We start from the raw sequence: 57,671 nt of genomic DNA, 5'->3' as shown, positions 1-57,671 counted from the left end.
GATGCCGGTCGAGACGCGATAGCTGTTCTCGCCTTCGTCGGGCCCTTCGACCGTGGCCTCGATGAAGTTGGTCAGACCCACGAAATCGGCCACGAACTTGTTGCGAGGCCGCTCGTAGATGTCGCGCGGCGTGCCGATTTGCGCAATGCGGCCCGTGGACATGACCGCGATCTCGTGGGAAAGCGCCAGTGCCTCACTTTGATCGTGGGTCACGTAGATGGTGGTAAGGCCCAGTTCACGCTGCATGCGCTTGAGCTCGAAGCGCATGCGTTCGCGCAGCTTGGCGTCGAGGTTGGAAAGAGGCTCGTCCAGCAGCAGCAGCTTGGGTTCCATGACCAATGCGCGCGCCAGCGCCAGCCTTTGCTGCTGGCCGCCCGACATCTTGGTGGCCTCGCGGTCGGCGAACTGGTCCAGGCCGACGGCCGTGAGCACGCGCATGACCTTGTCGTGGATTTCTTTCTTGCTGAAACGCTTGGTGCCCACCTCGAGCGGGAACGCGGCGTTCTGGAACACGTTCATGTGCGGCCAGATGGCGTAAGACTGGAACACCATGCCAAAGTTGCGGCGGTTGGGCGCGACGAACACATTGTTTGCCGATGAATAAACCGTAGTGCCATTGACCGATATCACGCCCGACTTCGGACGCTCCAGCCCGGCAATGGAGCGCAGGGTGGTCGTCTTGCCGCAGCCGCTGGGGCCCAGCAGGGTGAACAGCTTGCCCTCGGGCACCTCGAAGCAGATGTCCTGGGCGGCCTTGACGGTCTCGCCCTTGTCATTGGGATACTCGGTGTACAGGTTTTGCACGCTCAACATGATTTGTCTCCAACTGGAATTCGTTTCTCGGTTTTCATCAGGATTCTTTGACGCCGAAGCGCTTGCCCAGCAGCTGAGCAATCATCACCAGCACGAACAGCGCGATGATGAACATGACGCCCAGGGCGGAAAGCTCGACGTACTGGCCGTTTTCCCACAGCTCCCAGATCATGATCGAAATGACCTCGGTGCCCGGGCTGTACAGCAGGATGGACGTGGACAGCTCGCGTATGGACACGATGACGATGTAGATCCAGCCCGCCATCAGGCCCGGCTTGAGCAGCGGCAGGATGATGCGCCAGAAGGTGGTGCCCCACGACGCGCCGCTCATGGCCGCCGATTCTTCGAGCTCTTTATGGATCTGCAGCATCGACGTGGTGTTGTAGCGCAGGCCGTAAGGCAGGAATCGCGTGACGTAGGCGATGAACATGATCCACATCGTGCCGTAGATGCCGATGTCGAAGTTCAGGTAGAACACCATGATGGCCAGGCCCAGCACGAGGCCCGGGAAGACCATGGGCAGGGACGCCATGTTGTCCAGCAGCCAGCGGCCGGGCATCTTGGTCTTGACGACGATCCAGCAGATCACCGAGGTGGCCAGCATGATGATTGTTGCGCTGCCCAGGGCCAGCACGAGGCTGTTCCATACCGAATCCCATAGGGTCGGGTAGTCGAGCATGAAGTGGTAGGCGTCGAAGGTAAGGTTCTTCACGGCTTCCATCGAGGGCACGCTATAGAACTTCTGCAGCGAAGACCACACCAGCACCAGGAAGGGCAGCACGACGATCAGGAAGAAGTACACGATGAAGATGGCCGCCGTGAGATAGCGCCATTTGCCCAGGTCCATGGCGCGGGGACGATAGCCCTTGCCCGTGACGGTGGAGTACTTGTTGCCCCTGCTTGAAAGGCGCGACTGCAGGTAGACGCCGACCGTGGTGATGAGCAGCAGCGTTACGGCATAGGACGAAGCCAGGCCCACCTTGCTGGGATACTGGTGTATCGCCTGGTAGATAGAGGACGTGAAGACCTGTATGCCCACCGGCAGGCCCAGCAGCGCCGGCACCTCGAAGGACTCGATGGCCCGCACGAACAGGATGAGTATGGTGGCGAAGATGGCCGGCCAAGTGAGCTTGAGCGTAATGCGCCATGCGATCTGGCGCACGCTGGCGCCGCTCATCAGGGCCGATTCTTCCAGCGAAGGATCCATGGAACGGAACGCCGCCGTCATGATCAGGAAGGCCATGGGCGAGTAATGCAGGCCCTCGACCCAGATCATGCCCCACATCGAATACACATTGATGAAGACGTAATCGGTGCCGAACCAGTTCTGCAGCAAGAGGTTGAAGATGCCGATTTTGGGACTGCCCAGCAGGATCCAGGCCACGGTGAACAGAATGCCCGGGATGATCAGCGGAATGATGGACAGTGCGAAGAACAGCGACTTGAACGGCGTGTTGGTGCGTTCGTTCATCCATGCCAGGCCGGTTCCGACCACGAAGGCCAGCGCCGCGGTGCCGGTTGCGAACCAGATCGAGTTGCCCAGCAGGCGCAGTGTTTCGACGCTGGTATAGGCATCGGTGTAGTTGGCAAGCGTGAACTGGGCCGGCGCCGATGCGGTTTCGGGCGTGTAGAAGCTTTGCCACAACAGGAAAAACAGCGGCATGAGCGCCAGATAGGCGACCCCAATTACACAGACCCCGATGATGATCCATTTCAAGTCAAGGCGCCGCCATAGCGGAGGCTTGGCTTCCGGTCGCACGTTTGCTTTGGCGACTACTTCCATTGCTACGTCTCCTTGCTGAACAGCTCGGATGCCCTGTATCCGGCTTCAGTTTCTGATTGAATTAATGTTTGTTCTGCTATACGGATCGTCGGTCTGTATAGTAGACCCTGGGTAATTTACCAATGCTTTAAAGCGGTGTCAATAAAAATTGACCCATATTCATGCCGTAAGAAGAAACTGAAAAACCTCTTAAAACCCGCATGAAATGGGGCTTGGCCTCAATTATTCAGTACAGTGAATATAGACCGGGCAACAATGGCCCGAAGGGGAAAAGCACGGCTCAGCCCCGTTTTCCATAGTGGTAATCCCAAACCTTGCGCAACAGATTGGGCTTCCAGAGGTTGCGCGAAATAGCCTGCACCTGTTCCGTATCGAGAACCGTTACCGACCCCAACCGGGACGCCATGTACTGCCTCTGGGCCGTTTCCTCAAGGTAAACCCCTAGAACAAAAGCCTCAACAATGTCGCTGCCTGCCGCCACCGCGCCATGCGACTTGAGCATCGCCACCCTGCCATCGCCCAGGCATTCGGCCAGTTCCTGGCCCAAGGCGCGTGTATTGATGGACGCCGTCTTGGGAAAAACGGGGATCTGTCCCAGCACCGCGGCCTGCATGATGACCGGCAGCACCGGCTGGTCCGCCATGCTGAACAGGGTAGACCAATACGGGTGCGTATGCACCACGGCGTTTACATCCGGCCTGCGGCGGTAGATTTGCGCGTGGATGTGGAATTCCATGGGTGGCACCGCATCCCCTTCGACGAGCTTGCCGTCCATGTCGATGGCCACGATATCGTCCACCGTCATGGCGCTTCGCACCGACTTGCCGGAATTGATCAGCATTCGGTCACCCGGCAGCCTGGCACTGAAATGCCCGTTGAAGTCGATGATGCCGGCCCGTTCCATCATCGAGATGGCGTCGACCAGCATCTGCCTGAGTTTGCCGTGATCTGTCTCCACGCGGCCTCCTTGCGGCGATATGCCGCCAATGCTTGTTCTATGTGACGCCCGGGCCGGCCACCGCCTGCCCGGGCGGCCTCGCCTCAATTGCGGGCGTCGCCCTTCTTGGCGTCATGTCCATGGCCGCTGTCGTGGCCATGGTCGTGGCTGTGCTCATGCTCGTGGCTGTGGGCCTGCCCGCTTCCCTGCTGCTCGCCGTGCGCGTGGCCGTGATCATGGTCATGGCCGTGGCTGTGATCGTGGTGGTGATGCGCATGAGGGCGGCTGCCGTGCTCGTGCGCGTGCGGACGGTACTTGAGGTCGGTGCGCACATTGCCGGCCGGGGTGCGCGGGTCCTGGCTGAACACCAGCGACTTCACGGTGACGGGCACGGTTTGTGAAGGCATGCGGATGCGGCCCAGGTCGATATAGTCGAAGTCCCACAGAATGACCCCGTCTATGACCAGCACCTCGCTCTTGAGCTCCAGCTCTTCGCGCAGCAATGCGCCCAGGGTGTGGGCCAGGTCGCCGTCCAGAATCAGGTAAAGCGGTTTTTCCTGGGCCAGCGTCGACTTCATTCCCTGGATGATGCCGTCGGCAAAGGCGCGGATGCGCACGTACGACGGCGCGCCGCTCCATCGAAACGCCAGGGCCACGTCATTCTCGCCCTCGACCAGGTCGAACTGGGTGAAATGCTCGCGGATGGCCAGCGCCAGATCTTCCGGAACGATGTCGCCGGAACAGTCGTAAGAGGGCAACAGCACCTGCACATTGCGGCGCGGCAGCAGGCGGCCCGGACTGGAGATGTAGGTGGTATTGCCGCTAAGCTGCACCGAATACTCTGAAGCTCCCAGCGCCGTGGCCCGGATGCACTCGCCCTCGGGCAGCCGCGGCCAGGGCAGGCGGCCCTGGTCCAGGCGATTGCGCAGCGCCGTGCCCAGCAGCTTGCCCATGTCGCCGAAATCGCGCTCTTCGTGCTGATAGACATATTCGGAAACGCCGCCCGAGAACATCACGCCCTCGATCGGACCGAAATCCGGCAAGGGGTCGGTCAGGTACAGCAGGTCGATGGCGGGCGGCAGCGGACGCTCGCTCACCGCCGACACCAGGGCGTCGGCCATCCAGTCCGCCAGCCGGCTCATGTCGTCGCGGCTGACGGTATCGCCCAGCTTCCACGAAAACCCCGCCTCGCTGGCCAGGTGGCGCCCGGCCGGGTCGAGCCGGACGATGCGGCCCTGTTCGTCCACCACCTGCAGGCGGCCGCCGATGTGGATGGCGGCGGTGCCCTGCACCTTGCCGTTCTCGACCACGGCCAGCTTGGTCGTGCCGCCTCCGATATCCACGTTCAATATCCGCTTCCCCAGATCGTGGGAAGCGCGCGCCGCCCCCGAGCCGTAGGCCGCCAGCATCGATTCCATGTGGTGCCCCGCCGTGGCGCAGACGAACTCTCCCCCCCGGTCGGCGACCACGTCGGAAATGGCCTTGGCGTTCTCGCGCCTCAGGGCCTCGCCCGTCAGGATGACCGCGCCGGTGTCGATATCGTCCGGATGCAGCCGGGCTGCCTGGTAGGCATCGTCGATTATTCCTCCCAGCGCCGCTTCGTCGATGCGAGTTTCGCTCTGGTAGGGTGTAAGCGCCACGGGCGACTGGTACAGCGTCTCGCGGCCCACCACGAAATAACGGCTGGAAAGGTCTTCGCCCAGGCGGCGCAGGTTGATACGCGAAAACACCACCTGGGTTCCCGAAGAGCCGATGTCGATGCCGACGCTGACCAGGGTGACGTGGTCCTGCTGCCAGATGGGGTTGTCTTCGAGCGGGCCCAACGATTCGAAGTCGTCATGGTCGTGGTCCGACTCTTCGCCGGGCAGGTGCACGTGGTCGTAGTAGTAGTCGCCCAGGCGATGGTCGTCCAGGCTGTGCCCCCCTTTGGCGGGCGGGTTCTTGTCGTCGGGTTTCTTGTCTTCAATCATTTCTCTCTTCCTTTACTTCTGGGTGCAGCTTGAGGTGTTCGTTTATGCCTAATGCTTGTTGATGCGTAGTGTTTGTTGATGTGTGATGTTCGTTGGTTCAGGAGCGTTTGATTTATTGAGTTCTTAAGACGGGCGGAGCGTGGTGTGTAGTTTGCAGTCCGCATCGTGCGGCCCTTCGGGCTTCCCGAATTTCTCTGGATTGGTCGGGCGGCGGCAGAACTCAACCTCGCCGCTACGCGTCTCGGGATTCAGACAGGCTGTCGCCGAAAGCCCCCGACCAATCCAAAGAAATTCGGCGCACGCTGGACGGACTGCAAACTACACACCACGCTCCGCCCTCGCTGCAATTGCTCGCTCATGTTGCTGCACCCCTTACAAGCCAATCGCCGTGTTCCTTACAATCCATTCTGATTAACGTCCATATAGAAAAAGCGGAAAAAACGCTGCAAAGCTGCAAAGCTGCAAAGCTGCAAAGCCATATAGCTGAAAAGCCGTATAGCTGAAAAGACGCTATTCCTCGATGCGGGCGGCCGCCGTCCGTGTGCGGTCAACTCTCAGGGCATGGGGCGGGGGGTCTTTTGCAGTCCGTCCAGCGTGCGCCGAATTTCTCTTGCTCGGCCGGGGGCTTTCGGCGACAGCCTGTCCGAATCCCGAAGCGCGAAGCGCTGAGGTTGAGTTCTGCCGCCGCCCGGCCGAGCAAGAGAAATTCGGGAAGCCCGAAGGGCCGCATGATGCGGACTACAAAAGACCCCCCGCCCCGTGCCCGGCTTAAGAACCCAACTAACCACCTCTCAATCCAAGCCAACAGTTTCGGATTCAACGCAGCTGCCCTGCGTTTAAATCCAACCCTGACGGTTTCGGATTGAGCCTCACTGCGTTCGCTCAAAACCAAACCTAGCGGTTTCGGCTTGCTCCTCGCTACACTCGGATCAAATCCGGAACTCCTCCAGAGTTTCCGGAGCGAAGAGATCTTTCGGATCCAGCCGGCGCTTCGAAAGACCCTGCTCGTGCGAATAACGCAGGAAAGTGGCAAGCGTCTGCTCATTCCGCGCAAAACCGTAAGGCCAGAAATCATCCCCCATCTCGCGGCGCGTCTGCTCCACGTGGGCGGTCGTCCAGGGCAGCATCGTCTTCAGCGCCGCCGTTTCATACAGATCGTCGTACGCCATGCGCTGCGCCTGGCAGAAAGCCTTGTACAGCGACTGCGCCACCCAGCGCTCGCGCTCGTAGATCTCGCGCCGTATCACCACCGTATGCATGATGGGGAAGATGCCCGTGCGCTTGAAGTACTCTTGCTCCACCGGCACATAGTCTTCGAACAATCGCCTGACCTTGCCGCCCGAATTCAGATAAGAAGAAGGCATGCGGGCCGTGTACAGGGCGTCGATCTCGCCGCTGGCCAGCATGGCCGACAGCGTCTTGTCGGGGCCGATGGGCTCTACCTTTATGTCGGGCGGAAGGTCCAGCTTCAGCTTCTCGGGCCGGTTGGGCTGCTCTTCACCGCCCGTGCAATACGTGACGCCGTTCACCGGCACGCCGTATTCGTCCGACAGTATCCCGCGTATCCATGCAGGGGCCGTCATCTGGTATTCGGGGTTGCCCACCCGCTTGCCGATCAGGTCCTTGGGCTCTTTGATGCCGCTGTCGGCATTGACATAGATGCACGAATGACGAAAGAAGCGTGATGGAAATACCGGTATGGCAACGAAGGGGCTGTCGCGAAACAGCGATACCGTGTAAGAGGACAGCGACATCTCGGCCACGTCGAATTCCCTGTGCCTGAGCATGCGGAAGAACGTTTCTTCCACCGGCATGTTCAGGTAGTTGAGCTCGATGCCGTCGGGCTGCACGCTGCCGTCCATCAGGGCGCGGGTGCGATCGTAGTTCCAACATGCAAATGTCATTCTCAGCTTGGACACTTTGTCTCCTTTCCTTCTGCCCGGCCAGCGCCGGGGCTCCATTGTTGAAAGATCCGGGCGGTCATCCGCCTTTGTTCCGCTATACTGAATTGCGTTCTGTAATTTTATGTTGCTTCAAAAATAGCCGCCAAGCCAGGCTTGGCGGCTGGCAGCCGCTAGGGCCGCGGTGTCAGGCCCGGCGGCGCGCGTTGCGCAAGGGCTGGTAGCCCAGGCGCAGGGAAATGGCCTCGCCGGCCGACACGACGTCGGATACGTAAGAGGCCAGTATGCGCTTGGTCAGGCGCTGCGACGGCCCCACCACGCTGACCGCTGCCACCACATTGCCGCCATGGTCGCGAATGGGCACGCCGATGCTGCGCAGGCCGACCTCGCCTTCTTCGTCGTCGAGGGCATAGCCCGAGCTGCGGATATCGGCCAGCTCTTGGCGGAAGGCGGCCGGATCGGTGATGGTGTTGTCGGTTTCGGCCTCCCAGCCCTGGGCGATGATCTCGTCCACGACCTCGATCGGCTGGAAGGCCAGCAAGGCCTTGCCGGCAGCGGTGTAGCAGGCATGCCGGCGCACGCCGACATCGACTGTCATGCGTACCGAATATTTGCTCTCGAGGCTGTTGATCACCAGCATGCTGCTGTGCTCGAGCACGCTGAGCAATACGGTTTCACCGGTTTTTTCGCGCAGTTCCATCAGATAAGGCTTGGCTTCGTTGGAGAAGTCCATTTTGCGGCGCACCAGCGAGCCCAGTTCGAATATGGTCAGGCCCAGCCTGTACTTGCCGTTCTCGGCGTTCTGCTCGAGCATGCCCGCGTCGACCAGCGTGCTGGCCAGGCGGTGGACCGTGCTTTTGGGCAGAGTCAGGCGCTTGCCCAGGTCGCTGATGCCGATTTCATACTCGTCATCAGAAAAGACCTTGATGATGCGTATAGCGTTGGCCACGGACGACAGGCGCGTCTTGGGCTTGGCCGGTTTCTTGGCGGCTTTCAATACTTTGGCACCCTGTTCCATAAACACCATCCTTTTCTGTTATACAGAACAGCAGTGTAGCGTAAAGTCAGGCCCGCCGCAGCCGTATCAAAGGCCCCGCAAGCCGCCCGACCTGGCGGGCAATAAGCTAGCGGGCAATGAATAACTCGCGCCATAGTTCATACCATTTATCGTGCTCGTCCAGCACCGTGGCAGGATCGACCATGATGTAGGGAAAATCCTTGAGGTTGGTCTTGACGCTTTGGCTGGCGGGAATGCGCCCGACCGAATGAAAGAACTCCTGTCCCTCGTGCGACAGCACGAAGTCGGCAAACAGCAGGGCGGCATGAGGATTGGGCGCGTTAAGCGCCACGCCTATGCCTTGCGGCCTGCCCACCACGGGCTGCACGGGCTTCCAGGCCACCGGCCCGCCGCGCCGCATGATGGACTCGACCTCGGAGTTGTAGACGGTAAGCGCCACCGGCACCTCGCCCGCTCCCACCATTTCGGCCAGCAGCACGTGGCCCTTGCGCACGTCCGGCTTCATGGCCGCCAGCTTGCGAAAAAAGGCCTCGCCCTCTTCGCGGCCCCGCTCTTTGATGATGGTGGCCATCCATTCGACGTCGGTCGCCTCGAGGCCCAGCTTGCCCTGCCACTTGGGGTCGAGGAAGCCTTCGTACTGGTCAGGCAGTTCGCCGGCCTTGACCAGCTTGGTGTTGTACGCCACGACAAAGAAATTGAGGCGGTCGGTTACCCATAGGCCGTGCGCGGGCCGTGCGTTGTCAGGCAGGTCGGCGATATGCGGGCTTTCGAAGTGGGCCAGCAGTTTTTCACGCGCCAGCATTTCCATTTCGGGACCATTGGTTTCCACCACGTCGACGGCGTATCGGCCACCGCGCGCTTCGGTAACCGCGCGCTGCACCACCTTGTCGCTGGTGGAGCGCCACAGGTTGACCTTGATGCCGTATTTGTCTTCGAAGGCCTGAGCCAGGGGACGCGACTCGGACGTGGCCAAGGAGGTATACAGGTTCAGCTCGCCTTCCTTGCGGGCCGCTTCGACCAGCTTCTGCTCGCGGTCTGGGCCCTGATACTGGTAGATGGCCTCGTTGGCAGAGGCATCTTGATGCGCCTGCGCGCCGGGGACGTAAAGGCCTATTGCCGATGCCAGCGCCAGCGTCCATACCGCCCACCTGTTGTTCATGCTTTCCTCCGCTCAGCGTTGTTGTCTCGTTCGTTCTGGACCTGCCTGCAGCTGCGGCACGCCTGTTGTGTTGATCATTGTACGGACATATTCAAGCAGGATCAATTAAAATGAAACGACGTTCTGTATAATGGAAAATATTCGCCGCCAGGCATCCACGCAAGGCACTCCAATTCATGGGCGCTTCCAGTCACTCTCCTTTTGGGGCCTTTTCAGGCACCGGCAGAATGGGATCCTTCCGGCGCGATGCCTCCCATCTCGCGTCGATGGAACGCGTCAAGGCCATCACCCGCGAACGCTTCGAGCTTGACGAAGACATGCCGCTGATGGTCACCGAAGTGGCTTGCGCATCCCCCGGCTGCCCGCCCCTGGAAACAGTGGTGGTGTTCTGGACCACCCCGGACACGCGCCATCAGTTCAAGGTGTTCAAGCCCCTGGACCAGGTGGACGAGGACGACGTGCCGTTCCGCTGGATGAAGCCCGCCCTCGTCGTTCCCGAAGGATACGGCTGCGACTGCTGTTGAAAAGCGCCGGGGCGATGCAAAACGTTCCGTTATAACGAACGGCGTTTCAAATTTATTGCCTTGGCCTGATTTTCATCCTAGAATTCCGTCAGGCATCACGGAGACAAATGCATCATGGCAGATATTGAATTGACAACCGCCATACAAACATTGGGGCACACCCAGGCGCTCAAGGACGGCACCGTCCAGCCGCGCGGGTTCGCGTTCCGGTTTGAAGAAGTCAGCCCCATCATCAAGGCCTTTCGCCGCATGGTGCGCGGGCTGGAGTTCGACGTCAGCGAAATGGCGCTTACCACCTATATCTGCGCAAAATCGCACGGCAAGCGCTTTACGGCCCTGCCCATCTTCGTGGTGCGCGCCTTTCATCATGGCGCCATACTGGTCAACGCCAAGTCGGGCATTACCGACCCGCGCCAGCTCGAAGGCGGCAAGGTGGGCGTAAACCGCGGGTATACCGTCACCACGGGCGTATGGGCGCGCGGCATCATGCAGGACGAATTCGGCGTGGACCTGGGCCGCGTCACCTGGGTGCTTTCGGGCGACGAGCATGTGGAAGAGTTCCGTCCCGGTTCCAATGTGGTTTCCATGCCCCAGGGCCAGACGCTCGAAGCCATGCTGCTGGCGGGCGAACTGGACGCCGCCATCGGCGTGGCGTCCGATCACCCCGATTTGCGATCGCTCATTCCTGACGCCACCGAGCGCGGCTTCAAGCTGCTGGCCGAGCAGGGACACTACCCCATCAACCACACCATCGTGGTCAAGGACGAGTTGCTCCAGGCCCAACCCGGGCTGGCACAGAACATCTACGACGCCTTCGACCAGGCCAAGCAGCTTTACCTGGCGCGCCTGTCCAAAGGTGAAATCACTTCGCCCACCAAGGCCGACCAAACCTACGCGCGCGTGATGCAGACCCTCGAGGACCCGCTGCCTTATGGGCTTGAGCCCAACCGGGCCATGGTCGAGACGGTCATCCGATACGCGCGCGAACAGCAGATCATCGACCGCACCTTCACCGCGGACGAACTCTTCGTCCCCGTGCAGGCCTAGGTTCCAAGGCCCAAGGCATGGGCCGGTCCGGCCGGAAGGCCGGCCGCAGCCGAGGGCTTCGGACTCCATCACCACTACGAACAAGGCAGAACCATCCATGGAGACAAAGGATTCCACCGTCACCATCCCGGCCCTTCAACAAATGAAGCACGACGGCAAGAAGATCGTCGGGGTCGTGGCCTGGGACTATCAGATCGCCCAGATCGTCGATCGCGCCGGCGTCGACATCGTGTCGGTCGGCGACACCGTGGGCATCAATCTGTGGGGCCATCCCAACCCGCTCGAAATCACCATGGAAGAAGTGCTGGTCGTATGCAAGGCCGTCCGGCGCGGCGTCAAGCGCGCCCTGGTCAGTTGCGACTTCCCCTACGGTCCGCTGCAAGAAGGCACGGCCGAGGCGGTACGCGCAGCCATCCGCCTGGTCAAGGAGGGCGGGGTCGACATCGTCAAGCTGGATGGCGCCAACGACTTTCCCGAGGCGGTAACCGCCATTGCGCGCGCGGGCATCCCCGTCTTTGCGCAGTTCGGCATCACGCCGCAAACCGCGCTGCAGTATGGCCTGCAATACAGCAACGCCGCCAAGCCCGGGGCGCAGATTCCGCCCGAGCTCACCGCCCGCTTCGTCGAAGAAGCGCAGCGGCTCGAGGCGGCCGGCGCCTCACTGCTTGACTTCACCAACTCGGGGCCGGTGGCGGGCGAGGCGGTCGCCAAGGCCGTGTCCATTCCCGTCATCGGCGGCTTTGGCGGGGGGCCATGGCTGGACGGACGCATGCGCATGGTCAACGCGGCCATCGGCTATGCCGCCAGCGCCATCGATTCGCCCACCGAGAACTATGCCAACGTGGCCCGCATCGTGCTCGACGCGATCACCGAGTATTCATCCGACGTGCGGGCGGCGCGCCAGATCAAGGGCGCCGCTCCCGCACCCAAGCCGGCTGCCTGAAGCCGCCGGCCCGCAACATCATAAGGATATTGTTCAATGGCAAGCACTATCATCGACGGAATCGAGACCCGATATGAAGTCGTCGGTCAGTCGGGGCCGCCGCTGCTCATGTTTTCGCCGGGCGGTTTCAATGCCACCCTGGACCAATGGTCGTCGCTGGGCATCTACGCCAAGGTCAAGCCGCTGGACCATCTCAGCAAGCATTACCGCTGCATTATCTTTGACCGCCGTGAAACCGGCCGCTCGGGCGGAAGAGTCGAGAGGGTGGGCTGGTCGCACTACGTGGCCCAGGGCGCGGGGCTGCTGGACCATCTGGGCTTCGACCAGGCCTTTCTTATGGGCGGCTGCATGGGCTGCTGCCCGGTGGCGGCCTTTGCCGTGGCCCACCCCCAGCGCACGCTGGGCATGATCCTGTACTGGCCGGTGGGCGGTGCCAAGTACCGCATCAGCGGCCATGAACGCTTTGCCCGCCACCTGGCCTATGTGCACGAGCGCGGGCTGCAAGGTGTGGTCGACCTGGTCAAGGCCGACCCCAAGCCTTTCGGCGCCGAGCCGCGCGGCGGCCCCTGGGCGTCTGTCATCGCCAACGACCCGGCCTTCGCCGAACGCTATGCAGGCCAAAACGTCGACGCCTACAAGCTGGTCGTGAGTTCGATGGCGCGCACGCTGATCGACCGCGACACGGTGCCGGGAGCCGAGCCCGAAGAGCTGCTGCGGCTTGATATCCCTGCCTTGGTGGTGCCCGGGCGCGACGCCTCGCACGCGACCTCGGCCGCCTGGTACCTGGAAGAATGTCTGCCACAGGCCGAAATATGGAATGTTCCGGTCGAAGCACAGACCTCGGAAGACACCGGTGCGCGCCTGCTGAGCTTTCTGCAAACGGCCGGCCAGAGCCGCCAAATGGAAGCTGCATCATGATCATCGACATTCACTGCCACTACACGACCGAACCCAAGGCGCTGCAGGTTTTTCGCGACAAGCAGCTTGCCGCGCTGGCCGACCCCGCGCGGCGGCCCTCGAGCACCGACCTGGGCATCACCGACGACCAGCTGCGGGAAAGCGTGGCGCCGCAACTGAAGCTGCAGGCCGAGCGCGGCAGCGACCTTACCGTGTTTTCGCCGCGCGCCGCCGGCATGGCCCACCACATAGGCACCGAGGCCACCAGCGCCGAATGGACCACCTTGTCGAATGACCTGATCCATCGCGTCTGCACCCTGTTGCCCGACAACTTCGCGCCGGTGGGGCAACTGCCGCAGTATCCGGGCGTGTCGCCGCGCAACTGCCTGCCCGAACTGGAGCGCATCGTGAACCAGCTCGGCTTTGTCGGCGTCAACCTCAACCCCGATCCTTCGGGCGGCTACTGGACCGACCCGCCCCTGATCGACCGATACTGGTACCCGATCTACGAAAAGCTGTGCGAACTTGACGTGCCCGCCATGATCCACGTGTCGTCATGCTGCAACCCCAACTTCCACCACACGGGGGCGCACTATATCAATGCCGACACGGCGGCCTTCATGCAATTGATCCAGGGCGACCTGTTCAAGGATTTTCCCACGCTCAAGTTCGTCATTCCGCACGGCGGCGGCGCCGTTCCCTATCACTGGGGCCGGTATCGCGGCCTGTGCCTGGCGCTCAAGGACGTTCCCCTGCACGACCACCTGATGGACAATGTGTACTTCGACACCTGCGTCTACCACTTGCCCGGCATCGAGCTGCTGACCAAGGTGGTGCCGGTGGACAACATTCTGTTTGCCTCGGAAATGCTGGGCGCGGTCAAGGGCATAGACCCGGAAACGGGCCACCCCTTCGACGACACCAAGCGCTATCTCGACCAGATCGAAAGCCTGGACGAAGAAAGCCGCTACAAGATCTTCGAAGGCAATGCCCGCCGGGTCTACCCGCGCCTGGACGCCCGCCTGAAAGAGCGCGGGCACCCGGGCCGCGAGGCCGCCAACAAGCCATAAGGCCCACCACACAGGACTCTTCATGCAAAGCATTCCGCGCCTCAACGGCATCATCCGCGCACTCGAATCGGGCCAGCACGCCTTCTCGCTGTTCGCGCCCTGCGAAATCGAGACCGCCGTCGAACTGCAGGCATCGCGCTACGACAGCGTGGTCTTCGAAGGCGAGCATCGCGGCTGGGACATCGCCGCCCTGCGCAACAGCCTGCAGTTCCTGCTCAACCGCGGCCAGATAGCACGTTCGGGCTCGGTGGCGCCCGCCGTCACCCCACTGGCCCGCGTGCCGGCCAACGGCATCGAGAAAAATCAGTTCCTGGCCAAGCAGGCCCTGGACCTGGGCTGCTACGGCATCGTGTGGCCCCACATCAGCACAGTCGAAGAAGCCTACAACGCCGTGGCCGCCTGTCGCTATCCGCGCCTGAAGGACAAGCCGCTGTACGAACCCGCCGGCATACGCGGCGACGGCCCCATGCAGGCCACCCGCTACTGGGGCATCAGCCAGCAGGAATACTACGAACGCGCCGACGTCTGGCCGCTGGCCAAGCAGGGCGAGATCTTCGTCGTCATCCAGATCGAGGACACAGCGGGCATACAGAACCTGCCCGACATGCTGAAGAACGTACCCGGCATCGGCGCCGTGCTGATCGGCGAGGGCGACCTCAGCCAGGAACTCGGCTACCCCCGCCAGACCGAGCACAAGGAAGTGCTCGACGCCATGGCCCAGGTGGTGTCGATCTGCCGCCAGCACGACGTGGTGGTGGGCCATCCGCACGTCACGCCCGCCAACGCCCAGCGCGTCATCGACGAGGGGTACCGCTTTCTGATGTGCGCCGCTCCGCGCAGCTTTGCCAACCTGGACCAGGCGCGCACGCTCGCCGGCCGCGGCTAGCCGGCCGCTCCGCCAACGCCCGACACCGAAAGAACTCTGGAAGACCATGAACCTATCCGTAGCCCAAACATCGCCTAACGAAGAAACACTTGAAGGAAGCAAAGTGGAAACAGTCAAAGCAGCAGTCAAGGTCGGTCCCAATCAGATCGAGCTCCAGGAGTTTCCCATGCCCGACATTCCTGTCGACGGCGCCCTGATGAAGGTCGAGGTCGCAGGCATCTGCGGCACCGACGTCAAGATGTTCAAGGAACCGCTCAAAACCGGCGGCCCGGTCATCATGGGGCACGAGAACATCGGCCACATCGTGAAGGCGGGGCCCGAGTTCGTGGCCCGCAAGGGCTTCAAGGAAGGCGACCTGGTGTTCGTCGAGCACTACGTCTCTTGCGGCAAGTGCGAGTGGTGCCACAAGGGCGAGTACCGCCACTGCGAGCTGACCGACTGGCGCAGCAACCCCGACGGCATCCGCTACGGCTATTCCACCTCCGACAAACCGCCCCATCTGTGGGGGGGCTTCGCCCAATATATGTACCTGCCCTGGAACGCCGTGATACACAAGGTGCCCGAGGGCGTCACCCCCGAGCTGGCGGGCCTGGTCACCCCCATGGCCAACGGCATCGAGTGGGCGCTGTTCGACTGCCAGGTGGGCTATAACTCCACCGTGCTGATACAGGGGCCGGGCCAGCAGGGGCTGTCGCAGACCATCGCATGCAAGCAAGCCGGCGCATCGCTCATCATCGTCACCGGAACCACCAAGGACAAGGCCCGCCTCGAGGTTGCCAAGAAGCTGGGCGCCGACTACGTCATCGACGTGCAGGCCGAAGACCCGCTGGCCCGCATCATGGAGATCACCGGCGGCAAGGGCGTGGACGTGGCACTGGACTGCACGGCCGGCGCCGGCACCATGGCCATACTGCTGGGCGTCGAAGCCCTCAAGCGCAAGGGCGGCACGCTGCTGATACAGGGCGAGATGGCCGACTTTCCCAACTTTCCCATCGGCAAGGTCACCACCAAGTACATCACCATCAAGAGCGCGCGTGGCCACAGCTACCGCGCCTGCGAACTGGCCCTGCAGCAGCTGGCGTCGAAGCGCTTCCCGCTCGAGCTGCTGACCACGCACCGCTTCGGCCTGAAGGACACCGAGTACGCCATCAAGTCGGTGGGCGGCGAAGGCGCCAAGGACGTGGTGCACGTTTCACTCATGCCCTGGATGTAGGCCGGGCCATGCAGGAAGCTTCCCGCCACCCCTACCCGGCGCCCGCGGCGCCGGACGATCGCCTGCCGGTCACCATACTGACCGGCTACCTGGGCGCGGGCAAGACCACCCTGCTGAACCGCATTCTTTCAGAAGACCACGGCCGCCGCTATGCCGTCATCGTCAACGAATTCGGCGAGATCGGCATCGACAACGAACTGGTCGTGGACACCGACGAAGAATTGTTCGAAATGAACAACGGCTGCGTATGCTGCACCGTGCGCGGCGACCTCATACGCACGCTGCACGGCCTGCTTGCCAGGCCCGGGCGCTTCGAGGCCATTATCATCGAAACCACGGGCCTGGCCGACCCCGGCCCCGTGGCCCAGACCTTTCTGGTCGACCAGAGCCTGCTGGCCCGCACGCGCCTGGATTCCGTCACCACCGTGGTGGACGCGCACAATATACGCCGCCAGCTCGAGCACAGCGCGGACGCCGCCGAACAGATCGCCTTTGCCGACCAGATCGTGCTCAACAAGACCGAGCTCGTCGGCGCGGAAGAACTGCCCCGCATCGAATCCCTGCTGCGCGGCCTGAACCCGCTGGCGCCCATCCATCGCAGCCGGCGCGCCGACGTGGCCCTGGACAGCATCCTGAACCGCGGCGGCTTCGACATCGACCGCATCGGCACGCTGATGCAAGAGGCCCCGGCGCCGCATGCGCACGATCATGCGCATGAGGGCGGGCACAGTGCCCACGCCCATCATGGACATGAATGCGAAGAAGATCACGATGGTTGCGGACACGATCACGCTACAGCCTGCGACCACGAATGCGGCCATGATCACGATCATCATGGCCATGAGCACGAGCACGCCCATGAAGCCAGCCACATCCATCAAAGCGGCATTTCCAGCATCTCGCTGACCTCGCACCGGCCCATGGACGAGGCGCGGATCAGCCATTGGCTGGGCCGGCTGGTAACCGAGCAGGGCGCCGACATCCTGCGCGCCAAGGGCATCATCGACGTGGCGGGCGACGATCGGCGCCTGGTGTTCCAGTCGGTGCACATGCTGCTGGAAGGCGACTGGCAGCGCCCCTGGCGGCCCGGCGAACAGCGCTGCAGCCGCCTGGTCTTCATCGGCCGCAAGCTCGAAGAAAAAGGGCTGCCTCAGGCCTTCGAGGCCTGCGCCGCCGAATCGCCCTAGCGCCGCTCCAAGGCGCCCGCCCCCACGTTGCAACAGCGAGGACTCCATGTCGTTCACCACCCTGTACAGCCAAGCCCGCCAATACCATCACCTGCCGCCCCATTCGCTGGTCCAGCCGCTAAGCAATGCCCGCGCCAACAGCGACACGCGCAACCGCATCAACGCGCCCAATTCGCGCCCGCGCCACATCAAGCTGGTCGGCCTGCACAGTGGCGGGGCTCGCCTGGTTTCCGCCCTGCCCATCGAGCGCTGGAGAAACGTCCAGGCCCTGAGCCTGGCGGAAGCCGACAGCCCCCTGGCCCAGGCGCCGTCGGCGCTGGATGACGCCGAGATGATCTTCATCGTCGCCTGCAGCGGCGACGACCTGTCATGTGCGCCCCGCATCCGCGAGGCCGCCCAGCGGCGCGGCATCATCACCACCGGCATCCTGGTGGCGGGCGCCATCGTCACCGACGAGCAGCACGCGGAACTGCGCGCCCTGCGCGCCGCCTCCGACATGCTGGTCATCGCCTCGGACGAAAGCTATGTGCCCGACATGCTGACCGAGCTGGGCGCTTGAAAAAGATAGAGTCCCGCACCATGGAACCCCGCGGCCGGCCTACGGCCTTTCGCGGCGCCGGCGCACCGCTCAGGCGGAACCGTCGACAGACTCGAGCAGTGCCCGCGTAATGCCGGGCTCGTCCGAGGCATGGCCCGCGCCCTCGACCACGCGCAGCATCGACCCCGGCCATGCCTTGTGCAAGGCCCAGGCCGTCGCCAGGGGCGTCACAAGGTCGTAGCGGCCCTGGATGATGGAACCTCGCATGCCGCCAAGCCGAGCCGCGCCGGCAAGCAAGGCCCCCTCTGGAAGAAACCCGCCATGCGCCAGGTAGTGCGCGCCAATGCGCGCCGCGACCCAGATTCCCAGGCCGCCGGAATGAAGAGATGCATCCCCGGCGTCCACATCATTCCCATCATGAGCATGTTCCACGCCTTCGGCGCTGTCGGCCTCACTGCCTGCAGTGACGATATCGATGCGCGTCAGGCCCTCTGGAACGGCGGCCCGGCTCGCCCCGACCATCAAAGCTTCTTCCCATGCGCACCAGCCCCTGGCCAAGGCAAGCGCCGCCGCTGTCCTTGGGCCGGCCAGGAGAGCGGCATAGCGTGCAACGACGTCGCTTCTTTGCGGCTCGGGTATGGGCCGCAGAAACTCGCGCCATGCCTGCGGATGCATGTGCGCCGCGCCGCCCTGGTATAGCCAGCGCAGCTCGCCGGAGCGGGCCAGGAACACGCCTCTCAGCACCAGCTTGCTGACGCGCGCCGGATGCGCCTGCGCATAGGCTAGCGCCAGCGTCGCCCCCCAGGAGCCTCCGAACAGCAGCCAGCGCTCCACACCCAGGCGGATGCGCAGGCGCTCCATGTCGTTGATGAGATGTGCCGTGGTGTTGGCGCGCAGTTCGCCGCTGGGTGTAGAGCGGCCGCAGCCCCGTTGGTCGAACGCGATAATGCGATACCGGCGGGGGTCGAAGAAACGCCGGTCGCGCGGCCAGATCGCGCCGCCCGGCCCTCCGTGCACCAGCAAAACGGCTTCGCCTTGCGGATTGCCGCTGGCCTCCCAATAGACCCGGTGCCCGTCTTGCTCTTCAAGCCATCCTCCATCGAATGGCTCGATCGAGGGATGCAGCTGAGCAAAGCCTGCCCGATTGGGGCCGTATAGAACAGTGCTGCTTGACGCCTGATGTCTGGTGTCTGTGCTCATTCTTGCGCAACCTGGGCGGTTCGTGATGTCCGGGATACTTGCATCGCTTCCATTCGGGCAGCTTAGCTTAATCGCATGGGAACGTGGTTCTTTCTATTGTCCATGCGGCTGCGCTTTGGCAAGGTCACGTGAATCCGAACCGGTGCCTGGTGGAAACGCAGCCAGCGGCATACCTTGTAGTCTCGACGAAAAAAATCTTGAAACAGAATCGAGCCTGACTGCATCCAATGGGTGAGCGTGGCGATTTCCGTCATGCATTCTGGAGCCGTCTCATGATTCGTCCCATTCTTACGACAGTTGCCGCTGCAGCTGTCCTCGCTTTCTCTTTGGGTGTTCCTGGCGCCATGGCCGCCGAGCCTTCCGTGCTCAACGCCCCACCCCCGGCCCCATATAAAGCGGTCAGTTCACTGGTGAAGCTGCCCGACTTCATCCCCGGCATGGGCCAGCTTTTTGTCAACGCCGACACCTTGCCCGCAGGCCCTTTCCTGGGGTACGACCACGACGGCAGCCTGGTGAACACCACCTACATGATCCCCCTGTCATTGATGACGTCCGATATGCATCTGAACGACTTGAAGGCCCCCGCCGGCTCTGTCGATCATGTCGACATCATGTACAACGCAGGCCATCCAGGGGTCGCCGAGCCGCACATTCACATCGTACTTTGGAATGTTCCGGTTGATCAGGAAAACCGAGTGGCCAAATGAAAACTCTCTCCCATGCCCCCCGCCGACGCCTGCTGCTGTTGTCGGGTGCGGGTCTGCTGCTGGCGGCCACTGTTTCACGGCGGGCCGGTGCAGCAAACGAGATCGAAATCAGTATGTCAGGCACTCCGACCGGCTCTCATGTCTGGTTCCGCCCGCGTGGCCTATTAATACAACCCGGCCAAGCCGTTCGATGGGTCAATCGCGAAGCAGGAAATGTCCATACGGTCACGGCCTACCATCCTGACAACGGCAAGCCGCTGCGGATTCCCAACGAAGCAAAATCCTGGGACTCCGATTATCTGATGCCTGATGAATCATTCGTGATTGCATTCGACACACCCGGAGTCTATGACTACTTCTGCATCCCGCATGAGCATGCGGGCATGGTAGGACGTATCGTGGTCGGTGAAGTGGATGCGTCGGTACGGCCATACGCCGCTACCGATGCGTTATTGCCGGCCGCCGCGGTGGCGGGCTTTCCTTCCGTAGACAGCATCCTGAAAGATACCCAGGTGAAATAAATGAACGAAACGGTGGCTTGATGGTTCACCCATACTCTTAGATCAGGTTTTCATACTATCCATGTTTGCAACGTTACCCGCCCCTGCCGCTGAACAAGACCAATTCATTCAAACAACAAATGTATCCAGCCGAATCCGCTCTCGATTGATCGCAGCCAAGCACCGTTACCATGCCAACGACAACATTTCCGCGTTCATAGAAAATGGAGAAATGCAGGCACTGCATACCGAGGTGGAGGCTCGCGTACGCGAGATGCTGAAAGCCCTGGTGATCGATGTCGAGAACGACCACAATACGGTCGACACCGCCCAACGCGTCGCCAGAATGTTCATCAACGAGGTGTTCCATGGACGCTACGAGCCGGCTCCGCCGATAATCGCCTTCCCCAATATATCCCGGTTGAATGAACTGATGGTTGTAGGGCCTATCAAAGTGCGCAGCGCTTGTTCACATCATTTATGTCCCATTCTGGGCAAAGTGTGGATAGGCATACTGCCCAACGCATCCTCGGATCTGATCGGCCTGTCCAAATACGCCCGTCTCTGCGACTGGGTCATGAGCCGCCCACAGATACAGGAAGAGGCCGTGGTTATGCTTGCCGATGAACTAGAGCGCCGCATGCAGCCAGATGGCTTGGCCGTCGTCATGCAGGCGAGCCATTTTTGTATGCACTGGAGAGGGGTCAAGGACGATGGCGCATTGATGAAGAATTCTGTCATGCGGGGCGCCCTCTTCGCAGACGCAGCGCTCCGGCGGGAATTTTTCGGCCTGCTGAGCAACGGAAATGCTTGAATGGTCCATTGAGATTCTGGCCAAGGGGTTCTACGGCGACTGGATCCAGCCTATGGAAATTGATTATTTGGAACGGCAATGCAAAACGCACAAGTACCGACACACGGAGCCTTTTCAGAGCACACGCCTGAAAAAGAGCTCATCGCATACGCCGCGGACGGCAATGAAGATGCCTTCGAAGTGATTATGCGGCGCCACAACCAGCTGCTGTTCCGAACCGCGCGCAGTATCTTGAACAATGACGCCGACGCCGAAGATGCACTGCAGGAAGCCTATCTGAGCGCCTGGCGCGGACTGGCGGGCTTCCGCTCGGATGCCAAGCTTTCGACATGGCTGGTACGAGTGGTCGTCAACGAAGCTCTTGGCCGCTTGCGGCGCAAAGGGGCTCAAATTCTCCCACTGGATGCGGCTATGAATTCGTTTGATCCTGAAATCCAGGCTTCGCTGGTGGAAAACGACAATCGACAGCCCGAACGGCTCGCAATGCGGGCTCAGCTGCGCACGATCATCGAAACGCGCATTGACCTGCTGCCTGATCTATACCGAACCGTATTTGTGTTGCGCGCCATCGAAGAAATGACAGCGCAAGAGGTTGCGTTGGCGTTGAAGATACCCGAGGCTACGGTGCGGACTCGCTTCTTTCGCGCCCGCAACCTGTTGCGCACAGGCCTGGCGAGCGACATTGACATGACATTGGACGAAGCTTTTTCATTCGACGGTAAACGATGCGATCGAATCGTAGGCAACGTACTGGCAAAAGGCAAGTTTCTACGCTTTCCTGGAAAGAACGGCTCGGCCGGAGAAAACCTGGTGTAGTTTGCCTTGCTTGCAAAATGGGGGCGCAAGCGGCAATGCCTGGTCAAAATGCCCAAGCCATGCAGCTTGCGCAACAGCAGCTATGCAGAATCGGCCTCGACAACCCTGCCAAGCGCCGCACTGGAAGGGAAGACCAGCGACTTGATGACCACCGGCACCGCCCCCGACGTGTCGAGCATCTTGCCGATGTCGATGAAATCGAACTCCTTCAGGGCGATGCCGTCGATCGAGGCTATCGTGTTCTTCATGCCCAGCACCTGCTTCAAATGCATGCCGATCAACCCGCCGATGTCGCCTTCGCCCACCAGGATCAAGGGCTGTCCCTTGGCAAGATGCCGCGACAGGCCTTCGGACACGCCCCGGCAGAACGCGTCCATGCGTCCGTACATGGCCGATTCTTGCCAGCGGTAGCACAGCGCCACCGGCCGGTCGCCCTCGTGCAGGTCCAGGCGCCGCAGCGCCGCCGCGATCGCCTGCGCGATGCCTTCGGCATCCAGTTGCTCGGGCGCCAGGTCGAGATCGGGGCTGATGACCGGCACATTGCGCAGGGGCAGCGCATCGAGCGGCTCGACATAGATGGTGCTGCCGCTGACCTGTATCGTGTATTGCGAAGCCCCCACCACGGTGGCGCGTATGCCCTGCTCGGGCTGGTGCAAGGCGGGCCCCCAGGCGGCCACGCGGTCCAGCATGGCCTGGGCCAGGCGTGCGCCCAGGTCGCCGAAGCCAGCCGCCTGGCGGCCGTATATGTATTCTGAAACCCCGCCCGAGAACGTGATGGCATCGGGCATGCGAGCGTTGCGCAAAGGGTCCAGGCGCAGCAGCTGGGCCGTGCTTTCGGCCAGTTCGGGCTGCCGGACGACCTCCATCAGGCAGTCTGCCATGATTTCAACCATGCGCCCAAGGCCGGCTTCGTCGGGCACCTGCCCAAGTTCCAGGCTCAACCCGGCTTCTTGCGCAAAGCGCCGGCCCGCTTCTTCGATGCGCTGCACGCGGCCCTGGCCGTCGAAGGAAACGATGCGCGCGCCGACGTCCACCGCCGTCATCTCGACGAGCTCGCCCGCCTCGCACACTGCGATCTTGGACGTGCCGCCGCCGATATCGATGTTCATGACCCGCGAGTTTTCGCGGATGGAACGCGCCATGGCACCCGAGCCATAGGCTGCAAGCGTGGCCTCCAGCCCGTCGCCGGCGCTGACCGACACGAACTTGCCAGCCTGCGAGGCGAAGAGTTCCCCAATGGCCCGGGCATTGCTGCGCCTTACCGCCACCCCGGTGAGGATCAGCGCCCCGGTGTCGATGTTGCACGGCTCGACCCCCGCCAGCTCGTACTGGCGGTCAATGAAGGCCCCCAGCGCAGCCGCGTCGATGGTCTGGTCTTGCGCATAGGGGGTAAGCAGCACGTCGGACTCGTGCAGCACCACGCGCTCGGACACGATGTAGCGGTTGTCGAGCCGCTCGAGCACGATGCGCGAGAACACCAGGTGCGAGGTCGACGACCCGATGTCCACGCCTACGCTGACCAGGCGGATCTCGTCTTCTTCTTCGAGACTGCGCCCCATGTTGCTGAAGAATATGCGTCCGCCCGAACTGTCGCTCATTGCCGGCTCACTTGTCGTACGAGCGCTCGTACCATTCGGGCTTCATGCGGTTGGTCACCCCGTTTTGCTTGAGCAGCGCCTCGTACTCCTGGCGGATGAACGGGTCTTCCATAGAATAGGGAATGGCCGTGCCGCCCTCGTTGACGTCAATGGCGGTGTAGTCGGTGTGCTTCTCGCCCGGGGGCCCGGGATCGCGGCCCGGGTTGTGGGGGCCGAACCAAGCCGTGAGCCGGAAGGGGTCTTCTGACACGCTGAAGTGCTGGTGGTACCAGCGGGCGCCGCCGGGTGCCGCGGTGACCATGCCCACCGGCTCGTAGTCGAGCCGCCTTACCTTGTCGCCGTGCCCGTCCTTCCAGGGATTGACGCCCAGCTCTTCGGGCCAGGTATAGGTATAGCCCTTGCCCTTCAGGCAGATCAGCACCGCCGCCGAAGTATGCGCGTGGGCCTTGGAATAGCGGCCGTTCTCGTGCTGGCCTATCCAGAAGTAGAAGACGTTGTTGGTCATGAACGGCTCGATGCGCCGATAGCCGGGCGAGCGGCGATTGTCGAGTGGAAGTTCGCAGTTCATCGCGTCGGGGATGAGGTTCGTGCGACGCATGGCAAGTCCGCGCACCGGGTCGGGCTCGATGTCGTCCTTGGGTTTAAAAAAGTCTTCCGCGCCGCTGAAGCGGTCACGGAAGACAAACGGGTTATTGAACACCGCGTCGAAGTTGTTGATCATGTTGATCACATTGGGCGCGGTGGTGCCGGCCAGCAACAGGGCTCCGCTGTTGGTTCCATTGACGATGCGATACATCGCGTTCATCGGAATGGAGAACATCGAGCCTGCCTGCCATTCGAATACGTGCTTTTTGGTGTCGCCCTCTTGCCAGACTTCGGTCGTGCCGCGGCCCTCGACCACCAGGAAGATCTCTTCGTACATGTGTTTTTCAACGTTCAGGGCGCCCGCGGGCGGCACCTCGACCACGTAGCAGCCCCACTTGCCCTCGGTGCCGTACAGCTGGATATAGTGGCCGCGGCCGCCCTTGCGCTTCCAGGGATACAGGGGCAGGTTCTGCACCTTGCTGATGCCCAGGTCGCGGTACACCGGTATGCCTTCTTCTTCCATGAAGGCGTCGTAGGGCGTGGGCTGCTTCTTGAACTTGCCGAACCCCGCCTTTTTATGGCCTGCCGGCTCGTGCCAGTGGGTTCGGTCCTTGTCGTGCGGCATGTCTTTCCTCCGTGCGGGCCGGGCGTTGCATACCCCAGCAATGTTCTGATATATAGAATTGCGTTCTGTTATAGTAAAATCGTAGACAAAGCCTGCGCAAATGTCAATGTGAAAGCGCGAAAAAAGGCCGCGCCCAGGGGCGCGGCCTTTTCACCTTGCTGCATCAGGTGGCTGCGGCGTGCGCCTTGAATGCGGCCTTCAGGTTCTCGGGCGTGAACGGCACGCGGCGTATGCGCACGCCCGTCGCATCGAACAGCGCGTTTGCAATCACCGCGGCCACGGGGCGTATCGTCGGCTCGCCCGCTCCGCCCGGCTTGGCGTCCGGACGGTTGTTCACCATCACGACGTCCATGCGGTCGGGCACGTCGTCGATCTCGGCGATGGGATAGCTGGCCCAGTCGACGCTCTTGACCTCGTCGGAGGTAAAGCGCACCTCTTCATACATGGCCCGGCTCATGCCCATCAACAGGTTGCCCTCGATGGTGCGGTCCAGCCCCAGGGGGTTGATCACGAAACCGCAATCATGCGCCACGACGAAGCGGGTGACGCGAAACCGGCCGGTTTCCATATTGACCTTGACCTCGGCCACCAGCGCCACCACGCTGCTCTTGCGCGGTGAATAGGCAATGCCCCGGCCCGTGACCTCGGGGCCTTCCTGCCCCTTGCGCGGCGATGGGCGCCGGTCCCATCCCGCCGCCTTCGCCACCGCCTCGACCACGGCCCTGTCGCGCGGCTCTTTCAGATAGGCCAGGCGAAAGTCCACCGGGTCGGCGCCCGCCTCGGCGGCAAGCTCGTCGATGAAGCATTCACTGGCAAAGCAGGTGGCCATGCCGTCAGGGTCGCGCAGGTGGGTGGTGCGCAGCCCGGTGGGCAGCGACTGGCGCCATTCGAACAGATGGCTGACCCTGCGCTGGTTGGGAAACTCGTACGAATCTTCCGGGAACTGGTGCTTTTCGGTGCTGGCCGGCGTACCCTCGCCACGCAGGTATACCGACAGCGTGTCGCCCGGATGGTCGGTGCCCGAAGGCCGCACGCGGCTCGAATATCCGCGCGCCTCGTAGTCGAAGGCCAGCACCTTGCCTTGCTCGTCCAGCGCTCCGCGCATGTTGAAGGCGATGGGCGGCCCCTTGGCATCCCAGGCTGTACCGTCGGCGCGCATGTACTGAACCCTTACCGGCTTGCCTGTTTCGCGCGACAGCAAGGCGGCATCCATTGCCGCGTCGTCGGCGTCATTCATGCCATACGAGCCCGGGCCCGGCATCCATGTGGTGCGTACCTGCTCCGGATCCATGCCAAGCAGTTCGGCCACGGCCCGGCGCAAGGGGTAAGGCTTCTGGCCGCCGGACCATATCTGGGCGCCGTCGTCGCGCACGTCGGCTATGGCGCACCCCGGGCCCATGCAGGCATGCGACTGGAAGGGATATTCGTACTGCCCCCGCACCACCTTGGCGGCGCCCGCAATGGCCGCCTCGACGTCGCCCGCTTCGCCTTCCGTCTTGGACTGCTTGGGCTGGGCACTGCGCAGCGAATCATACAGCGCGTCGTACGACTCGGCGAACATCGGCTCGGGCGTGGACCATTCGACCTTGAGCTCGCGCGCCGCCTTCACGGCCTGCTCTTCGCGTTCACATACCACCGCCACATAATCGCCCTTGCTCACCACCTTGACGAGGCCGGGGAAACTCTGGCCCGCGGGCACTTTGAGCAGGTGCGCGCCCGCCTTGGGGGGCCTTATCACCCGGCCATGCAGCATGCCCGGCACCCGGTGATCGACGAGGTAGACATACTGGCCCGTTACCTTGAGCGGAATGTCGGTACGGGGCACGGGCCTGCCCACCAGCTTGTATTGCGATGCGTCCTTGGTCCTGACCTTGGCATCGAGCGCCATCTCGAAGCGCTTGCCGCCTATCAGCTCGCCATAGGAAATGGATTTGCCCGGGGTGCCCGCCACTTTCACCACGCCGTCCTCCACTTCAAGCTGCTCGGCCGGAACGCCCAGCCGCACGGACGCCATGGACAGCAAGGCATGCCGCGCCTGGGCGCTTGCCTTGCGCAAGGCGCTGCCGCCGTCCATGATGCCGTTGCTCGAACCGGTGCCGCGCTGGTCGACCGTGGTGGCGGTATCGCCCATGTGGATGGCGACCTTGTCCAACGGCACGTCCAGCTCGTCGGCCACGATCTGCGCAAAGGCGGTGCTGATGCCCATGCCGGCCTCTATCTTGCCCACGCCGGCGGCCACCGAGCCGTCGGGCAGCACCGCCAGCCAGGAATCCAGCTGCTTCTTATCGACGGTGTCGTCCCAGGGGCCGGCCTCGAACTGCAGGGCGGAGCCGTCGGCGACGGAACGCGATTGCGCGGAAGCCCGCAGGGGCAGGCCGAAAGACACGATGAGGGCGCCCGAAGCCGCCAGGAATTGCCTGCGCGAGACGCCCGCAGGCACCTGGGATGAAAGATTGTCCATGTCGCCCCCTTATGCCATGGCCTTGGAGGCCCGCCGCACGGCGCGCATGACGCTGATCTGCGTCCCGCAGCGGCACTTGAGGCCGCGCAGGCCTTCCTTGATCTGCTCGTCGGTCGCATCGGGCGTTTTCTCGAGCAGGGCGGCCGAAGTCATGATCCAGGCGTTGACGCAGTATCCGCATTGCGCGGCCTGCTCTTCGATGAAGGCCTGCTGCACCGGATGCAGGGCTTCGCCCTCTTTGCCGTGATAGGCCTGCGCCAGGCCCTCGAGCGTTGTAATGCGCGTGCCGGCAGCCGCCGATGCCGGCGTGACGCAAGAGCGTATCGCCACGCCGTCCATGTGCACGGTACAGGCGCCGCACTGGGCCAGCCCGCAGCCGAAGCGTGGACCGCGCAGTTCCATTTCATTGCGCAGCACGTAGAGCAGCGGTGTGTCGGGTGGCGCTTCGACGGCATGCCGCCTGCCGTTGACCTCGATTTCCAATGTTTTCCCCATTGTCTCCTCCTTGGGTACACTCATGGCGCCATGCCATAGTTTCCTTTTTATGGAATGCTATTCCGCATATCAATACATTGCCAGCATCATGTTGTAACCTGTTTTTGCCCCGCCCAAATATTTCCTTTATACGGAACATTGTTCTATTTTTAACAAAAATCTGCCATCCATTGATAGAATCGTGTCTTCCCATCGTCGATGAAAACCGCGCCAGACGGTTCAACAGAGGAGATCCCGAACATGTTCAAGCACCTTTCCCTGCTTGCCATCGCACTGTGCTTTACCGCCGAGCAGGCGGCCGCGAACTGGAGCCTGCCGCCCGACAAGGGCATGGTCGAGCCCGACACCGTCGCCGCCATCCTGCAGGGCAACGACTATCCCGAAACCAGCGGCTACACCGAGAAGATCGACTACATCGACTTCGAGGCCTACGGCCAGCCCTTTACCCAGGTGGTCGTCACCCTTACCCCCGACAAGCCGCGCCTGCACGACGGCAAGAAGATCGTGGTGGTGGGCGGCGAGCCGGGCAGCGAGTACGCCATGGATTTCCTGGAAACCCCCGAGGGCAAGGAAGGCCCCGGCGTGTGGCTGGCAAAGCGGGGCGTGAAGTTCGTCGCGCTTACCCGCGTGGGCCGCTGGAACTTCTTCGACGAGCAGGGCAGGGGCTCATGGGAAAACATCCCGCTCGACCAGCGCATGCCCATCTTCAGCCGCCAACAGAAAGCGCCTTGGACACAAGACGACTTCGTCACCAAGCAAAGCGACGTGCAGAAGGCCACTTCGGGCGACAGCTCCGTCTATCGCTATCCGAAAGAGGACTCCCCGCTGTTCCGGCAAATGCTGGCCGCCACGCCCGACACCTTCGTCGAGGGCTATCGCCTGGCCGTCGAACACGCGGTGCCCGAGAGCGAGCGCAAGGATTCCTACCTGCTGTATTGGGGCATGTCCACCGGCGGCGCTTTTCTGTATCCGCTGGCCAAGTACATCCAGCCCGACGGCTATCTGGGCTGGGGCACCAGCAACGTCGGCATAGCCTATGCCTACCGCAAGGCCAAGTTCGGCAACTTCACCAACGCATACTCAAAGACCGCCCAACGCCTGCGTGAACGCGGCCTGGACGATTTCACCTACTACACCAAGGACCTGGACGAGGCCACGCGAAACAAATGGTGGAAGGGCGCCCAGCGGGGCCCGCGCTTCAAGAGCAGCGAAGACATGGGCATGCAGTTCACCCCGGCCGCCCTGACCGAGGTCGCGCTGCGCATGTGGCTGTCGGACTGGCTGCCCGACGAGTACCGGGAGCGCCGCCTGGGCGGCTTCATCCAGGACATCATGGAGCCCAGCTTCCCGCCCGAGGCCCTGAAGAACGTGGCCATCCTCGACATGAACGGCACGCTGGACGAGGCCATTCCGCCCAAGACCGTCGATGCGCACCGCGAAGTGCTGGAGCCTTATGCGGGCAATTACCGCGTGGCGAGGGTACGCGACATGCACCACTATCTCTTCACCCAGGACAGCATCAAGACGGTCGGAACCCTGTGGCTGCGCTTCATCGATTCGGGCTACTTCGATTCGGTGGGCCAGAACAAATAGTCCACCGCGCGGGCCCATCCACATGCACCTATAACAGCAAGGCAGCCGCTTGAATCCCGTCCTGGTCGTCTACCTGACCGTCACGCTGTCGGTATTGAACCAGATCGGCCTGAAGGGCAGTAAAGTCCTGATGGCGCTGTACGCCCTGCACTTCGGCGCGGGGCCGATCGCCATCGGGGTACTGGCGGCCACCTATGCCTGCGTGCCATTGCTGGTGGCCGTCTATGCGGGCCGCGTGTCCGATCGGGTCGGAGTGCGCCCACCCATGATCATGGGCTCGTTCGGCATGGGGCTGGGACTCGCGATTCCCCTGCTGTATCCCGCCCTGCCGGCCTTGTACCTGGGCGCGGCCATACTGGGCACCTCTAACATCTTTTTCCACGTCGCCACCCACAACCTCGTCGGGGCGATGGGCGACAAGCAGGCGCGAACGAAGAACTTCAGCACGTTCAGCCTGGGCTCTTCCATATCGGGCTTTCTTGGCCCCGTGCTGGTTGGCTGGCAGATAGATAACGCGGGCTACGCGAACGCCCTGGCCCTCCTGGCCGGGATCGTGCTGATTCCGGGCGCCCTGCTGTGCGTGTACGGCCGCCTGGTTCCCCCGCGCGGGGCCGGCGCCAAAGAACACGCTGCCGGCGGAGTGAAAGACCTGCTGGCCAACGGCGCTTTGCGCAACACGCTGATCACCAGTGGCCTGATCCTGACGGGCATCGATCTGTTCAATTTCTACATGCCCATTCACGGACGCGCCATCGGCCTGACAGCTTCCTTCATCGGCATCGTGATCGGCATGCAAGCAGCCGCCGCTTTCATTGTGCGCCTGGCCCTTCCCAGCCTGGCGCGGCGCTTCACCGAGAAACGCGTCCTGACGTATTGCCTGCTGATGGCGGGCCTGACCTATTTCCTGTTCCCCCTGCTGCAGCAGCCGGTTCTGCTGGCCACGGTCTCGTTCATTCTGGGCCTGGCGCTGGGCTGCGGGCAGCCTCTGTCCATCATTCTTACGTACAACTACTCGCCGCCGGGCCGCGCCGGCGAGGCGCTGGGCATGCGCCTGACGGTCAACAAGTTCATACAGATCGTCGTACCGCTGGTGTTCGGCTCGATGGGAGCGGCCTTCGGCGTGTTTCCCATCTTCTGGAGCAATGCCGCCCTGCTGCTGGCGGGCGGATGGCTGAACACCCTGTACGACAAGCGCCGGCAAATAGATTTGGCAGATCAGGCGGCAGCCGCCCAGTCTGAAAGCGGCCGTCCCCCGGCCGCCGAAGACCCTCCCGCCTGAAGCGTGCCGCCCGTTGCGGCATGCCGCGAACGGACGCTTATTCCGTTTCTGAATCAATCGCGAACACGAAGCCAAAGCGCGGACATTACCGATGTAAGGCGCCGACAGAGTGCACGGTTGCTCTAGAAATGGAACGAGGGCCTGTTAACGCTAAAGCAGGACCGGCCGGTCGGGCAGTTCGTTGGGGTTGCCGTCGGACGGCGGGCAATGGCGGGCGCAGATGGCTTCGATGCTGTCGACGGCGGCCAGTATGCCTTCGACATAGCGGCCCTGGCCCAGGTGCTGACGCAGCTGGCCGCAGACTTCCTGCCAGGCTTCCGGGGGCGCGGCCACGCCCCGGTCGGCAATGAGTTCGATGCTGCGCCTATCGAGCGCCAAGTACAGCAACACGCCTGTGTTGCCAGGCGTGTCCCACACACGCAGCTTGCCGAAGACCTCGAGCGCGCGGGCGTGGCTGTCGGGCTCGTGGGCCGGCGACACCGCCTCTACCGCCAGCATCAGCTCACCCGTGTGCGAGCGCTCGCATTCGCTGATGCGCTGCGCGATGCGCTCGAGCACGGCCGGCGTGAAATGCCGCTGGCGCAGCACATGGCCCTCGATCGTCGACCAGCCCGTCAGCCGTTTCCAGTTGCTGCCCCGCACGTATTTTCTCCTGTACTTAGGACCCGCCTTGGCCCCGGCCATGCATGGCGACGGTGTTACCAGCTTCCCGAGGCGCCGCCTCCGCCGCTGGAGCCTCCGCCCCCGCCAAAGCCGCCTCCCCCGAAGCCGCCACCGCCGCCGAAACCGCCGCCGCGGCCAAACCCGCCACCGCCGGCCATCCCGCCCAGACCGCCGATGACGCCGCCGCGCCGCGAAGCCCGTGCGCCACTGCCCCGCACCCGAAGGGCGCGGCCCGCCAGGCTAAGCAGAAAGGCCGCCATGCCCGCCAGCACGGCGAACACCACGCTGCCGAACACAAAATAGATGAGCAGGGCCGCGCCCGCCACCGCAACGACGGGAGGCAGCACAGTAGCCATGATGACCAGCATGACGAGAACGCCGAAAGTATCTTCGCCACCCGACGATTCTTCGGCCGCCGCCGGCGGCGGCAGATCTTCGCCCTCGACCAGCGAAACAAGGCTGTTCACGCCCGCCTCGACCCCGCCGGCAAAGTCGCCCTGCTGAAAGCGCGGCGCCACCTGCTCGCGTATGATGCGGCCCGCCAGCAGGTCGGGCACGGCGCCTTCCAGCCCGTAGCCCACTTCGATGCGCAGGCGGCGGTCGTCCTTGGCCACCAAGAAGAGAATGCCGTCGTCGACCTTCTCGCGGCCCAACCGCCACTGCTCGAAAGCCCGCACCGCATATTGCGCGATGTCTTCCTGCCCCGTGGTCGGTATCATCAGGACGGCAATCTGCGCCCCCTTGCGCTGCTCGAGGTCGGCCAGAATCTGGGTAAGTCGGCTTTGCGTGGCGGCATCGAGCGTGTCCGTGGTGTCGGTCACCCGCTGCTTCAATTCGGGAATGGCGGCCTGCTGGCCGAATGCCGGCGGCGCCATCGCCAGCAAGGCCAATACGCCCGCAAGCAGCAGCCAGTACCCCGCCCGCCAGGCATTCAGCGCCCGGCCCAGGCACAGACCCGCCGCAGGCGCCGGATGCGTGGACACGACGCTACCCGTTCGCGCCGGCCGGCGCCGGCACGTCGAACTTCACCTCGGGGTCGCGCATGATCTCGCCCTGCCGGTCGACCCCGTAGTTCTGCTTGACGTCGTAGCCGAAGATCTTGGCCGTGATGACAGTGGGGAACTGCCTGATATACACGTTGTACGCCTGCACCGCCTGCACGAAACGCCCGCGTTCGGTGGCAATGCGGTTCTCGGTGCCCTCGAGCTGCGTCATCAGGTCGCGGAACAAGCCGTCGCTTTTAAGCTGCGGATAATTCTCGGACACCGCAATGAGCCGCGACAGCGCCGAGGACAACTGGCTTTGCGCCTGCGTGAACCTGGCCATCAGCTCGGGATTGTCCAGGTCGTCGACACTGACCTGCACGCTGCCCACCTTTGCACGCGCCTCGGTAACCTCGGTGAGCACCGTGCGCTCGTTCACCATGTAGGCATTCACCGAGTTCACCAGCTTGGGCACCAGTTCGGCGCGGCGCTCGTACTGGTTGAGCACCTGCGACCAGGCCGCCTTCACCTGCTCATCGAGCCGCTGGATTTCGTTATAGCCACAGCCCGTCAGGAACATCGCCAGCACGGGGGCCAGAAGAAGAAGCAGGAATCGTTTCATGAGCCGCAATCTCGAGTTGTCGGGACAATCTGAAGTGTAAAGCAGTTCGCCGCTTTCCCACCCCCAAATCGCGCATCCCGGCACGGCCTTTACTATTCTTTACCGATTCTGCGTTCTAACCTCCACCACCGCCGGCCGCCCCTGCTTCACCTCGGCAATCGCCCGCGCCAGCGCCTCGGGCAGATCCGTCGCGCGGGCGATCGGACCCTCGCCGAACACCCCCATCGAACGCGCCATCGTCGCATAATCGACATCCGGATTCACAATGCGCGTCCCCAGCCCCGCATTCTCTACCGGCCGCTTCCGGTGCGCCGCAATCTTCTCGCCATGCTCCTCGGAGTTGTAGTAACTGCGGTTGTTCATGATGATCGTCAGCAGCGGTATCCCATGATGCGCCGCCGTCCACAACGCCGTGGGCGTGAACAGGAAATCGCCGTCGCCCTGCAGATTGACGCACAGCCGGCCCGGGTTGGCCAGCGTGACACCCAGCGAAGCGCCCATGCCGTAGCCCAGGCCGCCGCCGCTGTACCGGCCCACGAACTGGTCGGGGCGGCTGATGTCCCAAAGGCGCTTGACCCAGCCGTTGGCAATACCCTGAGTCAGCACCCAGGGTTCATCCTTGATGGCGTCCCAGACAATGGAAGCAAACGTGGACAGCGCAATAGGTTCGTCGCCGCTCTGCGACTGCGCCCTGGCGCGCCATTCGGCACGCAGCTCTTCGCTGTGAGCGCTCCATTTGGCCAGCCTTTCCCGGGCCGCCTTCGCCACATCGCCACTGCCTTCCACCAATGCCTGGCAAGCCTGCAGCAAAGCGGGAACAAAGCTCTCAGTGTCCGCCGCGATGGAGTCGTCGGTTTCCTGCAGGCGGCGGAAATCCTGGCTCCAGCTTCGCACCGCATAGCCGTCCAGCGTCACGTGGGCGATACGCGTGCCCGGCTTGTACATGGGGCACGTCTCCCGTGTAAGGCGATTGACGGTGTGCAGGGCGCCGTAAAGGTCCATGGCATCGAGGGCCAGCACGAAGTCGGCTTCGGCCAGCACCTTTTCCGACGAGTCGACCAGGAACAAGGGATGCCGGGTCGGAAAATTGTGGCGATTTCCCTGGTCGAGCACGGGAATGCTCAATAGATCGGCCAGGCGCAGCAGGGCGTCGAAAGCGACGTGCGAACGACCCATGCGGTCGGCCACGATGACCGGCGCCTTGGCGTCGACCAGGGCCTGCGCCATGCGCTGGACAGTCTCGGGGCTTGCGGCCGCCGGCTCGGGCGGCAGAAACTTCGAAGGGTCCGGCAACTGGGGAAACGCCTCGGGCTCTTCTTCCTGGATCTGCGCGTCGTAGCAGATGTAGACCGGTCCTTGCGGATGGGTCATGGCCGTCTGGTAGGCACGCGCGAACGACTCGGGCGTGCTGTCCAGGTCGTCGGGTTGATCGTCCCATTTGACGAAGTCGCGAATGAGGTTGCCCTGGACCAGCGCGGTATGCACCCAGTCGCTGCCCGGACGCCGCTTGGTGTAGGACATCGGGCCGGTGCCACCCAGCAGGATGATGGGAATGCGGTCGCACCAGGCATTGTAGATGGCCATTGTGGCATGCTGCAGGCCCACCACATTGTGCAGGATGGCCGCCATGGGCTTGCCGGTAGAGCGCGCATAGCCGTGCGCGATGGCCACCGAGATCTCTTCGTGCATGCATTCGAGGAACTCCGGCGACTCGTTGCCCAGGTAGTTCACCAAAGAATCATGGATGCCGCGAAACGATGCACCGGGGTTGAAGGCGGCGTACGGCATCTTGTATTGACGCAATATGTCGACGATAAAGTCCGACCCGTAACGTCGGGAGGTCAGGCGCTTGTCCGCGTCGTTTGGCACACTCATGCGATCGCTCAGAAAGTAACGTTGATGTTCTTGACCTGGGTATAGCTCAGCAGCTCTTCCAGCGAGTGCTCGCGTCCGATGCCGCTGTTCTTGAATCCGCCGAAGGGCGCGCCCTTGTAGCGTTTCCCGCCGTGGCCGTTGACCCACACATAGCCGCACTCCACAGCGTCGGCCATGCGCAGGCCGGTCGAGATGTCGTTGGTCCAGATGTTGGCGCACAGGCCGTATTCGCTGTCGTTGACCTCTTCGAGCATCGTGGCCTCGTCGGTCCATTCCAGCACGCTCATGACCGGGCCGAAGATTTCCTCCTGCTCTATCTTCATGCCGTGACGCACCTGGTCGAAGACCGTGACGTCGACGAAGCAGCCCTTGCGCAGCGCCTCGCCGGGCGCATGGCCGCCGCCCCGCACCACGCGGGCCCCCTCTTGGCGTCCCGCCTCGATATAACTCATGACCCGCTCGTAATGGCGTCGGGTCACCACCGGCCCCATCTGAGTCGCCTCGAGCTCGGGCAGCCCCACGGCGATCCGGTCGGTCAGGGCCACCACGGCATCCATGAAGTCCTTCTTGATGGATGCGTGGACGAAGACGCGCGAGTTGGAACCGCAGGACTGTCCCTGGGAACGGGTGAAGTTCATGCCCGCCACGGCGGCGGCGGCCACCTTCTCGATGTCCACGTCAGGGTAGATGACGAGCGGGTTCTTGCCGCCCAGCTCGAGGCTGAGCGTCTTGATGCCCGCCTGCCGGGTAATGGCCCGGCCCGTCTCCACGCTTCCCGTGAAGGCGATGCGGCGCACATCCTTGTGCGCCACCAGCGCTCCGCCGCATTCGGGGCCGTCGCCCGTGACGATGTTGACCACGCCGGGCGGGAAGCACTCGCGCACCAGCTTGCCCAGCCACAAGGCCGACAGCGGCGTCTGATCGGCCGGCTTCAGCACCACCGTGTTGCCCGCAATGAGGGCGGGCGCCAGCTTGCCCGCGCCGAAGGAGATCGGATGATTGAAGGGAATGATGCGGCCCACTACGCCAAAAGGCTGCAGCCGCGTGTAGTCGAGCCCGCCGCCGGGCGTGGGTATGGTCTCGCCCTTGATCTCCATGCCCAGGCCGGCGAAGAAGTCATGCAGCGAGGCGCCCTTCTTGGCGTCGTCCACCATGGCCAGGAAGGGATTGCCGCTGTCTATCGCGTCGAGCATGCCGAATTCGCGCGCCTCGGCGCGCAGGGCTTGGGCGAAGCGCTTGCAGTATGCGGCGCGCTCGTCCACATGCAGCCGGCTCCAGGCCGGAAAAGCCGCCTTGGCCGCACGCACGGCCAGCTCGATGTCTTCCGCACCGCCCGCGGGCACCCGGGCGATCTCCTCGTCGTAGGCCGGATTGACCGAAGCCATGGTGGCGCCCGAGCGGGCCGCCACCCATTCATTGTTGATCAACATTTTCCAGTCCTGGGTTTCTTCCCGGGCCCGGCTTAGCACCTGTGCCGCAAAACCGTCTGCCAGATTCACTCTATTGCCTCCGTTTTTCAATGTTCGGTGCGCCACAGGGGCGCACCCATGCCCGTCAATGCGCCGGGCCCTGTCCGAAAACCTCCCTGAACTGCCCCGTCCACTTGTCCACCTCGTCCAGCGCCGACACCGGATCCACCAGGCCCAGGCGCAGGCCCGGCAGGGGAGAGGGCAGCTTGGTATTGGCAGGGACATAATCCATGGATGCGAACACGCCCTGCGCGCCATCGGCCGACAGCATGTATTCGTAGAAGAGCAGGGCCGCGTTGGGGTGGCTGGCGTGGCGGGCTATGGCCACGCCGTTGGCGCGGGCAATGGCGGGCTCCAGCACGAAGGAGTCGATGGGTGCGCCGCGCTCTTTGGCGGCGATGGGCATATGGCTGTATACGGTCAGCGCCAGAGGCACCTCGCCCGCCACCACCATGTTGTTCACCAGCGAATATCCGTAGCGCTGCGACATGCCGTTGCGCTTCACGATCTCGCTGAAAAGCGCGCGGCCCTTGTCTTCGCCCATGCGCTTCATCAGGGCCGCATACCACATCCACGATTCGCTCTCCACGCCCAGCTTGCCCTTCCATTTGGGGTCGAGCAGGTCTTCATAGCTTTTGGGAAGCTCTTCCTTCTTGATCTTGTCGGTGTTGTAGGCCTGCACGTAGACCTGGAACACCGTCGGCGCCCATTGCTTGTGCTCGGGCAGCGAGCCTTCCGCCAGTTGCTCGAACAGCGGCGACTCGACCGGCTGCAACAGTTTCTCGCGATACAGCGCCTCGAGCTGGGGCGAGCCGAAATGAAAGACGTCGACTTCGTGGCGTCCCGCCGCGGCCTCGCTGACGGCCCTCTGCAGCACCCGGCTGGTGCCGGCCCGCCATACGTCGACCTTGATGCCGTATTTCTTTTCAAAGGGATCGATCAGCGCGCGCAGGTTTTTCTCGGCCAGCGTCGTATAGAACATGATCTCGCCCTCGGCCCGCGCGGCCTCGAGCAGTTTTTCCTGGCGGTCGGGGCCCTGGTACTGCAGCAGCGAAGCGTCTGCGTCCTGCGCCAGCACTGGCGCGGCCAGGGCCGCCGCCAGGCAAGCGCCCGCTATATACGGAATCCATTTCATCATAGTCATCCTCCTCCGCTTGGCGAGAGGCCGCGACAAGGGCGGCCGCCGCGCCGGCAAGCTCTAGTCCGCGCGCTTCACAAAGGTCTCGTCGAACAGCCCGGTCCACTTGTCCACTTCCTCGAGCACGGTCTCGGGGTCGACCAGCGCAAACTTGACATTGGGAAGCGGCGATTCCAGCTGCGTATTGGTCGGCACGTAGTCCATGGCGACAAAGTGCTTTTGCGCGCCTTCGGCCGACAGCATGTACTCGTAGAACAGCAGGGCCGCATTGGGATGCTTGGCATTGCGGGCTATCGCCACGCCGTTGGCGCGGGCGATGGTGGGGCTCAGCGTGAACCAGTCTATGGCCGCGCCCTTTTCTTTCGAGGCCTTCGGCATGTGGCTGTATATCGTCAGCGCCAGGGGCACCTCGCCCGCCACCACCATGTTGTTCAGCAGCGAAGTGCCGTGGCGAACGGAGATGCCGTTTTTCTCGACGATGTCGTTGAACAGGGCAATGCCTTTTTCCTCGCCCAGCCGGCGCACCAGCGCGGCATACCAGGGCCAGGCCTTGGCCTCGATGCCCAGCTTGCCCTTCCACTTGGGGTCGAGCAGGTCTTCGTAGCTTTGGGGCAGTTCTGCTTTCTTGACTTGATCGGTGTTGTAGGCCTGCACGTAGACCTGAAGTATGGTGGGCGCCCATTCATGGTGCTCGGGCACCAGCCCTTCCAGCAGTTGACCGAACACCGGCGAATCCACGCGCCGCAGTATTTTTTCCCGCTGCAGCGCCTCGAGCTCGGGCGAGCCCATGTGTATGGCATCGACCTCATACCGGCCGGCGCTAGCCTCGGTGATTATGCGCTGCAGCACCCGGCTCTGGCCCGCGCGCCACACCACCACCTTGACACCGTATTTTTCTTCGAATGGATCGACCAGGGCGCGGATGTTCTTTTCCGCCAGGCTCGTGTAAAGCGTGAGCGTGCCCTCTTTCTTTGCCTCGGCCTCTATCCGGGCCGCCCTGTCGGCACCCTGGTATTGCGCCAGCGAGACGTCGGTTTTTTCCTGTGCCAGGGCGGGCCAGCCCGCCAGCGCCGCCACCAGGCCCACGGCAATACGCCGCCTCCAGTCAGTCCAGCTCATACACCCTCCTTTGTGCGGCGGCTTGGCCGCCGCCGTGTCCATGAGTGCTGCCATTGCCCGGGATGCCGCCTTGCGCCGGGATAAGAACCGTTTCACCATTGCGCCGCACGCAAGCGCTGCGTGGAATCAGGTGCCGCGCCGGGCCGCTAATGCAGCCCCGGGCGGTTGTTGCCCCTTGATGATGTTCTGATATAAAGAACACCATTCCAATTTATTATGAACGGAGTGTATAGAAGCACGCAGGAGGCGTCAATAAAAAGAAGGGGCCCGCCCAGGGGCGCCCGGCCAGGGGGGGCTCGCCTAGAGGCGTCCGGCCAGGGGTGCTCGCCCAAGCGGCCCGCCCAGGCCCCCAAGGCGCACAGGCCTACGCGCTGCCGGCCCAGTTACAGTACAATGGGAGTTTCGCGCGCAACCAATCAGCGCGCAGCAGCAAGCGGTTTTCGCCTTGCCATCCCGGCCATCTTTTGGCCTCATTACTTTTCCGTCCGCCTAGATTGGTGTCTCTCGACTCGAGCGATAGGCTGCCGCTGGAGTTGCCTTCTTGAATACCCAAGTTCCTTTTGCCGCCCTCGGGCTGGCCGAACCCCTTTTGCGTGCCATCGCCGAGACCGGCTATACCGCGCCCACCCCCATCCAGGCCCAGGCCATCCCGCAAGTGCTCAAGGGCGGCGATCTGCTGGCCGCCGCACAGACCGGCACCGGCAAGACCGCCGGCTTTACCCTGCCCATACTTCACCGCCTGCTCGAGACGCCCCTGCGCCAGGCCAGGCCCGGCCGGCCGCGCTGCCTGATCCTGACCCCCACGCGCGAGCTCGCCGCCCAGGTCGAAGAGTCCGTGCGCACCTACGGCAAGCACACGCCCGTACGCTCGATGGTGATGTTCGGCGGCGTCAACATCAATCCCCAGATCTCCGCCCTGCGCAAGCCGATCGACATCCTGGTCGCCACGCCGGGCCGCCTGCTCGACCATGCCCAGCAAAAAACCGTAGACCTTTCGGGCGTAGAGATCCTCGTTCTCGATGAAGCCGATCGCATGCTCGACATGGGCTTCATCCGCGACATTCGCCGCGTGCTGGCTTTGCTGCCCAAGCAGCGGCAGAACCTGCTGTTCTCGGCCACTTTCTCGGACGAGATCCGCGACCTCGCGCGCGGCGTCCTGGACAAACCCGAAGAGATCTCCGTCGCGCGCCGCAACACGGCTTCCGAACTGGTGCGGCAAAGCCTGGTGATGACCGAGCAGGCGCACAAGCGCGACCTGCTCAGCCACATCATCCGCGAAAGCGGCTGGCACCAGGTGCTGGTCTTCACCCGCACCAAGCATGGCGCCAACCGCCTCGCCGAGAAGCTCGTCAAAGACGGCCTGACGGCCGCCGCCATCCATGGCAACAAGAGTCAGGCCGCCCGCACCCGCGCCCTCAGCGGTTTCAAAGAGGGCAAGGTGGCGGTGCTGGTCGCAACCGACATTGCGGCGCGCGGCATCGACATCGACCAACTGCCGCATGTCGTGAACTTCGAATTGCCCAACGTGCCTGAAGACTATGTGCACCGCATCGGCCGCACCGGCCGCGCCGGCAGCGAGGGCTCGGCCCTGTCTCTGGTCGACCGCAGCGAAATCAAGTATTTGAACGCCATCGAGAAACTCATCAAGCGCCCCATCGAGCGCGGCACGATCGAAGGCTGGACACCTCCGCCCGCCAGCGCCGAATCCTTCGCCGACGACGAACGCGATGCGCGTCCGCCGCGACGCGGTGGCGGCCAGGGCCGTCCGCAAGGCCAGGCCCGGCGTCCCGCGCCCGGCGAAGCGGCCCGGCGCGGCGCACGCGGATCGGGCCAAGGCAGGCCTTCCCGCCCGGCCCGTTCGGGCGGCGCCCAGGCCGGAGCACGCCGAGACCCCGCCCGCACCTAAAAATAAAATGTGTCACTGCCCGGCTCCGCCGGGCTTTCCACAACTGTTCTACACCGATGACCATAGCCAACGAAGTCGCCCGCCGACGCACTTTCGCCATCATCTCCCACCCCGACGCGGGCAAGACCACCCTGACCGAAAAGCTGCTGCTGTTCGCAGGCGCCATCCAGATCGCGGGCAGCGTCAAGGCGCGCAAGGCCAGCCGCCACGCCTCGTCCGACTGGATGGAGATCGAAAAGCAGCGGGGCATTTCCGTGGCCTCGTCGGTCATGCAGATGGAATACCGCGACTGCGTCATCAACCTGCTCGACACCCCCGGCCACCAGGACTTCTCCGAAGACACCTACCGCGTGCTCACCGCGGTGGATGCGGCCCTGATGGTGCTGGATGCCGCCAACGGCGTCGAGCCGCAGACCATTCGCCTGCTGCAGGTCTGCCGCGCCCGCAATACCCCCATCATCACCTTCGTCAATAAGTTCGACCGCGAAGTGCAGGAGCCGCTCGACCTGCTTTCCGAAATCGAATCCCACCTGGGCATGGACACCGCGCCCTTGTCCTGGCCCGTGGGCATGGGGCGCTCGTTCGGCGGCGTGTTCGACCTGCGCCGCAACCGCATGCGCGTATTCAAGGCCGGGCAGGAACGGCGCGGCGGCGATGACGAAATGATCGACGGGCTGGACAACCCCGTCATTGCCGAACGATTCGGCGATGCCTTCGCCAAGGCAAGCGAAGAAATCGAACTGATCCAGGAAGCCTCGCCGGCCTTCGACCGCCAGGCTTTCCTCGAGGGCCGGCAGACGCCCGTGTTCTTCGGCTCTGCCATCAACAACTTCGGCGTCCAGGAGGTGCTGGACGCGCTGGTCGATTTCGCGCCGCCCCCCGGCCCGCGCGAGGCCCTGCAGCGCCAGGTCCAGCCCGAAGAAAGCAAGTTCAGCGGCGTGGTGTTCAAGGTGCAGGCCAATATGGACCCGGCCCACCGCGACCGGGTGGCCTTCGTGCGCGTCAGCTCTGGACGCTTCGAACGCGGCATGCGCCTGAAGGTGGCCCGCACCGGCAAGGAAATCCGCCCCAACAACGTTGTTTCCTTCCTGTCGCAGCGCCGCGAGCTGGTGGACGAGGCCTATGCCGGCGACGTCATAGGCATTCCCAACCACGGCGTGCTGCACCTGGGCGACGTGCTGACCGAAGGCGAAGCCCTGCAGTTCACCGGCCTGCCTTTCTTCGCACCCGAACTCTTCCAGGCGGTAGAGGTCAAAGACCCTTTGCGCATCAAGCAGTTGCGCACCGGCCTGACCCAATTGGGCGAAGAAGGCGCCATCCAGGTCTTTCGCCCCGAAGCGGCCGGGGGCGCCCTGCTGCTGGGGGCCGTGGGCCAGCTTCAGTTCGAAGTGGTGGCCCACCGGCTCAAGACCGAGTACGGTGTGGATGCACGCATGATGCCCTCGCGCTACAACATGGCGCGATGGATCACCGCCGACGACCCCAAAGAGCTGCGCAAGTTCATGCAGGCCAACGCCGCCAACATCGCCTATGACGTCGTCGATGCGGTGGCCTTCCTGGCCGGCTCGCCGGCCCAGCTGCGCGTGGCCCAAGAGCTATACCCGGCAATCCAGTTTCATGCCATGCGCGAGCACGGCGGCCAGGTCTTCGCATAAAACGCTTACATTGCGCGAAAAGGCGTTTTGCTAACGTTTTATACTACCCCGGGTAAAGCACACGAAGGACCGCAATGTCTTGGCGTTCAATTTTCGTAGTTCTGGCGTTGGCCGCAGGCGTATCCGTCTGGGGCGGCCTGCGCCTGGGCGAATGGCTGGTAGCGCATGGCCCCGTGGCCACGGCTTCTTCTCATCACGCCCCCCTTGTCACCGTGCCTGTCCTCGATGCCGACGGCAAACCCTATACCGCCCAGCCGCCGCAGCCGCTGGTCGACGGCCGCATGGCCGTGCCCGAAGGCCCACCCCAGATCGCCTGGCAAATTCCCGAATCGTCCCTCGACGAGACCAAGTCCAACCAGGTCATCGCCGTGGCCACCACGTCCATCACCATGGTCGAGGCCCAGCAAATTGCAGCCGGGGGCGGTTCCAGCAACTTTACCGGCATCGCCGACGTCGGCAACCTCATGAGCGGCTTGAACCAGGGAGGCCAGCCGCTGCAGCCCATCGAATCGCCCCAGTCGCCGCCGCCCCAGGTGGCTTCCAGGCCGGTCGGCAATTCGGGCGCCTGGCAGGCCCGCCTGCGGCAAGACCTCCAGGCCTGCGACGCCGAAAGCTTCTTCGACCGGCCCAGCTGCGCCTGGGCGGCGCGCAACCGCTACTGCACGCCCAACAACGCCTGGGGGCGCGTCGCCGACTGCCCGGCCAAGAACTTCTAGACGCCCGGCCTTGGGACGGCCCGGCGGCAAAAAAGGGCCGTTTCCCAAGAAAGCGGCCCTTCTTTATTGTGTCGGCTTGAAACCGGCGGCGCCTTTACGGCGGTTCGGCTTATTCTTCCATTTGCGACTGCAGGTAGTTCTGCAGGCCGACCTTGTCGACGAGCTCGATCTGGGTTTCAAGCCAGTCGATGTGCTCTTCGGTGTCGTCGAGAATATCCTGGAACAGGTCGCGCGACACATAATCGCGCACCGACTCGCAGTAAGCCATCGCTTCGGTGACGGTGCCGTGCGCGGCCGTTTCCAGCTGAAGGTCACAGGACAATATTTCAGGCACGTTCTCGCCGATCAGCAGCTTGTGCAGGTCCTGCAGGTTGGGCAGGCCGTCAAGCATGAAAATGCGCTCGATCAGGCGGTCGGCGTGCTTCATTTCGCCAATGGATTCGTCGTATTCGTGTTTGCCCAGCTTGTTCAGGCCCCAGTGGTTAAGCATGCGCGCATGCAGGAAATACTGGTTGATGGCCGTAAGTTCGTTCTTGAGCTGTTTGTTCAAGTGCTGGATAACGGTGGGGTCGCCCTTCATGAGGTTCTCCTGGAAAGCCCTGCGGCCGCTGATGCGGCGCATTGATTATCGGTATGGCGCTAGCCTAACATGGCGGAGACGATTTATCAGCACGCCGAAACCACAGCCAAAGGGCTGGAAACCCGCATGAATACAAGTGTTTGGCTAAATAGGAATGAGTCCGCTTGTCGCTAGCACTTCATGCACAATGACGGCATCATGCGCTTGAACCCGGCTTGGGTCGGGACAAAGGCCGGTAACAACTTATGACTTGAAGGCGCCTGGGGCCGCTTGGCCAGGCAGATGAGACGAGGAGAAGGGACGGAAAGAAAATTGTGTCTTTTTGTAAATTTATGCGTAGGCGCGACGAACGACGACTTGAACCGTCATGCCGCCCAGAGAGGCGTCGTTGGCGGCTTCTTCGACGACGGCGCCGATGGCCGTGGCCGAAAGGTGCTCGGCATAGCGCCCGCCGGGAAGATACTCGCTGGCGGTTTCGGCGCAACGGCCGCAACACATCGCAACCCCCAGGTCTACCTGGAGATCGTCGAGCGTTTGGGCTCCGTCTTGTACGGCCTTGATGACCTGGCGCTCGGATATAGCGCTACATATACAAATAAACATGAGAATAATTATTATCTAGACATGTGAAAAATGCAATGCCTATTCTTGCTCCTTGGCAAGAAAATTGTAAACAGGCTGCAAAGATTCACTCCACGCTGTCCAGCCGCGCCTTGGCGCGCCTTAGCGAAGCGGGCGGTATGCCAGCCGCCTCGCGGTACTTGGCCACGGTGCGCCGGGCGATCACAACGCCGCGTTCGGCCAGCATGGAGGCAATGAGGTTGTCCGACAGCGGCTTGGCCGCGGGTTCGTCCTGGACCAGATCCTGGATCAGCGAACGCACCGCCGCCGCCGAAGTGGCGTCGCCGTCGTCGCGGCTTACCGCGGTAGTGAAGAAATGCTTCAGCTCGTAGACCCCCCAGGGGGTCTGGGCGTACTTCTGGCGGGTGGCGCGCGACACGGTGGATTCGTGCATCTGCAGCTCTTGGGCAATGTCGCGCAGCACCAGGGGACGCAGCGCCTGCTCGCCCAGCTCGAAGAAGGCCTGCTGATGCGCTATGACCGCGCCCGCAACCCGCAATATGGTGTCGAACCTCTGGTGGATGCTCTTGATCAGCCCATGCGCCTGCTGCAGTTGCGGCTGCAGGCCGTCCGCACCGGCCTGGCGCTGCCTGATGAGGCGTTCGTAATCGGCATTGACCCGCAGGCCCGGCATGACGGCCGGATTGATGAAGGCCTTCCAGCGCCCGCCCGACTTTCGCACGATGACCTCGGGCCTGACGTAGTCGGCGACGTCGTGTGCCCAGCCGCGCCCCGGCTTGGGGTCGAGCCTGAGCAATAACTGCCTGGCATCCCGCAGTACGTCCAGGCTGCATCCGAGCTCGCGGCGCAGCGCCGGCAGATTGCCCGAGGCCAGCAGGGCCAGATGTTCGCGCGCCAGTTCGCCGGCACAGGCCAGCACCTGGGGCGATGCGTCGCATTCCAGGCGCTGCAGCTGCAGCTGCAGGCAGTCGCTGACCGAGGCGGCCGCCACACCCGGCGGATCGAACGACTGCAGCAGCCGCAGCGCCGCCTGCCACTCGCTGCGCTCCACCCCCAGCTCTTCGGGCAGCAGGGCCGCCAGCTCGTCCAGGGGAGTCGTAAGGTAGCCGTTGTCGTCAAGCTCGTCGACAAGCAGTTCGATCAGCACCCGGTCGCGCGAGGTCGCACGGGTAAGCCGCAACTGCTCCATAAGATGCTGGCGCAACGTGGGCGCCGGCGCGGCTTCGGGCCGCTCGTAGTCGTCGTCGCCGTCGCGTGACCGCGGCGCCAGGTCCGAAACTTCGCGAAAACCGTCGTCATCATGCGACGCTGCCGGTTCCGCAGCATCGCCTTCGGTGTCATACTCTTCATCACGTTCGAGCAGCGGATTGTCCAGCAGCGCCTGCGCGACCTCCTGCTCGAGATCCTGCGCCGAGTACTGCAACAGCCGAATGGCCTGCTGCAACTGAGGAGTCAGTGCAAGCTGCTGGTGCTGACGTAGTTGGATCGACTGGCGCGATTGCATAGGTAAAATAAATTGCATGAAACAGACTTCTAGCTCTCTGGCGACCCCGCAAGACACTTCCGTGTTGCGCAGCACGCTGCTCAAGCTTACCGCAACGCAAAAAATCCTGTGCACCGTCGTGGTGGCCGTCGTGGTCATCGTCTGGTATGACCTGCTCAATAGAATGGTCGCCTTCGGAGACGAAATCGACTATTCGGGCCTGCAGGTGCTGGGCGGCGAAGGCATCGCCTTCCTGCAGCGCTACAACCCCTTCTTCTGGTGGGCGCTGGTGGCGCTGTGCACCCTCATCATCGCCTACCTCCTGTTCGGCTTCGTCCAGTCCAGCCGGCAACGGGTGCAGGCCAAGATCGTGGGTGCGGAAACCTTCCAGTCGCTGGTGGCCCAATTGTCCGAACCGGCCCGCGACGTTCTGCGCTGGGCCTGGCAAGATCGCAGCCAGCCCGTTACTGTTGGCGTTTTGCAACGCACGGCCGAAGAACTTCGTTCAGGCAGGGCGGGCAAGATCCTGCTTTCCCGCCTGCAGGCCCAGTTGCTCGACCAGCCGGCAGCCGCCACCGCTTCCCCCTACCACGCTGCCGAAGCAAGCGCTGTCCGGGAACAGGCGCCGCAGCGGCCCAGCCCCGCCCAGCAGGCGCAATCACCCACCTGAAGGCGCCGACGTCAAGGCGTGGGCGCTTGCGCAAGCGCCCAACACTGTTTAGACTATCAAGCATGAAACCCACGAGCGCCATTCTCTCTTCTATCGCCATCGGCAGCCACGCTGCCGATGCGGTGGCTGCTCGCTCCCACGCCGGCGTTAGCCGCGCTCCTCTTCTCGCTCTGGCCCTATCCCTGCTGCTACCGATCGGTTGCCGGGCCTAGCGTCGTGTGGCAGTTCGGCAGCCTGTTCGCCACGCCGATATTTTCCAGTCATCAGTTTGTTACATTCGGCTCTCTAAGCTGAAATCGCCCATCACGAATACGGCGATGCAAACAATGGCTCACACAGAAGAATTCCGTCAATAGGTGCAATATGCTCTCCAAACCTTCCGATAAATATCGTCCGTTTGTTGCGTTCGATCGCGACTACGCCGAGCGCACGTGGCCCAGCAAGCGCATCACCCATCCCCCCATCTGGATGAGTACCGACCTGCGCGATGGCAACCAGTCCCTCATCGAGCCCATGAGCGTCGAGCGCAAGCTGCGCTTCTTCGAACAACTGATCAAGATCGGCTTCAAGGAAATCGAAGTGGGCTTTCCCTCGGCATCCCAGACCGACTTCGACTTCGTTCGCAAGCTGGTCGACGAAAAGCGCATCCCCGACGACGTCACCATTATCGTATTGACCCAATCGCGCGAAGACCTCATCCAGCGCACGGTGGAAGCCGCCGCCGGCGCACACAAGGCCATCGTCCACCTTTACAACGCCTGCGCACCTGCATTCCGCAAGATCGTCTTCAACATGAGCAAGGACGAAGTCCGCGACCTGGCCGTGGGCGGCACCAGGATGGTCAAGCACCATACCTCGCAGCATCCCGAAACGTCGTGGCGCTACGAGTACTCGCCCGAGGTCTTCAGCACTACCGAGCCCGAGTTCGCGCTTCAGGTCTGCAACGCCGTGTGCGAAGCCTGGGGCCCCACCCCGCAATCCAAGATTATTTTCAACCTGCCGGCAACGATCGAGGCCACCACGCCCAATCTGTATGCCGACCAGATCGAATGGATGCACAACAACCTGAAGCAGCGCGACAGCATCGTGCTTAGCGTGCATCCGCACAATGACCGCGGCACCGCCGTCGCCGCGGCCGAGTTCGCCGTCATGGCCGGCGCCGACCGCGTCGAAGGCTGCCTGTTCGGCAACGGCGAGCGCACCGGCAACGTCGATCTTGTCACCCTGGCCCTCAATCTGTATACCCAGGGCATACACCCCGGCCTCGACTTCTCCGATATCGACGAAGTGCGGCGCTGCGTCGAGTACTGCAACCAATTGCCCGTGCACCCGCGCCATCCCTACGCCGGCGACCTGGTCTTCACGGCCTTCTCGGGCTCGCACCAGGACGCCATCAAGAAAGGCTTCGCCCAGCAACAGCCCGACACGCTCTGGGAAGTGCCCTACCTGCCCATCGACCCGGCCGACCTGGGCCGCAGCTACGACGCCGTCATACGCGTCAACAGCCAGTCGGGCAAGGGCGGCGTCTCTTACCTGCTCGAACAAGAGCACGGCCTGGTGTTGCCGCGCCGCCTGCAGATCGAGTTCAGCCGGGCCATTCAGCGGGTATCGGACGAAACCGGCGCCGAAGTCACCTCCGACGCGGTCCACAAGCTGTTCAGCACCGAATATCTTGAACTTGCCGCGCCCTGGAAGCTGGTGCGCCACCGCATCACCGGCACGCCCGAAGCCAAGTCGGGCGAGCAGTTCTCGATCGAGGTCGAACTGCAGCACGAGGGCGAAACCCGCCACCTCACCGGCCAGGGCGACGGTGCCATCTCGGCCTTCGTCGACGCGCTCGACCTCGATGTCCGCATCATGGACTACCATGAGCACGCCATCGGCACCGGCACCGAAACCAAGGCGGCCTGCTATGTAGAAGTACGCGTAGGAGACTCGCCCACGGGCTTCGGCGTGGGCATCAATGCCGACATCGTCACGGCCTCGTTCCAGGCAATTTTGAGCGCGGTCAATCGCCACGCCGTGGCGCACTCCGCGCAAAAAGCGCAGGCCGCAACGATATAAGGCCGGGCACCAGCCCCTAGCCTTCAACTAAACGGGCAGTCGCGCAAGCGGCTGCCCGTTTAGCATGGGTGCCTACCATGACGGGGCGGGCTCCCAGGTTACGTCGGCCTGGTGCTGCTGCGCCAGGCGCAGCATGGCCAGCAGCGGGAACGAGCGCTGGCGGAAACTTACCGGCTGCGAGATGGGATGCTCGCGGTCGTCGTTGTCGTCGTCGCTTTCGACGTGATCAAGCACCGGACCCTCGGCAATGGCCTTTTCGATGCCCGCAATGGCGGCGGGCAATTGCTCATGCGTGATGACGCCACGCTCGGGCAGGGTGTCGGTGTAGGGCTTGCCGGCTGCCTTGAGGATGGGCAGGGCATGCTGCGCGAACATGAGGACTTCGGCGGCGGGCTTTGAATAAAAGACAATCAGCATGTCGGTTTTCCTCAATAGACGAAGTTCTACACTACCCTAACATCCAGAGCCTGCCAAGCTGCAAGATCAAGGTTTATTTCCTTCTGGAATAAACCCATGATTGCCCGTTTCCTGTGCCTCGTCATACTGATGTCGCCCCTGGCGTCAATCCACGCCCAGGGCGTGTGCTCGCCCCCCGCGCTGGGCCATCCCTGCTCGATGGGCGGCGTGGCCACCCTGGGTCCGGCCGAGCCCGGCCTGGGCCTGGGCATCGGCAATCCGGTTCATCTGGCCACCGGCAACAAGCATCAGCACGAAATCGATCTCCCGGCCAATCCGCAAGCACCCCTGCTGCAGGTCGCAAGGCACTACAACTCGCTCGACCCGCGCCACGGCGCCTTCGGCCAGGGCTGGAGCACTTCTTATGACACCCGTGTGTACCATGCCGGCGGCCGCTACCAGATCGTCCAGGCCGACGGCAGCCGCATCGACTTCGGCCGCGCTGGCGAATGGCCGCTGCGTAACGATCAGGGCACATTGCGGGCTGATGGCCCGCACTGGACATGGTCGTGGCCCGACGGCCGCAGCCTGCGCTTCGATGCGCAGGGGCAACTGATACGCATCGCCGCGCCGGGCGCAAGGCCAGGCGCCGGTGCCCACCCAGCGCCCCAATTTGCCGGCCCCGACACGCACGCCGGCATATCCTCACAACGCGCGCCCGCAGCACTCGACACGGCTCACGTCATCGACATTGTCCGTCACGCACAAGCCGGCCCTCTGCGGGGACGCATCGCCCACATCACGGCCAGCAACGGCCGCCACACCGTCGCCACGCTCCGGTTTCATCATCAAATCCACGCGGGCCGCGCCTATGTCAGCGCCATCGACACACCCCTGGGCCGCTTCGACTATCGATACGAGCCGTCGCCACAGGCAGGGGGCGCGGCGGCACTCCTGCGCCTGGCGGCCGTGCGCCGCCCCGACGGCTACGAGCGGCATTATCTGCACGAGGCCGACCGGCAGTCAGGCATGCCGCATCTTCTCACCGGCGTCGCACTGGCGCCGCCCGATGGCCCCCGGCTGCGCACCCACAGTTGGGCTTATGACGCCCAGGGCCGGGCCATCGCCTCGGAACAGCATCATCCGGCACAGGGCGCCTATGCCTTGCGTATCTCGTACGAGCGGCCCGCGTCCGCCGGCCAAAAGGGGCTTACCGTGGTCGAAGGCGCGGACGGACGCCAGACGCGGCTTGAATTCGGCTTGCATGCGGGGCGGCATCGCCTGCTTCAGGTATCGGGGGCGCCTTGCCCGGGCTGTGCGGCGCCGGGCAGCGCGGCAGGTTATGACGAGCAGGGCCGCCTGCAATGGCTGAACGGCAGCCGCATCGTGCGCAATGCCTCAGGCACCATGCAGCGCCTGGTCCCCGACGCCCCGGGCTGGCCCGGCCTGTACTTCGATTTCGATGCGCAGGGACGGCGCAAAGCCTGGCATGCGGCAGGCAGTGGCACTGAAGAAGCCCGCTTCGACAGCCTTGGCCGGCCGGCCTTGCGGCGTTTCGCCAACGGCGATGAATGGCTCTACCACTATGATGAACATGGACGGCCGATACGGGTCACGGCGCGCAATCGCCGGGCCACGCTGCTTACTCGCCTGACATGGCAGGGCAACAGACTGGCCGCCGTGCGCCACCCGCAAGAAAACGAATGGCTGCGCTACGACGCCCACGGCCGCCTGGCCGAGCGGCGCGTGCAACGCCCGCTTTCCCCGGCGGCGGCCACACGCCGGGCCTATGTCGAGCGCTTCGAATACGACGGGTATCATCGGCTTGCGGCCCATCATCTGCCCGAAGGCGGCGCCTTGCTGTATGACTGGAGCCCGCAGGGGCGGCTGATGCGCCTCGAGTGGGTGGATGACGGCGGCCGGCGGCAAGAAGTCATTCGCGCCTGGCCCGACCAGGCCGGCTACCGCTACGGCAACGGGCTGGGGCTGGCCCTGCATTTCGAGCGGGGCAGCGTACAGGCGCTGACCCTCTACGATGGCAATGCGGTGGTGTGGGACCATTTTCGCGCCGCGGACCCGCAGGGCCGGCCAGTGCGCGAAGCCGACCGCTTTGCCTCCACCCCCCATCATGCCATCGACTGGCGCTATGCCTACGACAGCCAGTCCCGCCTGGCCGCAGCAAGCAGCTCGTCGGCCAACGGCCCCTCCGACCGTTGGCACGCCTGGCATGCCGACGGCTCTCTTGCCGCCCTGCGGCTCGATGGCGAAACCATGCACCCCCACATCGTGCGCGATGCCAGCGGGCTGCCCCGAAAAGTGGACGGATTCGAACTGCGCTACGGCCCGCAGCGCCGCCTGGAGCAATTGTGGCGCGGCGGAGACCTTGTCGAGCGTTATCGGCACAATGCCTTCGGCCATCGCATCGAGGCTGAAAGCCCCGCCGAGCATGTGCAGTACTTCTACCTGGGCAACCGCCTCGTCGCCGAATCGCGCCAGCCCCGCATCCACGGGTCGCAGCCCGACGGCCGGCTCGTCACCCGGCGCTACATCCACGCAGGCGACGTCATCGTCGGCATCATCGACTATACGCGCGAAGCGCCTTCGGGCACCCTGTATGCCGTCCATGCCGATCTGCTCGGCATGCCGCGCCTGGTAACCGATGTCCGGCGGCGCATACGCTGGCTGGCCCGCCACACGCCCTTCGGGGCGGCCCGCCGGGTGGCGGGTGACCTGGACCTCAGGCTGAGGCTGCCCGGCCAGCTTGCCGACGCGGCCTCGGGCTGGCACGACAACCTGCTGCGCACCTACCACCCGGGCCTGGGGCAATACCTGGAGCCCGATCCCCTGGGGCCACTGCCCGGCACGCAGGCGCTGGGCTATGCGGGCCAGCAGCCGCGTCGCTACGTCGACCCCCTTGGCCTGCTGCTGTTCGCCTTCGACGGCACGCGCCAGAATGCGCAGAACCGCAGCAACGTCTGGCTCTTCGGCCAGCAATACCAGGACGGCCCCGTGTTCTATCACTCGGGGCCCGGCAACCCTTATTACCTCGACATGGACGCCCTGGCCGCCCACTCGGCCCCCCAGGCCGTGGAAACGCAGTGGCAGCACCTGCTCAACGCCCTGCATGGCGCCACGCCGCGGGCCGACCAGATCATGCCCATCGACATCATCGGCTATTCGCGCGGCGCAGCGCTGGCCCGGCACTTCGGCAACCTGATCGAGCAGCACGTGGACCAGGGCCTGTTCTCCTATGCCGATCCGTTGCGGGGCCAGATAAGCGCCTGCGTCGACCTGCGCTTCATGGGCCTGTTCGACACCGTCGCCCAGTTCGGCCTGGGCGGGGCCTTGAATACGCTGTACGACTTCAGCATCTCGGCCGCCTGGGGCTGGGTGGCCCACGCGGTGGCGCTGCACGAGCGGCGCTGGCTGTTTCCCCTGCTCGCCGCCACGGGCGACATCGCCGACAATGTCGTCGAAGCTCCGTTTGTCGGGGCCCATGCAAATATCGGCGGCGGGGTGCCGCTTGGCGAAAAATCGTCGGCCCAGGCCCATGGCGACCTGTCCGACGTCGCGCTGAACTGGATGCTTTGGCAGGCGCGCGCCGCTTCGGTGCCCCTTTCACGGCTGGCCGCCGAACGGGCGACGGTCAGCGAGCCCGTTCTGCACGACTCGCGCCCGGCCCCGGTGCGCAGCGTGCAGGAAGGCGACAGGCGGGTCGACGGGCCCGACGGCCGCAAGCAGCTCGATTACCAGGACGACCACCACCGCCTGGGCCGGGCCCAGCGCCAGGCCACCGAAGCGCTGATAAACCGCTACGACGACTGGCGGCGCAGCGGCTCGAGCGAGGTCGGCACGGTCGACCTGGACGCCTATGCCCGCTGGCTCTATGATGAACTGGGATGGCGGGCCGAACCCCTGCTATGATTTAACTCTTTATATTCAATGGGCCGTTGCGCTTCCTGCGCGCCGGGCCGCCTTTTACGGGGCGGCGCCGCGGTCGCCTATATCTCGAACCTTCTATGCTTCCTGGGCAACAACAGCAACTTATCTCCCTCATTCGCGCCGCGATCGAGCCTATCGTTCCCGACGCTTCACCCGCCATCGTGCTCGAACGGCCCAAGGTCGCCAGCCATGGCGATGTGGCAAGCAACGTCGCCATGCAGCTGGCCAAGGCCGCCCGCCGCAACCCGCGCGAGCTGGCCGAGCAGATTTCACAAGCCCTGATGGCCCAGCCGGGCGCGGCCGGCCTTATCGCGTCGGCCGAAGTCGCCGGGCCGGGCTTCATCAACCTGCGCCTTACCGCCGCGGCCCACCAGGCGGTGCTCGACGCCATCCAGAAAGAAGGCGAACGCTTCGGCATGCAGCCGGCCCGCAACGAAAAGATGCTGGTCGAGTTCGTCTCGGCCAACCCCACCGGCCCTTTGCATGTGGGACATGCGCGCCAGGCCGCCCTGGGCGATTCGCTTTGCCGCCTGCTGGCCGCGCAAGGCTATGACGTCACCCGCGAGTTCTACTACAACGACGCCGGCAACCAGATCGACAACCTGGCGATCAGCGTGCAGGCACGGGCCAAGGGCATCTTGCCCGACGCCCCCGAATTTCCCGCCGATGGCTACAAGGGCGACTACATCCTGGACATCGCCCGCGACTTCGCGGCCAAGGCCACCGTGCAGGCCGCCGACGGCGACTCGGTCACGGCCACGGGCGATATCGACAGCCTCGACGACATACGCCGCTTTGCCGTGGCCTATTTGCGCCGCGAGCAAGACCTCGATCTGCAGGCCTTCGGCCTGAAGTTCGATAATTTCTATCTTGAAAGCTCGCTGTATTCGAGCGGGCGGGTCGAAGAAACCGTGCAGGCCCTTACCCAGGCCGGCCATACCTACGAACAGGAAGGCGCCCTGTGGCTGCGCACCACCGAACTGGGCACGGGCGACGACAAAGACCGCGTCATGCGCAAGTCTGAAGGCGGCTACACCTATTTCGTGCCCGACGTCGCCTATCATGTGGCCAAGTGGCAGCGGGGCTTCCATCATGCCGTCAATATCCAGGGCAGCGACCACCACGGCACCATTGCACGCGTGCGTGCCGGCCTGCAGGGCCTGAACCTGGGCATACCCAAAGACTTCCCTGCGTACATCCTGCACAAGATGGTCAAGGTCGTGCGCAACGGCGCCGAGGTCAAGATCTCCAAGCGGGCCGGCAGCTATGTCACCATGCGCGACCTCATCGACTGGGTGGGCCAGGACGCCGTGCGCTTCTTCCTGGCGCAGCGGCGCGCCGACTCAGAGTTCGTCTTCGACATCGACCTGGCCCTGTCCAAAAGCGAAGAAAACCCGGTTTACTATATTCAGTATGCGCACGCGCGCATCTGCTCCATGCTGGCCCAGTCTCCCGAAGCTCAAGGCCGCATCGACCAGGCCGATGCCACGCGCCTGACCGCGCCCACCGAAATATCCCTGCTGCAGCGTCTGGCCGAGTACCCCGCCGTCATTGCACAGGCGGCCCATGAACTGGCGCCGCATCACGTGGCGTTCTGGCTGCGCGACTGCGCGTCTGATTTCCACACCTGGTACAACTCCGAGCGGGTGCTGGTCGACGACGAGGCGCTCAAGCTGGCGCGCCTGCGCCTGGCCCGGGCCACGCGGCAGGTATTGGCCGGCGGGCTGCAACTACTCGGGGTTTCGGCTCCTGAAAGGATGTAATCGCTGATATGGCACGTCGCAAATCATCCGGCTCGAAATCCGGCGGCAGCACGCTCTTCGGCCTGCTGGCCGGCCTGATCATCGGCCTCGCCGCCGCGGCGGCGGTCGCATACTTCGTCACCCAGGTTCCCATGCCTTTCGTCGACAAGGCCAGCCGCGACCCCGCCAACATCCTCTTGCCCGACGTGCGCGACGCACCCGACCCCAACCTGGGGCTTTACGGCCAGGGCGGGGGCGCCGGCAGCCCGGCCAACGGGCCCACCGTCACGCCGCCCACGCCGCTGCCGGGCACTGCGCCCAACCAGGCGCGCGGCTCCATGTCGGACGAGATCGGCGCCCTGCTCGAAACCCTTAGCGAGGCCCCTCCCGGCACGCCGCGCCAGCCGCCGCCTCCCGCTCAGGCGCAGAGCCAAAAGGCGCCTTCGGCGGCCGACATCGCGGCCACGACGCAAACCACCTACTATCTGCAGGCCGGCGCGTTCCGCTCGGGCAGCGATGCCGATGCCGTGAAGGCGCAAATCCTCATGATGGGCCTGCCGGTGCAGGTGCAGCAGGCGCAGGTAAACGGCTCCACCATCCATCGTGTGCGCGTCGGCCCGTTCAAGGGCATAGACGAAATGAACCGCTCGCGGGTGCGGCTGGGCGAAGCCAAGATAGAATCGACCGTCGTGCGCCCTTGACGCCGGTTTGAACTTGACGCCCGTTTCCCGGTCTCAATGCTCACTTAGTTCAGGATAACCATACATGTCGCTCAAAACATTCTTCTCCCGTGCCCTGGCTGCCACCACCCTGGGCGCCGCCGTCTTCATGGCCCCGGCCGCCTTGGCGCAATCGGCGTCCCACACCCTTGTCGACCCGGCCCAGCCCTCCGACACGGCGGGCAAGACCGAAGTACTCGAGTTCTTCGCCTATAGCTGCCCACACTGCGCGGCCATGGAGCCCCTGGTCGAGAAATGGGCCAAGACGCTGCCCGAAGACACGGTGCTCAAGCGCGTGCCGGTGGCCTTCAACGCCAGCATGGCCGATCTGCAAAAGCTGTACTACTCGCTTGAAAGCCTGGGCCGCCTCGACCTGCACCCGGCGGTCTTCAAGGCCATACACCAGGAACGCAAGCGCATCTACACTCAAGACGCGATCATCGACTGGGTGGCCGAGCAGGGCGTGGACAAGGCCAAGTTCGAATCCGTGTTCAAGTCGTTCGGGGTTCAGACGAAAATCGCCCGAGCCAATGAGCTGACCGAAACCTACGGCGTGCAGGGTACGCCCAGCCTGGCGGTAGGCGGCAAATACCTGGTGTCGCCTTCCATGACCGGCAGCTACCAGGGCACCATCGACGAGGCGCAGCGCCTGCTGGAAAGCCTGAAGAAGTAATCTGCGCCGCCCGCGCTTGCGCTGCGGGCGACCAGGGGCGGCCAGGCCAATGGCCTATTGGCGGGCCGCCTGAAATGCCTGGTCAAGGTCGGCCATGAGGTCTTGCGGGGCTTCCAGGCCGATATGCAGGCGCACAACCGAGCGGTCGGCACCGCCATCTTGCCAGTAGCCATGCACAGCCAGGGCCGAGGGCTCTACCAGCTGTGTCAGGCTTTCAAAGCCTCCCCACGAATACCCGATGCTGAAGAGCTGCAGGCTGTCGACGAAGCGGCGCGCCTGGGCTTCGTTCAGGGCCAGTTCGACGGCCAGCATGCCGTTCGAGCCCTGGCAGTCGCGCTTCCACAGGGCGTGGCCCGAGTCGTCGGGAAAGGCCGGGTGGAACAGGCGCAAGGTTTCTGGACGCGCGGCCAGGTAGCGGCATATCTCGAGCGCGTTGGCGGCATGCTGGCGCATGCGCAGCGGCAGGGTGCGCACGCCGCGCAGGGCCAGCCAGGCGTCGTCGGCGCTGATCGAATAGCCCATGGCATAGTGGGTTTCGTTGATGCGGCGGACCAGATCGGGATCCTTGGCCATGACGGCCCCCAGCATCAGGTCGGAGTGGCCGCCTATGTACTTGGTGCCCGCCACGACCGAGACGTCGGCCCCCAGGTGCAGGGGCTTGTACACATAGCCCGCGCCCCAGGTGTTGTCGTCGACCAGCACCAGGCCATGCTTGCGCGCAAATTCGGACAATGCGGGGATATCGAGCATTTCGAACAGCAGCGAACCCGGCGACTCGATATACAGCATGCGCGTGTTGAGCCGCAGCTGGGCCTCGAGCGCCTGGGGTTCGGCGCGGCAATAGCTGACCTCGATGCCCAGCCTGCCCAGGACGGTCTTGTCGAGGTAGCGCACCGGGCCATAGACGCAATCGGCCACCAGCACGTGGTCGCCGGTGTTCAGCAGGGCCAGGAAAGCCAGCGTAATGGCCGAGAGGCCCGAAGGGGCCAGGAAGGCGCGCTGGGCGCCCTCGAGATCGCAGAACACCTGCTCAAGCGCCGCATGGGTGTCCATGCCGGCCCGCCCATAGGTGGCCGCGCGCTCGCCGCGCGATTTTTCGGCAATGGCCTGGTCAAGCGCCTGCATATTGGCGAAGCGCACGGTGCTGGTCCGCATGGACGGCAGCGCCACCGGAGCTGACTGTGTTTTGGGATTAAACTCGGCAATGCCCGAGTGCAACAACAGGGTGTCGATGTGCGACGGAGTGCTGGCCATGATTTTCAATGTGTTTGCTCTGTACGCCTAAAGCTACCACATAATCACGCCTTTCCATGCTCACCTACCAGATCGTCCTTTCCTTCTTCGGCATCGCCGTCCTGCTGGCCCTTGCTCCCGGACCGGACAATCTCTTCGTGCTGATGCAGGCCGCCCTTTGGGGCAAGGCGGCGGGCATGGTCGTGGTGCTGGGCCTGTGCACGGGCCTGATCGGACACACTGTGGCGGTCGCCGTCGGCCTGGCGGCCATCTTCGCCACCTCGGAAACGGCCTTCATGGTGCTGAAGCTGGCGGGCGCGGCCTACCTGCTGTACCTGGCCTGGGGCGCGTTCAGGGCGCCGGCCATGGCGGCCGCCGACGCCGGCAAGGCGCCACGCCTGCCCCACGGCACGCTGTACCGGCGCGGCATCATCATGAACCTGACCAACCCCAAGGTATCGCTGTTCTTCCTGGCCTTCCTGCCGCAGTTCACCTCGCCCGCCCGGGGCTCGGTGGCACTGCAGACGGTGAGCCTGGGCGCGCTGTTCATGCTGGCCACGCTGCTGGTGTTCGGCGCCATCGCCTTCTTCTCGGGCGCCTTCGGGCAGATGCTGCAAAAGTCGGCCCGCGCGCAGCTGTGGCTGAACCGCATCGCCGGGACGGTGTTCGTGGGCCTGGCGATGCGGTTGGTGTTCTCTCAGCGCTGAGCGGTGTTCATGCGGCGCTGCGCTGTGTCGTAGGAGTGACGGAGTTTGTTCTAAACCCGTTCCTGCGCTGCGGGGTATGTCTGTTCCGGGCGGAGCCGGTCGGCCCTTCGGGCCCGCCTGTCCGCATCCTCCGGGCCTTCGCCCTCCGTTCTGCGGCGCCTGGCTCGACCGCCAA

At 63.7% G+C, this 57,671-nt stretch carries 49 protein-coding genes (1 of these 49 running past the window's edge); 25 read left to right on the top strand and 24 right to left on the bottom strand.

Going from position 1 to position 57,671, the window contains the following annotated elements:
* The 7 genes from C7440_RS16610 to C7440_RS16580 form a co-directional block, all read right to left on the bottom strand.
* Positions 1-813: the 5' portion of an ABC transporter ATP-binding protein gene (locus C7440_RS16610; RefSeq protein ID WP_017525388.1), read on the bottom strand. Its footprint begins 312 nt before the window's first position; the window shows 813 of its 1,125 coding nt (coding positions 1-813); its start codon is at positions 811-813; its stop codon lies beyond the left edge, outside the window.
* 37 nt (positions 814-850) lie between these two features.
* The gene (locus C7440_RS16605) at positions 851-2,596 is read right to left on the bottom strand and encodes an ABC transporter permease (protein ID WP_017525389.1); all 1,746 of its coding nucleotides are present in this window, start codon (positions 2,594-2,596) and stop codon (positions 851-853) included.
* A 280-nt stretch (positions 2,597-2,876) separates the two neighbouring features.
* Positions 2,877-3,554, bottom strand: coding sequence for a class II aldolase/adducin family protein (locus tag C7440_RS16600; protein WP_017525390.1), 678 nt, complete (start codon positions 3,552-3,554; stop codon positions 2,877-2,879).
* Between the two features lie 83 nt (positions 3,555-3,637).
* Positions 3,638-5,503, bottom strand: a complete 1,866-nt coding sequence (locus C7440_RS16595) for an ethanolamine ammonia-lyase reactivating factor EutA (protein ID WP_116519293.1) — start codon at positions 5,501-5,503, stop codon at positions 3,638-3,640.
* Positions 5,504-6,432: 929 nt separating this feature from the next.
* Positions 6,433-7,422 carry a substrate-binding domain-containing protein gene (locus tag C7440_RS16590; RefSeq protein WP_026068179.1) on the bottom strand — a complete coding sequence of 330 codons (990 nt, stop codon included), beginning with the start codon at positions 7,420-7,422 and terminating at the stop codon, positions 6,433-6,435.
* Between the two features lie 169 nt (positions 7,423-7,591).
* On the bottom strand, positions 7,592-8,422 hold the full coding sequence (locus C7440_RS16585; protein ID WP_017525635.1) for an IclR family transcriptional regulator: 831 nt from the start codon (positions 8,420-8,422) through the stop codon (positions 7,592-7,594).
* A gap of 106 nt (positions 8,423-8,528) precedes the next feature.
* Positions 8,529-9,581, bottom strand: coding sequence for an ABC transporter substrate-binding protein (locus C7440_RS16580; protein ID WP_116519292.1), 1,053 nt, complete (start codon positions 9,579-9,581; stop codon positions 8,529-8,531).
* A gap of 227 nt (positions 9,582-9,808) precedes the next feature.
* On the opposite strand from C7440_RS16580, the gene C7440_RS16575 reads away from it, so the two are divergent.
* From C7440_RS16575 to C7440_RS16535, 9 genes are all read left to right on the top strand, one after another.
* Entirely contained in the window at positions 9,809-10,105 is a 297-nt protein-coding gene (locus C7440_RS16575) for a hypothetical protein (protein ID WP_116519291.1), read from the top strand.
* A gap of 114 nt (positions 10,106-10,219) precedes the next feature.
* Positions 10,220-11,152, top strand: a complete 933-nt coding sequence (locus tag C7440_RS16570) for a substrate-binding domain-containing protein (protein ID WP_116519290.1) — start codon at positions 10,220-10,222, stop codon at positions 11,150-11,152.
* A gap of 97 nt (positions 11,153-11,249) precedes the next feature.
* Complete coding sequence (locus C7440_RS16565) at positions 11,250-12,095, top strand: 3-methyl-2-oxobutanoate hydroxymethyltransferase (RefSeq protein WP_116519289.1); 846 nt, start codon at positions 11,250-11,252, stop codon at positions 12,093-12,095.
* A 36-nt stretch (positions 12,096-12,131) separates the two neighbouring features.
* A complete protein-coding gene (locus C7440_RS16560) occupies positions 12,132-13,013 on the top strand; it encodes an alpha/beta hydrolase (protein ID WP_116519288.1) in 882 nt (293 codons plus the stop codon).
* Positions 13,010-14,062, top strand: coding sequence for an amidohydrolase family protein (locus C7440_RS16555; RefSeq protein WP_116519287.1), 1,053 nt, complete (start codon positions 13,010-13,012; stop codon positions 14,060-14,062). Before C7440_RS16560 ends, C7440_RS16555 begins: the two co-directional genes overlap by 4 nt.
* Before the next feature lie 22 nt (positions 14,063-14,084).
* On the top strand, positions 14,085-14,948 hold the full coding sequence (locus tag C7440_RS16550) for an HpcH/HpaI aldolase family protein (protein WP_116519286.1): 864 nt from the start codon (positions 14,085-14,087) through the stop codon (positions 14,946-14,948).
* 103 nt (positions 14,949-15,051) lie between these two features.
* A complete protein-coding gene (locus tag C7440_RS16545; RefSeq protein ID WP_116519285.1) occupies positions 15,052-16,161 on the top strand; it encodes a zinc-dependent alcohol dehydrogenase in 1,110 nt (369 codons plus the stop codon).
* A gap of 8 nt (positions 16,162-16,169) precedes the next feature.
* A complete protein-coding gene (locus C7440_RS16540) occupies positions 16,170-17,348 on the top strand; it encodes a CobW family GTP-binding protein (RefSeq protein ID WP_116519284.1) in 1,179 nt (392 codons plus the stop codon).
* 46 nt (positions 17,349-17,394) lie between these two features.
* Complete coding sequence (locus C7440_RS16535; RefSeq protein WP_017525645.1) at positions 17,395-17,907, top strand: FtsZ/tubulin family protein; 513 nt, start codon at positions 17,395-17,397, stop codon at positions 17,905-17,907.
* A 69-nt stretch (positions 17,908-17,976) separates the two neighbouring features.
* On the opposite strand, the gene C7440_RS16530 is transcribed toward C7440_RS16535, so the two are convergent.
* On the bottom strand, positions 17,977-19,086 hold the full coding sequence (locus C7440_RS16530) for an alpha/beta fold hydrolase (RefSeq protein ID WP_116519283.1): 1,110 nt from the start codon (positions 19,084-19,086) through the stop codon (positions 17,977-17,979).
* Between the two features lie 272 nt (positions 19,087-19,358).
* Here C7440_RS16530 and C7440_RS16525 point away from each other — a divergent pair, with 272 nt between their 5' ends.
* The 4 genes from C7440_RS16525 to C7440_RS16510 all read left to right on the top strand — a co-directional run bounded on the left by C7440_RS16525 (position 19,359) and on the right by C7440_RS16510 (position 21,923).
* A complete protein-coding gene (locus C7440_RS16525) occupies positions 19,359-19,793 on the top strand; it encodes a DUF5602 domain-containing protein (RefSeq protein WP_243410957.1) in 435 nt (144 codons plus the stop codon).
* Entirely contained in the window at positions 19,790-20,314 is a 525-nt protein-coding gene (locus C7440_RS16520; protein ID WP_116519281.1) for a plastocyanin/azurin family copper-binding protein, read from the top strand. The genes C7440_RS16525 and C7440_RS16520 overlap by 4 nt, the downstream gene beginning before the upstream one ends.
* A 61-nt stretch (positions 20,315-20,375) precedes the next feature.
* Positions 20,376-21,107 carry a GTP cyclohydrolase I gene (gene folE, locus C7440_RS16515; RefSeq protein ID WP_165832628.1) on the top strand — a complete coding sequence of 244 codons (732 nt, stop codon included), beginning with the start codon at positions 20,376-20,378 and terminating at the stop codon, positions 21,105-21,107.
* Between the two features lie 78 nt (positions 21,108-21,185).
* On the top strand, positions 21,186-21,923 hold the full coding sequence (locus C7440_RS16510; protein ID WP_116519279.1) for an RNA polymerase sigma factor: 738 nt from the start codon (positions 21,186-21,188) through the stop codon (positions 21,921-21,923).
* Between the two features lie 80 nt (positions 21,924-22,003).
* On the opposite strand, the gene C7440_RS16505 is transcribed toward C7440_RS16510, so the two are convergent.
* The 4 genes from C7440_RS16505 to C7440_RS16490 form a co-directional block, all read right to left on the bottom strand.
* Positions 22,004-23,521, bottom strand: coding sequence for an ethanolamine ammonia-lyase reactivating factor EutA (locus C7440_RS16505; RefSeq protein WP_116519278.1), 1,518 nt, complete (start codon positions 23,519-23,521; stop codon positions 22,004-22,006).
* A 7-nt stretch (positions 23,522-23,528) separates the two neighbouring features.
* Entirely contained in the window at positions 23,529-24,731 is a 1,203-nt protein-coding gene (locus C7440_RS16500) for a cupin domain-containing protein (RefSeq protein WP_116519277.1), read from the bottom strand.
* Positions 24,732-24,894: 163 nt separating this feature from the next.
* The gene (locus C7440_RS16495) at positions 24,895-27,192 is read right to left on the bottom strand and encodes a xanthine dehydrogenase family protein molybdopterin-binding subunit (protein ID WP_116519276.1); all 2,298 of its coding nucleotides are present in this window, start codon (positions 27,190-27,192) and stop codon (positions 24,895-24,897) included.
* Positions 27,193-27,201: 9 nt separating this feature from the next.
* Positions 27,202-27,687: a (2Fe-2S)-binding protein gene (locus C7440_RS16490; RefSeq protein ID WP_017525654.1), complete on the bottom strand. Its 486-nt coding sequence runs from the start codon at positions 27,685-27,687 to the stop codon at positions 27,202-27,204.
* 240 nt (positions 27,688-27,927) lie between these two features.
* Between C7440_RS16490 and C7440_RS16485 the strand changes: the two genes are divergently transcribed.
* A complete protein-coding gene (locus tag C7440_RS16485) occupies positions 27,928-29,280 on the top strand; it encodes a hypothetical protein (RefSeq protein ID WP_017525655.1) in 1,353 nt (450 codons plus the stop codon).
* Positions 29,281-29,329: 49 nt separating this feature from the next.
* Positions 29,330-30,559, top strand: coding sequence for an MFS transporter (locus C7440_RS16480; protein WP_017525656.1), 1,230 nt, complete (start codon positions 29,330-29,332; stop codon positions 30,557-30,559).
* A 150-nt stretch (positions 30,560-30,709) separates the two neighbouring features.
* Here the strand turns inward: C7440_RS16480 and C7440_RS16475 are convergent, their stop codons facing one another.
* The 7 genes from C7440_RS16475 to C7440_RS16445 form a co-directional block, all read right to left on the bottom strand.
* On the bottom strand, positions 30,710-31,201 hold the full coding sequence (locus tag C7440_RS16475) for a TPM domain-containing protein (RefSeq protein ID WP_017525657.1): 492 nt from the start codon (positions 31,199-31,201) through the stop codon (positions 30,710-30,712).
* 56 nt (positions 31,202-31,257) lie between these two features.
* Positions 31,258-32,205, bottom strand: coding sequence for a TPM domain-containing protein (locus C7440_RS16470; RefSeq protein ID WP_116519275.1), 948 nt, complete (start codon positions 32,203-32,205; stop codon positions 31,258-31,260).
* Positions 32,206-32,209: 4 nt separating this feature from the next.
* On the bottom strand, positions 32,210-32,827 hold the full coding sequence (locus C7440_RS16465; protein ID WP_116519274.1) for a LemA family protein: 618 nt from the start codon (positions 32,825-32,827) through the stop codon (positions 32,210-32,212).
* A gap of 99 nt (positions 32,828-32,926) precedes the next feature.
* Complete coding sequence (locus C7440_RS16460; RefSeq protein WP_116519273.1) at positions 32,927-34,702, bottom strand: thiamine pyrophosphate-binding protein; 1,776 nt, start codon at positions 34,700-34,702, stop codon at positions 32,927-32,929.
* An 8-nt stretch (positions 34,703-34,710) separates the two neighbouring features.
* Positions 34,711-36,201 carry an aldehyde dehydrogenase family protein gene (locus tag C7440_RS16455; RefSeq protein WP_017525661.1) on the bottom strand — a complete coding sequence of 497 codons (1,491 nt, stop codon included), beginning with the start codon at positions 36,199-36,201 and terminating at the stop codon, positions 34,711-34,713.
* 55 nt (positions 36,202-36,256) lie between these two features.
* Entirely contained in the window at positions 36,257-37,309 is a 1,053-nt protein-coding gene (locus C7440_RS16450) for an ABC transporter substrate-binding protein (protein ID WP_116519272.1), read from the bottom strand.
* A gap of 60 nt (positions 37,310-37,369) precedes the next feature.
* Positions 37,370-38,428, bottom strand: a complete 1,059-nt coding sequence (locus C7440_RS16445; RefSeq protein ID WP_017525663.1) for an ABC transporter substrate-binding protein — start codon at positions 38,426-38,428, stop codon at positions 37,370-37,372.
* Between the two features lie 541 nt (positions 38,429-38,969).
* Between C7440_RS16445 and C7440_RS16440 the strand changes: the two genes are divergently transcribed.
* From C7440_RS16440 to C7440_RS16430, 3 genes are all read left to right on the top strand, one after another.
* Positions 38,970-40,334, top strand: a complete 1,365-nt coding sequence (locus tag C7440_RS16440) for a DEAD/DEAH box helicase (protein ID WP_017525664.1) — start codon at positions 38,970-38,972, stop codon at positions 40,332-40,334.
* Between the two features lie 56 nt (positions 40,335-40,390).
* Positions 40,391-41,989 carry a peptide chain release factor 3 gene (locus C7440_RS16435; RefSeq protein ID WP_017525665.1) on the top strand — a complete coding sequence of 533 codons (1,599 nt, stop codon included), beginning with the start codon at positions 40,391-40,393 and terminating at the stop codon, positions 41,987-41,989.
* 74 nt (positions 41,990-42,063) lie between these two features.
* Positions 42,064-42,705 (top strand): hypothetical protein, encoded by a 642-nt coding sequence (locus C7440_RS16430; RefSeq protein ID WP_017525666.1) that lies wholly within the window; start codon positions 42,064-42,066, stop codon positions 42,703-42,705.
* A gap of 109 nt (positions 42,706-42,814) precedes the next feature.
* Here the strand turns inward: C7440_RS16430 and bfr are convergent, their stop codons facing one another.
* From bfr to rpoN, 3 genes are all read right to left on the bottom strand, one after another.
* Positions 42,815-43,285, bottom strand: a complete 471-nt coding sequence (gene bfr, locus C7440_RS16425; protein WP_017525667.1) for a bacterioferritin — start codon at positions 43,283-43,285, stop codon at positions 42,815-42,817.
* Between the two features lie 330 nt (positions 43,286-43,615).
* Positions 43,616-43,888, bottom strand: coding sequence for a (2Fe-2S)-binding protein (locus tag C7440_RS16420; protein WP_017525668.1), 273 nt, complete (start codon positions 43,886-43,888; stop codon positions 43,616-43,618).
* An 85-nt stretch (positions 43,889-43,973) separates the two neighbouring features.
* Entirely contained in the window at positions 43,974-45,389 is a 1,416-nt protein-coding gene (gene rpoN, locus C7440_RS16415) for an RNA polymerase factor sigma-54 (protein WP_165832627.1), read from the bottom strand.
* Here rpoN and C7440_RS16410 point away from each other — a divergent pair.
* Both C7440_RS16410 and leuA read left to right on the top strand, forming a co-directional pair.
* On the top strand, positions 45,388-46,020 hold the full coding sequence (locus C7440_RS16410; RefSeq protein WP_165832626.1) for a hypothetical protein: 633 nt from the start codon (positions 45,388-45,390) through the stop codon (positions 46,018-46,020). The two genes, rpoN and C7440_RS16410, sit on opposite strands and share 2 nt — an antisense overlap.
* A 363-nt stretch (positions 46,021-46,383) precedes the next feature.
* Entirely contained in the window at positions 46,384-48,084 is a 1,701-nt protein-coding gene (gene leuA, locus C7440_RS16405; protein ID WP_116519270.1) for a 2-isopropylmalate synthase, read from the top strand.
* A gap of 72 nt (positions 48,085-48,156) precedes the next feature.
* Here leuA and C7440_RS16400 read toward each other — a convergent pair whose 3' ends face one another.
* Positions 48,157-48,501 (bottom strand): DUF1840 domain-containing protein, encoded by a 345-nt coding sequence (locus tag C7440_RS16400; RefSeq protein WP_017525672.1) that lies wholly within the window; start codon positions 48,499-48,501, stop codon positions 48,157-48,159.
* Between the two features lie 96 nt (positions 48,502-48,597).
* On the opposite strand from C7440_RS16400, the gene C7440_RS16395 reads away from it, so the two are divergent.
* The 4 genes from C7440_RS16395 (at position 48,598) to C7440_RS16380 (ending at position 55,556) form a co-directional block, all read left to right on the top strand.
* Positions 48,598-52,404, top strand: coding sequence for a DUF6531 domain-containing protein (locus C7440_RS16395; RefSeq protein WP_116519269.1), 3,807 nt, complete (start codon positions 48,598-48,600; stop codon positions 52,402-52,404).
* A gap of 95 nt (positions 52,405-52,499) precedes the next feature.
* Positions 52,500-54,185: an arginine--tRNA ligase gene (argS, locus tag C7440_RS16390; RefSeq protein ID WP_116519268.1), complete on the top strand. Its 1,686-nt coding sequence runs from the start codon at positions 52,500-52,502 to the stop codon at positions 54,183-54,185.
* 8 nt (positions 54,186-54,193) lie between these two features.
* Positions 54,194-54,865: an SPOR domain-containing protein gene (locus C7440_RS16385; RefSeq protein ID WP_116519267.1), complete on the top strand. Its 672-nt coding sequence runs from the start codon at positions 54,194-54,196 to the stop codon at positions 54,863-54,865.
* Between the two features lie 64 nt (positions 54,866-54,929).
* Positions 54,930-55,556, top strand: coding sequence for a thiol:disulfide interchange protein DsbA/DsbL (locus C7440_RS16380; RefSeq protein ID WP_017525675.1), 627 nt, complete (start codon positions 54,930-54,932; stop codon positions 55,554-55,556).
* A gap of 54 nt (positions 55,557-55,610) precedes the next feature.
* Here the strand turns inward: C7440_RS16380 and C7440_RS16375 are convergent, their stop codons facing one another.
* Positions 55,611-56,810 carry a trans-sulfuration enzyme family protein gene (locus tag C7440_RS16375; protein WP_116519266.1) on the bottom strand — a complete coding sequence of 400 codons (1,200 nt, stop codon included), beginning with the start codon at positions 56,808-56,810 and terminating at the stop codon, positions 55,611-55,613.
* Between the two features lie 56 nt (positions 56,811-56,866).
* Between C7440_RS16375 and C7440_RS16370 the strand changes: the two genes are divergently transcribed.
* Positions 56,867-57,496 (top strand): LysE family translocator, encoded by a 630-nt coding sequence (locus C7440_RS16370; RefSeq protein ID WP_116519265.1) that lies wholly within the window; start codon positions 56,867-56,869, stop codon positions 57,494-57,496.
* The last annotated feature ends 175 nt before the right edge of the window (positions 57,497-57,671 follow it).

This window comes from Pusillimonas noertemannii (assembly GCF_003096595.1).
Lineage (GTDB): Bacteria > Pseudomonadota > Gammaproteobacteria > Burkholderiales > Burkholderiaceae_B > Pusillimonas > Pusillimonas noertemannii.
Note: the sequence above shows the minus strand (reverse complement) of the source record. Positions and strands in the feature narration are given on the sequence as shown.

What these genes read in the sequence shown, in the direction of transcription:
- C7440_RS16605 (WP_017525389.1), bottom strand. Translation starts at nt 2,596, where the DNA reads ATGGAAGTAGTCGCCAAAGCAAACGTGCGACCGGAAGCCAAGCCTCCG.
- C7440_RS16485 (WP_017525655.1), top strand. Translation starts at nt 27,928, where the DNA reads ATGTTCAAGCACCTTTCCCTGCTTGCCATCGCACTGTGCTTTACCGCC.
- C7440_RS16495 (WP_116519276.1), bottom strand. Translation starts at nt 27,192, where the DNA reads ATGGACAATCTTTCATCCCAGGTGCCTGCGGGCGTCTCGCGCAGGCAA.
- C7440_RS16430 (WP_017525666.1), top strand. Translation starts at nt 42,064, where the DNA reads ATGTCTTGGCGTTCAATTTTCGTAGTTCTGGCGTTGGCCGCAGGCGTA.
- C7440_RS16530 (WP_116519283.1), bottom strand. Translation starts at nt 19,086, where the DNA reads ATGAGCACAGACACCAGACATCAGGCGTCAAGCAGCACTGTTCTATAC.
- C7440_RS16540 (WP_116519284.1), top strand. Translation starts at nt 16,170, where the DNA reads ATGCAGGAAGCTTCCCGCCACCCCTACCCGGCGCCCGCGGCGCCGGAC.
- rpoN (WP_165832627.1), bottom strand. Translation starts at nt 45,389, where the DNA reads ATGCAATTTATTTTACCTATGCAATCGCGCCAGTCGATCCAACTACGT.
- C7440_RS16535 (WP_017525645.1), top strand. Translation starts at nt 17,395, where the DNA reads ATGTCGTTCACCACCCTGTACAGCCAAGCCCGCCAATACCATCACCTG.
- C7440_RS16510 (WP_116519279.1), top strand. Translation starts at nt 21,186, where the DNA reads ATGCAAAACGCACAAGTACCGACACACGGAGCCTTTTCAGAGCACACG.
- C7440_RS16465 (WP_116519274.1), bottom strand. Translation starts at nt 32,827, where the DNA reads ATGAAACGATTCCTGCTTCTTCTTCTGGCCCCCGTGCTGGCGATGTTC.
- C7440_RS16375 (WP_116519266.1), bottom strand. Translation starts at nt 56,810, where the DNA reads ATGGCCAGCACTCCGTCGCACATCGACACCCTGTTGTTGCACTCGGGC.
- C7440_RS16585 (WP_017525635.1), bottom strand. Translation starts at nt 8,422, where the DNA reads ATGGAACAGGGTGCCAAAGTATTGAAAGCCGCCAAGAAACCGGCCAAG.
- C7440_RS16420 (WP_017525668.1), bottom strand. Translation starts at nt 43,888, where the DNA reads ATGTTTATTTGTATATGTAGCGCTATATCCGAGCGCCAGGTCATCAAG.
- C7440_RS16525 (WP_243410957.1), top strand. Translation starts at nt 19,359, where the DNA reads ATGATTCGTCCCATTCTTACGACAGTTGCCGCTGCAGCTGTCCTCGCT.
- C7440_RS16555 (WP_116519287.1), top strand. Translation starts at nt 13,010, where the DNA reads ATGATCATCGACATTCACTGCCACTACACGACCGAACCCAAGGCGCTG.
- C7440_RS16580 (WP_116519292.1), bottom strand. Translation starts at nt 9,581, where the DNA reads ATGAACAACAGGTGGGCGGTATGGACGCTGGCGCTGGCATCGGCAATA.
- C7440_RS16400 (WP_017525672.1), bottom strand. Translation starts at nt 48,501, where the DNA reads ATGCTGATTGTCTTTTATTCAAAGCCCGCCGCCGAAGTCCTCATGTTC.
- C7440_RS16550 (WP_116519286.1), top strand. Translation starts at nt 14,085, where the DNA reads ATGCAAAGCATTCCGCGCCTCAACGGCATCATCCGCGCACTCGAATCG.
- argS (WP_116519268.1), top strand. Translation starts at nt 52,500, where the DNA reads ATGCTTCCTGGGCAACAACAGCAACTTATCTCCCTCATTCGCGCCGCG.
- C7440_RS16560 (WP_116519288.1), top strand. Translation starts at nt 12,132, where the DNA reads ATGGCAAGCACTATCATCGACGGAATCGAGACCCGATATGAAGTCGTC.
- leuA (WP_116519270.1), top strand. Translation starts at nt 46,384, where the DNA reads ATGCTCTCCAAACCTTCCGATAAATATCGTCCGTTTGTTGCGTTCGAT.
- C7440_RS16505 (WP_116519278.1), bottom strand. Translation starts at nt 23,521, where the DNA reads ATGAGCGACAGTTCGGGCGGACGCATATTCTTCAGCAACATGGGGCGC.
- C7440_RS16450 (WP_116519272.1), bottom strand. Translation starts at nt 37,309, where the DNA reads ATGATGAAATGGATTCCGTATATAGCGGGCGCTTGCCTGGCGGCGGCC.
- C7440_RS16500 (WP_116519277.1), bottom strand. Translation starts at nt 24,731, where the DNA reads ATGCCGCACGACAAGGACCGAACCCACTGGCACGAGCCGGCAGGCCAT.
- C7440_RS16395 (WP_116519269.1), top strand. Translation starts at nt 48,598, where the DNA reads ATGATTGCCCGTTTCCTGTGCCTCGTCATACTGATGTCGCCCCTGGCG.
- C7440_RS16435 (WP_017525665.1), top strand. Translation starts at nt 40,391, where the DNA reads ATGACCATAGCCAACGAAGTCGCCCGCCGACGCACTTTCGCCATCATC.
- C7440_RS16410 (WP_165832626.1), top strand. Translation starts at nt 45,388, where the DNA reads ATGAAACAGACTTCTAGCTCTCTGGCGACCCCGCAAGACACTTCCGTG.
- C7440_RS16520 (WP_116519281.1), top strand. Translation starts at nt 19,790, where the DNA reads ATGAAAACTCTCTCCCATGCCCCCCGCCGACGCCTGCTGCTGTTGTCG.
- C7440_RS16370 (WP_116519265.1), top strand. Translation starts at nt 56,867, where the DNA reads ATGCTCACCTACCAGATCGTCCTTTCCTTCTTCGGCATCGCCGTCCTG.
- bfr (WP_017525667.1), bottom strand. Translation starts at nt 43,285, where the DNA reads ATGAAGGGCGACCCCACCGTTATCCAGCACTTGAACAAACAGCTCAAG.
- C7440_RS16460 (WP_116519273.1), bottom strand. Translation starts at nt 34,702, where the DNA reads ATGAGTGTGCCAAACGACGCGGACAAGCGCCTGACCTCCCGACGTTAC.
- C7440_RS16570 (WP_116519290.1), top strand. Translation starts at nt 10,220, where the DNA reads ATGGCAGATATTGAATTGACAACCGCCATACAAACATTGGGGCACACC.
- C7440_RS16385 (WP_116519267.1), top strand. Translation starts at nt 54,194, where the DNA reads ATGGCACGTCGCAAATCATCCGGCTCGAAATCCGGCGGCAGCACGCTC.
- C7440_RS16595 (WP_116519293.1), bottom strand. Translation starts at nt 5,503, where the DNA reads ATGATTGAAGACAAGAAACCCGACGACAAGAACCCGCCCGCCAAAGGG.
- C7440_RS16380 (WP_017525675.1), top strand. Translation starts at nt 54,930, where the DNA reads ATGTCGCTCAAAACATTCTTCTCCCGTGCCCTGGCTGCCACCACCCTG.
- folE (WP_165832628.1), top strand. Translation starts at nt 20,376, where the DNA reads ATGTTTGCAACGTTACCCGCCCCTGCCGCTGAACAAGACCAATTCATT.
- C7440_RS16445 (WP_017525663.1), bottom strand. Translation starts at nt 38,428, where the DNA reads ATGAGCTGGACTGACTGGAGGCGGCGTATTGCCGTGGGCCTGGTGGCG.
- C7440_RS16575 (WP_116519291.1), top strand. Translation starts at nt 9,809, where the DNA reads ATGGGATCCTTCCGGCGCGATGCCTCCCATCTCGCGTCGATGGAACGC.
- C7440_RS16490 (WP_017525654.1), bottom strand. Translation starts at nt 27,687, where the DNA reads ATGGGGAAAACATTGGAAATCGAGGTCAACGGCAGGCGGCATGCCGTC.
- C7440_RS16565 (WP_116519289.1), top strand. Translation starts at nt 11,250, where the DNA reads ATGGAGACAAAGGATTCCACCGTCACCATCCCGGCCCTTCAACAAATG.